49 protein-coding genes, 1 tRNA gene and 1 pseudogene (1 of these 51 running past the window's edge) are annotated in these 57,671 nt (G+C 66.8%); 13 read left to right on the top strand and 38 right to left on the bottom strand.

Going from position 1 to position 57,671, the window contains the following annotated elements; genetic code table 11:
* Positions 1-571 precede the first annotated feature (571 nt).
* Entirely contained in the window at positions 572-1,498 is a 927-nt protein-coding gene (locus tag ACTQ49_RS03760; RefSeq protein ID WP_441826709.1) for a heme o synthase, read from the bottom strand.
* A 291-nt stretch (positions 1,499-1,789) separates the two neighbouring features.
* Here ACTQ49_RS03760 and tal point away from each other — a divergent pair, with 291 nt between their 5' ends.
* The 4 genes from tal (at position 1,790) to pgl (ending at position 6,276) form a co-directional block, all read left to right on the top strand.
* Complete coding sequence (gene tal / locus ACTQ49_RS03765) at positions 1,790-2,905, top strand: transaldolase (RefSeq protein ID WP_441826515.1); 1,116 nt, start codon at positions 1,790-1,792, stop codon at positions 2,903-2,905.
* A gap of 103 nt (positions 2,906-3,008) precedes the next feature.
* Positions 3,009-4,541 (top strand): glucose-6-phosphate dehydrogenase, encoded by a 1,533-nt coding sequence (zwf, locus tag ACTQ49_RS03770; RefSeq protein WP_441826516.1) that lies wholly within the window; start codon positions 3,009-3,011, stop codon positions 4,539-4,541.
* 11 nt (positions 4,542-4,552) lie between these two features.
* A complete protein-coding gene (locus ACTQ49_RS03775) occupies positions 4,553-5,545 on the top strand; it encodes a glucose-6-phosphate dehydrogenase assembly protein OpcA (RefSeq protein WP_441826517.1) in 993 nt (330 codons plus the stop codon).
* Entirely contained in the window at positions 5,545-6,276 is a 732-nt protein-coding gene (gene pgl, locus ACTQ49_RS03780; RefSeq protein ID WP_441826518.1) for a 6-phosphogluconolactonase, read from the top strand. Before ACTQ49_RS03775 ends, pgl begins: the two co-directional genes overlap by 1 nt.
* A 132-nt stretch (positions 6,277-6,408) precedes the next feature.
* On the opposite strand, the gene ACTQ49_RS03785 is transcribed toward pgl, so the two are convergent.
* The 9 genes from ACTQ49_RS03785 to uvrC all read right to left on the bottom strand — a co-directional run bounded on the left by ACTQ49_RS03785 (position 6,409) and on the right by uvrC (position 15,675).
* Positions 6,409-6,765 (bottom strand): RNA polymerase-binding protein RbpA, encoded by a 357-nt coding sequence (locus ACTQ49_RS03785; RefSeq protein WP_441826519.1) that lies wholly within the window; start codon positions 6,763-6,765, stop codon positions 6,409-6,411.
* 80 nt (positions 6,766-6,845) lie between these two features.
* Complete coding sequence (gene secG, locus ACTQ49_RS03790; protein WP_441826710.1) at positions 6,846-7,088, bottom strand: preprotein translocase subunit SecG; 243 nt, start codon at positions 7,086-7,088, stop codon at positions 6,846-6,848.
* Positions 7,089-7,237: 149 nt separating this feature from the next.
* On the bottom strand, positions 7,238-8,032 hold the full coding sequence (gene tpiA, locus ACTQ49_RS03795; protein ID WP_441826520.1) for a triose-phosphate isomerase: 795 nt from the start codon (positions 8,030-8,032) through the stop codon (positions 7,238-7,240).
* Positions 8,032-9,243, bottom strand: a complete 1,212-nt coding sequence (locus ACTQ49_RS03800; protein ID WP_441826521.1) for a phosphoglycerate kinase — start codon at positions 9,241-9,243, stop codon at positions 8,032-8,034. Before ACTQ49_RS03800 ends, tpiA begins: the two co-directional genes overlap by 1 nt.
* Before the next feature lie 124 nt (positions 9,244-9,367).
* A complete protein-coding gene (gene gap / locus ACTQ49_RS03805; RefSeq protein WP_420175698.1) occupies positions 9,368-10,372 on the bottom strand; it encodes a type I glyceraldehyde-3-phosphate dehydrogenase in 1,005 nt (334 codons plus the stop codon).
* 237 nt (positions 10,373-10,609) lie between these two features.
* The gene (whiA, locus tag ACTQ49_RS03810; RefSeq protein WP_441826522.1) at positions 10,610-11,596 is read right to left on the bottom strand and encodes a DNA-binding protein WhiA; all 987 of its coding nucleotides are present in this window, start codon (positions 11,594-11,596) and stop codon (positions 10,610-10,612) included.
* A 229-nt stretch (positions 11,597-11,825) separates the two neighbouring features.
* Positions 11,826-12,770: a gluconeogenesis factor YvcK family protein gene (locus ACTQ49_RS03815; protein ID WP_441826523.1), complete on the bottom strand. Its 945-nt coding sequence runs from the start codon at positions 12,768-12,770 to the stop codon at positions 11,826-11,828.
* 4 nt (positions 12,771-12,774) lie between these two features.
* Positions 12,775-13,647 carry an RNase adapter RapZ gene (gene rapZ / locus ACTQ49_RS03820; protein WP_441826524.1) on the bottom strand — a complete coding sequence of 291 codons (873 nt, stop codon included), beginning with the start codon at positions 13,645-13,647 and terminating at the stop codon, positions 12,775-12,777.
* Between the two features lie 51 nt (positions 13,648-13,698).
* Positions 13,699-15,675: an excinuclease ABC subunit UvrC gene (gene uvrC / locus ACTQ49_RS03825; protein WP_441826525.1), complete on the bottom strand. Its 1,977-nt coding sequence runs from the start codon at positions 15,673-15,675 to the stop codon at positions 13,699-13,701.
* A 176-nt stretch (positions 15,676-15,851) separates the two neighbouring features.
* On the opposite strand from uvrC, the gene ACTQ49_RS03830 reads away from it, so the two are divergent.
* Both ACTQ49_RS03830 and ACTQ49_RS03835 read left to right on the top strand, forming a co-directional pair.
* On the top strand, positions 15,852-16,253 hold the full coding sequence (locus ACTQ49_RS03830) for a Rieske (2Fe-2S) protein (RefSeq protein WP_441826526.1): 402 nt from the start codon (positions 15,852-15,854) through the stop codon (positions 16,251-16,253).
* A 155-nt stretch (positions 16,254-16,408) separates the two neighbouring features.
* On the top strand, positions 16,409-16,810 hold the full coding sequence (locus ACTQ49_RS03835) for a Rieske (2Fe-2S) protein (protein WP_441826527.1): 402 nt from the start codon (positions 16,409-16,411) through the stop codon (positions 16,808-16,810).
* 188 nt (positions 16,811-16,998) lie between these two features.
* Here ACTQ49_RS03835 and uvrA read toward each other — a convergent pair whose 3' ends face one another.
* Entirely contained in the window at positions 16,999-20,073 is a 3,075-nt protein-coding gene (uvrA, locus tag ACTQ49_RS03840) for an excinuclease ABC subunit UvrA (RefSeq protein WP_441826528.1), read from the bottom strand.
* An 82-nt stretch (positions 20,074-20,155) separates the two neighbouring features.
* Here uvrA and ACTQ49_RS03845 point away from each other — a divergent pair, with 82 nt between their 5' ends.
* The 3 genes from ACTQ49_RS03845 to ACTQ49_RS03855 all read left to right on the top strand — a co-directional run bounded on the left by ACTQ49_RS03845 (position 20,156) and on the right by ACTQ49_RS03855 (position 22,724).
* Positions 20,156-20,902 carry a maleylpyruvate isomerase family mycothiol-dependent enzyme gene (locus tag ACTQ49_RS03845; RefSeq protein ID WP_441826529.1) on the top strand — a complete coding sequence of 249 codons (747 nt, stop codon included), beginning with the start codon at positions 20,156-20,158 and terminating at the stop codon, positions 20,900-20,902.
* Entirely contained in the window at positions 20,902-21,531 is a 630-nt protein-coding gene (locus ACTQ49_RS03850; protein WP_441826530.1) for an MBL fold metallo-hydrolase, read from the top strand. Before ACTQ49_RS03845 ends, ACTQ49_RS03850 begins: the two co-directional genes overlap by 1 nt.
* Positions 21,532-21,746: 215 nt before the next feature.
* Entirely contained in the window at positions 21,747-22,724 is a 978-nt protein-coding gene (locus ACTQ49_RS03855; RefSeq protein ID WP_441826531.1) for a TerC family protein, read from the top strand.
* Positions 22,725-22,863: 139 nt separating this feature from the next.
* Here ACTQ49_RS03855 and uvrB read toward each other — a convergent pair whose 3' ends face one another.
* The 4 genes from uvrB to rpsA all read right to left on the bottom strand — a co-directional run bounded on the left by uvrB (position 22,864) and on the right by rpsA (position 28,409).
* A complete protein-coding gene (gene uvrB, locus ACTQ49_RS03860) occupies positions 22,864-24,954 on the bottom strand; it encodes an excinuclease ABC subunit UvrB (protein ID WP_441826532.1) in 2,091 nt (696 codons plus the stop codon).
* A gap of 77 nt (positions 24,955-25,031) precedes the next feature.
* Positions 25,032-25,655, bottom strand: coding sequence for a dephospho-CoA kinase (gene coaE / locus ACTQ49_RS03865; RefSeq protein ID WP_441826533.1), 624 nt, complete (start codon positions 25,653-25,655; stop codon positions 25,032-25,034).
* 53 nt (positions 25,656-25,708) lie between these two features.
* On the bottom strand, positions 25,709-26,716 hold the full coding sequence (locus ACTQ49_RS03870; protein ID WP_441826534.1) for an alpha/beta fold hydrolase: 1,008 nt from the start codon (positions 26,714-26,716) through the stop codon (positions 25,709-25,711).
* Positions 26,717-26,945: 229 nt separating this feature from the next.
* Positions 26,946-28,409: a 30S ribosomal protein S1 gene (gene rpsA / locus ACTQ49_RS03875; protein ID WP_441826535.1), complete on the bottom strand. Its 1,464-nt coding sequence runs from the start codon at positions 28,407-28,409 to the stop codon at positions 26,946-26,948.
* Between the two features lie 280 nt (positions 28,410-28,689).
* Here rpsA and ACTQ49_RS03880 point away from each other — a divergent pair, with 280 nt between their 5' ends.
* Entirely contained in the window at positions 28,690-29,472 is a 783-nt protein-coding gene (locus tag ACTQ49_RS03880; protein ID WP_441826536.1) for a class F sortase, read from the top strand.
* Between the two features lie 40 nt (positions 29,473-29,512).
* On the opposite strand, the gene polA is transcribed toward ACTQ49_RS03880, so the two are convergent.
* Complete coding sequence (gene polA, locus ACTQ49_RS03885) at positions 29,513-32,221, bottom strand: DNA polymerase I (RefSeq protein WP_441826537.1); 2,709 nt, start codon at positions 32,219-32,221, stop codon at positions 29,513-29,515.
* Positions 32,222-32,327: 106 nt separating this feature from the next.
* Here polA and ACTQ49_RS03890 point away from each other — a divergent pair, with 106 nt between their 5' ends.
* Entirely contained in the window at positions 32,328-32,702 is a 375-nt protein-coding gene (locus tag ACTQ49_RS03890; protein ID WP_441826538.1) for a PaaI family thioesterase, read from the top strand.
* A 63-nt stretch (positions 32,703-32,765) separates the two neighbouring features.
* Here the strand turns inward: ACTQ49_RS03890 and ACTQ49_RS03895 are convergent, their stop codons facing one another.
* The 22 genes and pseudogenes from ACTQ49_RS03895 to mraZ all read right to left on the bottom strand — a co-directional run bounded on the left by ACTQ49_RS03895 (position 32,766) and on the right by mraZ (position 56,316).
* Positions 32,766-33,377 carry an ANTAR domain-containing response regulator gene (locus tag ACTQ49_RS03895; protein WP_441826539.1) on the bottom strand — a complete coding sequence of 204 codons (612 nt, stop codon included), beginning with the start codon at positions 33,375-33,377 and terminating at the stop codon, positions 32,766-32,768.
* Between the two features lie 156 nt (positions 33,378-33,533).
* Positions 33,534-33,619, bottom strand: a tRNA-Leu gene (locus ACTQ49_RS03900).
* Positions 33,620-33,836: 217 nt separating this feature from the next.
* Positions 33,837-35,267, bottom strand: a complete 1,431-nt coding sequence (pyk, locus tag ACTQ49_RS03905) for a pyruvate kinase (protein ID WP_441826540.1) — start codon at positions 35,265-35,267, stop codon at positions 33,837-33,839.
* Between the two features lie 140 nt (positions 35,268-35,407).
* Positions 35,408-36,328 (bottom strand): RluA family pseudouridine synthase, encoded by a 921-nt coding sequence (locus ACTQ49_RS03910; RefSeq protein WP_441826541.1) that lies wholly within the window; start codon positions 36,326-36,328, stop codon positions 35,408-35,410.
* A complete protein-coding gene (gene lspA, locus ACTQ49_RS03915) occupies positions 36,325-36,780 on the bottom strand; it encodes a signal peptidase II (RefSeq protein WP_441826542.1) in 456 nt (151 codons plus the stop codon). Before lspA ends, ACTQ49_RS03910 begins: the two co-directional genes overlap by 4 nt.
* A 65-nt stretch (positions 36,781-36,845) precedes the next feature.
* The gene (locus ACTQ49_RS03920) at positions 36,846-37,268 is read right to left on the bottom strand and encodes a TraR/DksA family transcriptional regulator (RefSeq protein WP_441826543.1); all 423 of its coding nucleotides are present in this window, start codon (positions 37,266-37,268) and stop codon (positions 36,846-36,848) included.
* Between the two features lie 214 nt (positions 37,269-37,482).
* A complete protein-coding gene (locus ACTQ49_RS03925) occupies positions 37,483-38,472 on the bottom strand; it encodes a DivIVA domain-containing protein (RefSeq protein ID WP_441826544.1) in 990 nt (329 codons plus the stop codon).
* 205 nt (positions 38,473-38,677) lie between these two features.
* Positions 38,678-38,974 (bottom strand): annotated as a pseudogene (locus ACTQ49_RS03930) (cell division protein SepF); the annotation flags it as partial.
* Between the two features lie 301 nt (positions 38,975-39,275).
* Complete coding sequence (locus ACTQ49_RS03935; protein WP_441826545.1) at positions 39,276-40,046, bottom strand: polyphenol oxidase family protein; 771 nt, start codon at positions 40,044-40,046, stop codon at positions 39,276-39,278.
* A 67-nt stretch (positions 40,047-40,113) separates the two neighbouring features.
* Entirely contained in the window at positions 40,114-41,394 is a 1,281-nt protein-coding gene (ftsZ, locus tag ACTQ49_RS03940) for a cell division protein FtsZ (protein ID WP_441826546.1), read from the bottom strand.
* Positions 41,395-41,607: 213 nt separating this feature from the next.
* Entirely contained in the window at positions 41,608-42,369 is a 762-nt protein-coding gene (locus tag ACTQ49_RS03945; RefSeq protein ID WP_441826547.1) for a cell division protein FtsQ/DivIB, read from the bottom strand.
* A complete protein-coding gene (gene murC / locus ACTQ49_RS03950) occupies positions 42,369-43,808 on the bottom strand; it encodes a UDP-N-acetylmuramate--L-alanine ligase (protein WP_441826548.1) in 1,440 nt (479 codons plus the stop codon). The genes ACTQ49_RS03945 and murC overlap by 1 nt, the downstream gene beginning before the upstream one ends.
* Positions 43,798-44,955, bottom strand: a complete 1,158-nt coding sequence (locus ACTQ49_RS03955; protein ID WP_441826549.1) for a UDP-N-acetylglucosamine--N-acetylmuramyl-(pentapeptide) pyrophosphoryl-undecaprenol N-acetylglucosamine transferase — start codon at positions 44,953-44,955, stop codon at positions 43,798-43,800. The genes murC and ACTQ49_RS03955 overlap by 11 nt, the downstream gene beginning before the upstream one ends.
* A 58-nt stretch (positions 44,956-45,013) precedes the next feature.
* On the bottom strand, positions 45,014-46,195 hold the full coding sequence (locus tag ACTQ49_RS03960) for an FtsW/RodA/SpoVE family cell cycle protein (RefSeq protein ID WP_441826711.1): 1,182 nt from the start codon (positions 46,193-46,195) through the stop codon (positions 45,014-45,016).
* 263 nt (positions 46,196-46,458) lie between these two features.
* The gene (gene murD, locus ACTQ49_RS03965) at positions 46,459-47,952 is read right to left on the bottom strand and encodes a UDP-N-acetylmuramoyl-L-alanine--D-glutamate ligase (RefSeq protein WP_441826550.1); all 1,494 of its coding nucleotides are present in this window, start codon (positions 47,950-47,952) and stop codon (positions 46,459-46,461) included.
* Complete coding sequence (mraY, locus tag ACTQ49_RS03970) at positions 47,931-49,004, bottom strand: phospho-N-acetylmuramoyl-pentapeptide-transferase (protein ID WP_441826551.1); 1,074 nt, start codon at positions 49,002-49,004, stop codon at positions 47,931-47,933. The genes murD and mraY overlap by 22 nt, the downstream gene beginning before the upstream one ends.
* Entirely contained in the window at positions 49,001-50,500 is a 1,500-nt protein-coding gene (locus ACTQ49_RS03975) for a UDP-N-acetylmuramoyl-tripeptide--D-alanyl-D-alanine ligase (protein ID WP_441826552.1), read from the bottom strand. Before ACTQ49_RS03975 ends, mraY begins: the two co-directional genes overlap by 4 nt.
* Complete coding sequence (locus ACTQ49_RS03980) at positions 50,500-52,065, bottom strand: UDP-N-acetylmuramoyl-L-alanyl-D-glutamate--2,6-diaminopimelate ligase (protein ID WP_441826553.1); 1,566 nt, start codon at positions 52,063-52,065, stop codon at positions 50,500-50,502. The genes ACTQ49_RS03975 and ACTQ49_RS03980 overlap by 1 nt, the downstream gene beginning before the upstream one ends.
* A complete protein-coding gene (locus ACTQ49_RS03985; RefSeq protein ID WP_441826712.1) occupies positions 52,062-53,837 on the bottom strand; it encodes a peptidoglycan D,D-transpeptidase FtsI family protein in 1,776 nt (591 codons plus the stop codon). The genes ACTQ49_RS03980 and ACTQ49_RS03985 overlap by 4 nt, the downstream gene beginning before the upstream one ends.
* A 143-nt stretch (positions 53,838-53,980) precedes the next feature.
* Positions 53,981-54,745, bottom strand: a complete 765-nt coding sequence (locus tag ACTQ49_RS03990) for a hypothetical protein (RefSeq protein WP_441826554.1) — start codon at positions 54,743-54,745, stop codon at positions 53,981-53,983.
* On the bottom strand, positions 54,742-55,740 hold the full coding sequence (gene rsmH / locus ACTQ49_RS03995) for a 16S rRNA (cytosine(1402)-N(4))-methyltransferase RsmH (RefSeq protein WP_441826713.1): 999 nt from the start codon (positions 55,738-55,740) through the stop codon (positions 54,742-54,744). Before rsmH ends, ACTQ49_RS03990 begins: the two co-directional genes overlap by 4 nt.
* A 147-nt stretch (positions 55,741-55,887) precedes the next feature.
* The gene (gene mraZ, locus ACTQ49_RS04000; protein WP_441826555.1) at positions 55,888-56,316 is read right to left on the bottom strand and encodes a division/cell wall cluster transcriptional repressor MraZ; all 429 of its coding nucleotides are present in this window, start codon (positions 56,314-56,316) and stop codon (positions 55,888-55,890) included.
* Between the two features lie 313 nt (positions 56,317-56,629).
* Here mraZ and ACTQ49_RS04005 point away from each other — a divergent pair, with 313 nt between their 5' ends.
* Together ACTQ49_RS04005 and ACTQ49_RS04010 are read left to right on the top strand one after the other, a co-directional pair.
* Positions 56,630-57,562, top strand: a complete 933-nt coding sequence (locus ACTQ49_RS04005; RefSeq protein ID WP_441826714.1) for an AAA family ATPase — start codon at positions 56,630-56,632, stop codon at positions 57,560-57,562.
* Between the two features lie 4 nt (positions 57,563-57,566).
* Positions 57,567-57,671 carry the 5' end (the start) of a DUF58 domain-containing protein gene (locus ACTQ49_RS04010; RefSeq protein WP_441826556.1) on the top strand. It continues 1,158 nt past the right edge of the window, so only the first 105 of its 1,263 coding nucleotides appear in the window; its start codon is at positions 57,567-57,569; its stop codon lies beyond the right edge, outside the window.

Below are 57,671 nucleotides of genomic sequence, written 5' to 3' on the forward strand. Positions count from 1 at the left end.
ACGCCGACAAAACGCATGAACGCCACGAAGGCAAACACCCTACGAGTCAGACGACTGGTGATCAGGATCCAACCACCGCGACACATCGCGGTGCCACCACCCTGACACTGAGATCACCCTAGACTGCCCGGGCGCATCCCCCAGGTGGACCGCCCCACGCCTCGTGCCAGTGGTTGGCCACCCCACGCCTCGTGTCACTGGTGGGCCGCCCCACGCGACTGTGCACATCCAAACCCCACGGGCACGCACTGCATCACGTGCCCCACCAACTCCCACGTGCCCCGTGACACCCGCACCGGCGCCAGCACACAGCCCGCACCGGCGCCAGCACCGCCTGCACCGGATGCCACTACGCACGTCCAAACCCCACGGGCACGCACTGCATCACGTGCCCCACCAACTCCCACGTGCCCAGTAGTAGCCATCAGGAGTGGTGCCCCCAAGACGTGCGGTGGACATCACGTGTGGCAGACCGCGCGTCGTCAGGCGGACCACGCCACGAGACGGGTCCACCATTGACAGCGCGACCGGGCCACGAGCTCCACCCAGAGGCGGCCCTGATCCGGACGGATCAGAAGATGATCGGATCGATCGCAATGGCCAGGAAGACCAGGGCCAAGTAGCTGTTCGACCAGTGGAACAGACGCATCGCCTTCAACTCGGCATCGCGCTTGCCGGCCTTCGCGCGCTGGAGCAGCTGCCACGCCTCCCAGAGGAAGACCGCCCCGGCGATGACTGCCACGGCAGGGTAGATCCAGCCCGTGTTCGCCACCGGCCAGACCAGCAGCGTGGTGAGGACCGTCAGCACCGAGTAGAAGAGGATGCGTCGGCACACACCGACGGCGTCCATCACGACCGGGAGCATCGGCACATTCGCGGCGGCGTAGTCCTCGCGGTAGCGGAAGGCCAGCGCCCACGTGTGCGGCGGGGTCCAGAAGAAGACCACCAGGAAGAGCAGGATGGGGGCCCAGCTGACGCTGCCGGTGATCGCCGTCCAGCCGATCAGGGGCGGGAAGCAACCTGCGATGCCGCCCCAGACGATGTTCTGGCTGGTGCGACGCTTCAGCCACATCGTGTAGACGAAGACATAGAAGGCATTCGCCCCCAGCGCCAGGAAGGCCGAGAGCCAATTGGCTCCGAATCCCAGCACCAGCGTCGAGATGATCGCCAGGGTGATCGCAAAGACATAAGCATTGCGCGTGGAGACACGGTGACGCGGCATCGGGCGACGGCGTGTGCGACGCATCACCTCGTCGATGTCGGCGTCGAGGATGCAGTTGAAGGCATTGGCGCTGCCCGCGCTGAGCATGCCGCCCACCATGGTCCACAGGGCCACCCACAGCGGAGGTACTCCCCCGGCGGCCAGGAACATCACGGGCAGGGTGGTGGTCAACAACAGCTCGATGATGCGGGGCTTGGTGAGGGCGACGTAGGCCTTGACCTTGTCCCCGAGAGTCGCCTTGTCCGTACCACCCGCGTGGGTGGTCGCCGCGTCCAGCGGCTCGCCACCGGAAGCCCCGCGGGCGGACCCGTCGGCGTGCTCGGTGGTGTGCTGCGTGGTCACGTGGCTCTCCCTTCCCAGGGCGCGGCGTCGGCCATGCTGCCCCCGGCCCCGCACCGTGCGCGGGGCAACTCCGGCCAATTCTACGTCTTGTTGCAGAGAAAACCGATTCCGTGCCGAGCGGTGCAACACCTCGTCATGGCAACTGTCGGCAGCTGCTACCGGCCCTGTACAGGCCCAACTAGTGTTCAAGACGTACCACCCACCACATCTTCAGCAGGAGGAACCGTGAACGAGCGACTCAAGGCCCTCTCCGACGCAGGGGTCTCGATCTGGCTGGACGACCTTTCACGCAACCGCCTGACGAGCGGCAACCTCGCCCAGCTGGTTGCCGAGAAGTCCGTCACCGGCGTCACCACCAATCCGACCATCTTCGCCGCGGCCCTCAGCAATGGCGAGGCCTATGCCGAACAGCTCGCCTCCCTCGTGGCGGCCAATCCCGAACTCAGCGTCGACGAGGCCATCCGCGAACTCACCACCAGCGACGTGCGCGACGCGTGTGAACTGTTCGCAGACCTGAACGAGCAGACCGACGGCGTCGATGGCCGGGTCTCCATCGAGGTGGAGCCGGGACTGGCCATGGACACCGACGGCACCGTGGCCCAGGCCAAGGAGTTGTTCGAGAAGGTCGACCGATCGAATGTCCTGATCAAGATCCCCGCCACCCGTCCCGGTCTGGAGGCCATCCGCAAGACCATCGCCGCCGGCATCAGCGTCAATGTCACCCTGATCTTCTCCATCGAGCGGTACCGCGAGGTCATGGAGGCATGGCTCTCGGGCCTTGAGGACGCGCTGGAGGCTGGTCTGGACATCGACGAGATCCACAGCGTTGCCAGCTTCTTCGTCTCGCGGGTGGACTCCGAGGTGGACAAGCGCCTCATGGAGATCGGCACCGACGAGGCGCTGGCCCTGAAGGGACAGGCCGCCATCGCCAATGCCCGCATCGCCTACGCCGCGTGGCTGGAGGTGATGACCTCCGAACGCTGGGGTGTCCTCAAGTCGCGCGGTGCCCACCCGCAGCGCCCACTGTGGGCCTCCACCGGAGTCAAGGATCGCTCCTACGACGACACCATGTACGTCACCCAGCTGGTGGCCGATGGCTGTGTGAACACCATGCCCGAAAAGACGATGGATGCCGTCGCCGACCACGGTGAGGTCACCGGCGACACCATCACCGACAACATCGACCAGGCCATCGACGTCATGGGCAAGCTCGCGCAGGTGGGCATCGACATGGACGACGTCGTCGCCAAGCTGGAGGACGAGGGCGTCTCGAAGTTCATCACTTCGTGGGACGAGCTCGTCGGTGACGTAAGTTCTGCTGTGGAAGCCGCCAAGGCCTGACCACAGGTAGTCTCTTGGAGGCCCGCGCCCGGTGCTGACCGGTCGCGGGCCTCGCCCGTCCTCGGTGCCTCTTGCCGTCCGCCCCCGTCCCACAGGAGCCCCAGTGAGCGAAGACGAACGCGTCAATCCGCTACGCGATCCCCTTGACCGCCGACTCCCCAGGATCGCGGGCCCGTGCGCCCTGGTGATCTTCGGGGTCACCGGCGACCTGGCCGGCAAGAAGTTGTTGCCCGCTGTCTATGACCTGGCCAATCGCGGCCTGTTGCCCCCGGGCTTCGCCCTGGTGGGCTATGCCCGTCGTGACTGGGACGAGGACGCCTTCGCCCAGGTGGTGCTGGAGGCCGTCAAGGCTCACGCACGCACGCCCTTCAAGGAGGAGGTCTGGGAGCAGCTGCGTCAGGGCATCCGCTTCGTCCAGGGCAACTTCACCGACGACCAGGGTTTCGCCGACCTCAAGGTGACCCTGCGCGACCTCGAGGAGAGCCAGGGCACTGCGGGCAACAATGCCTTCTACCTGTCGATCCCACCGGCCAGCTTCGACCGGGTCGTCGGCCAACTCCGCAAGCACGGTCTGGCCAAGCAGGACGGTGGCCGGTGGAGCCGGGTCATCATCGAGAAGCCCTTCGGACACGATCTGGACAGCGCCCGGGAGCTGAACCGGGTGGTGGGCAGCGTCTTCCCCAGCGAGTCGGTCTTCCGCATCGACCACTACCTGGGCAAGGAGACGGTGCAGAACATGCTGGCGCTGCGCTTTGCCAACCAGATGTTCGAGCCGATCTGGAACAACAACTACGTGAGCCACGTGCAGATCACCATGGCAGAGGACATCGGCATCGGTGGCCGGGCTGGTTACTACGACGGCATCGGCGCGGCCCGGGATGTTATCCAGAACCACCTCCTGCAGCTGATGGCCCTGACCGCGATGGAGGAGCCGAACAACTTCGAGGCCGAGGAATTGCGGGCAGAGAAGCGCAAGGTGCTGGCTGCTGCCTCCACTCCGGCCGATCTGGCCGCTCACACGGCCCGGGGCCAGTATCTGGGTGGCTGGCAGGGAGGCGAGAAGGTGCGCGGCTACCTGGAGGAGGACGGGATCGAGCCGTCCTCCACCACGGAGACCTATGCAGCCATTCGCGTCGACGTGGACAACCGGCGCTGGGCCGGCGTCCCCTTCTACCTGCGCACGGCCAAGCGGATGCCCCGACGGGTGACCGAGATCGCCCTGAACTTCAAGCGAGCTCCGCACCTGCCCTTCGCCGCCACCGACACCACCGAGATGGGCACGAATGCCTTGGTGATGCGCATCCAGCCCGATGAGGGCGTCACCATGCGGTTCGGCGCGAAGGTGCCGGGCAGCGCCATGGAGATCCGCGAGGTCAGCATGGATTTCGGCTACGGCGGCGCCTTCACCGAGTCCAGCCCCGAGGCCTACGAGCGTCTCATCCTCGACGTGCTGCTGGGCGATCCGCCGCTCTTCCCGCAGCACGAGGAAGTGGAGCTGGGCTGGCGGATCCTGGACCCGGTCCTGGACTTCTGGGCCGAGAACGGCACGCCGGAAGGCTATGCCGCGGGCACCTGGGGCCCCTCCAGCGCCGACGAGATGCTGGCGCGTGACGGCTTCCACTGGCGACGTCCCTGAAAGGCAGCACGATGATCATCGAACTCAGCCAGACCTCCACGTCCCGGATCTCGCGCGCCCTGCAGAAGGCGCACCAGAAGACCGGCAACACCGCCCTGGCCTTCACGCTCGTGGTGGTGACCCAGGAGAAGCACTACAAGAAGGTGCTGCAGGCCTGCCTGCAGGCCGGCGGCGAGCATCCCTCTCGCATCCTCGTCGTCGTGCACGGCAATGGCGACGAGTCCCGTCTGGACGCAGAGATCCGCACCGGGGAAGGGATCCCTGGCGACATCGTGACCCTGCGCATGCACGGTGAGCTCGCCGAGCACAGCGGATCGGTGGTGCTGCCCCTACTGCTGCCCGATTCCAAGGTGGTTGTCTGGTGGCCCAATGAATCGCCGGAGCACCCCTCCGATGACCAGGTGGGTGCGCTGGCCAACCGTCGGATCACCGATGCCGCCGGTGCACGCAATCCTGTCGAGGCCGTCAGCGTGCGCGCGCGCTACCACTCCCCCGGCGACACGGACCTGACCTGGACCCGCCTGACGCCCTGGCGCGCGCTCTTGGCTGCCGCAGTGGACCAGTACCCCGGCCGTGTGCGCAGCGCCACCGTGGAGGCGGCCCGTGACAATGCGCCGGCCGAGCTGATGGCCGCCTGGCTCCAGGCGCGCCTCGACGTCCCGGTGGAACGCAAGTACACCAAGGGGCCGGGAATCACGGGTGTCCGCCTCACCACCGCGGCCGGCGACATCGCCATCCTGCGCCCCAGCAATGCCAATACCGCCAGCTACCTGGTGCCCGGCCAGCCAGAACGCCAGGTGGCACTCAAGCGTCGCGACATCAATGACCTGATCACCGAGGAATTGCGCCGGATGGATTCCGACGCGGTCTTCGAACAGGCCACCCAGATGCTGCTGACGCGCAACAGCAAGAGTTCCGTGGACGAGGCCAAGGAGACGAAGAAGGCGAAGAAGGACACGTCTGGCCCTCGTCAAGAGCAAGATGCTGCCCAGGAGGAGAGCTGATGAGCCAACCACGCGTCCTGCGTCATGAGGACACCGATGATCTGGTGGCCCAGGCCGCCAGCCATCTGCTGCACACCCTGCTCCAGCTGCAGGAGACTCAGGAGACGGTGCACCTGTGCCTGACGGGAGGTCGCACGGCCAACCGCATCTACGAACGTTTCGCCGAGCTGGTGCCGGATTCGGGACTGCGCCCCGAGGCGCTGCACCTGTGGTGGAGTGATGACTGCTTCGTCTCCACCACCGATCCCGACCGCAATGCCCTGCAGGCGCTGTCCATCCTGGCTCGGACGCTGCACCTGTCCAGCGCCCAGACCCACCCGATGCCGGCCAGCGACGGCAAGGCCGATCCGGGCGAGGCGGCCTATGCCTACGCCCATGACTTGGGAGAGACCACCTTCGACGTGTGTCTGCTGGGCCTGGGAGCGGACGGCCATGTGGCCTCCATCTTCCCCGGGCATCCCTCGCACGAACAGGGCAGCTCCCTGGCGATCGGTGTCACCGACTCCCCCAAGCCACCGGCCGAGCGGATCAGCCTGACGTTGAGGGCGATCAACCGATCGCAACGGGTCTGGGTCCTGGTCACGGGCCAGGACAAGGCAGCAGCGGTGGCACGCGCGCTGCAGGGCGACCAGTTGCTGCCCGCGACCCAGGTTCGTGGGGAGTTGGAGACGCTGTGGTTCGTCGACGAGTCCGCCGCAGAGGACCTGCCCTTCTACCGCTGCGGATTGTGAGCTTGCGCCCCCGGCAATCGCGCCGGTTCCCGGGGGCGCGCGAGGACACGGCAACGCAAGGGGCCCGGACGCCAACGCGTCCGGGCCCCTTCTCCGTGCCCGCCCGGATTGCGCCGGGTCATGGGTTCACGGTCAGTAGATGATGTCACCGCGCTCGCGGCGATCACGCAGGATCTGCAGGGCCTCCGCCAGGATTGCTTGGGCCTCCTCGTCGGTGCGGCGTTCCTTCACATAGGCCAGGTGGGTCTTGTACGGCAGGATCTTCGGCGGCGGCGGCGGATTCTCCGCATCCGTGTTGGCCGGCAGCCCACACCGCGGACAGTCCCAGCTCTCCGGAATCGCTGCCTCAGCCGCGAAGGCCGGTCGGGTCTCGTGTCCGTTCGAGCAGAAGTACGAGACGTAGAGGCGCGGAGCCGCATCGCCGCGTTCCGCCTCCCCCATGGGTCCTGCTCCTACGCGGCTCCCCCGGATGGCGCTGCCACCTGCCACAGTTGTTCTCCTATTTCCACAAGTGATTGACCACCGACGCAGTGCTCGCCGGTGCAGCGTCGTCGCGACGCCCTGCGACCTCAGCTGTAGCGGTAGAGCGCCAGGAGGCCGATGATCGTGGTGAACCAGAGCAGACCGACGATCACCGTCAGCCGATCAAGATTGCGCTCAGCCACGGACGTGCCGCCCATGGAGGTGGACATTCCACCACCGAACAGGTCGGACATGCCTCCGCCGCGCCCCTTGTGGAGCAGGATGAAGAGGGCCAGGATCAAACTCAGCACGACCAGCACGATCGACAGAGTCATGATGGGCCAGGTCATCAGCGGTACCAGAATCACGTGGGCAAGCGTAACCCACGGTTCACTCTTTTCCACATTCCGACAAGCGGTAGCAGCGTGTCTCCACCGAGACGTGCGAACGGGGCGCCACCAGCGGTGACGCCCCGTTCGGAGCACGGCTCGTGCCTGGGTCAGGCAGAGACGGCAGGCAGCTCGTAGAAGCGCACGATTCCGGCGAACTCCTCCGGATCGAGGCTGGCGCCACCCACCAGCGCACCGTCAACGTCCGGCTTGGCCATCAGCTCGCCGACATTCTTGGCCTTGACCGAGCCGCCGTACTGGATGCGCACGGCCTCGGCGGTCGGGGCGTCGTAGAGCTTGCCGATCTCCTCGCGGATGGCGCCACAGACTTCCTGCGCATCCTCGGGGGTGGCCACCTCGCCGGTGCCGATGGCCCAGACGGGCTCGTAGGCGATGACCAGGTTGGCGACCTGGGCGGCGCTGATACCGTCGAGCGAACCCTTGACCTGGTCCAGCGTGTACTGCACCTGGTTGCCGGCCTTGCGCACGTCGAGGCCCTCACCGACGCAGATGATCGGCGTCATGCCGTGCTCGATGACCTTCTTGGCCTTGGTGTTGACGACCTGGTCGTCCTCACCGTGGTACTGGCGACGCTCGGAGTGGCCAACGACCACGTAGGAGCAGTTCAGCTTGGCCAGCATCGGCGCGGCGACCTCGCCGGTGTAGGCGCCCTTGTCGTACATCGACACGTCCTGCGCGCCGAAGGCGATCGGCAGGCGATCGCCCTCCACGAGGGTCTGGACGGTGCGGATGTCGGTGAAGGGGACCAGGACGACGGCCTCGGACTTCGACTCGTCGTAGCCCTTGTCCTTGAGGGTCCAGGCCAGCTTCTGCACCAGGCCGGTGGCCTCGACGTGGTCGAGGTTCATCTTCCAGTTGCCGGCCATGATCGGCTTGCGTGCCATCAGTTGCTTCCTTCCAGAACGGTGAGACCCGGGAGCTCCTTGCCCTCCAGGTATTCGAGCGAGGCGCCACCACCGGTGGAGATGTGGCCGAACTCGTCGTCGGCGTGGCCGAGCTCACGCACGGCGGCAGCAGAGTCGCCACCACCGACGACGCTCAGGCCGTCGACCTCGGTGAGGGCCTTCGCGACAGCCGCGGTGCCCTTGCTGAGCTCCTCGATCTCGAAGACACCCATGGGGCCGTTCCAGACGACGGTCTTGGCACTCTTGATCGCGTCGGCGAAGAGCTGCTCGGTCTCGGGGCCGATGTCCAGGCCCATCTTGTCGGCGGGGATGGCGTCGGCCTTCACGACGTCGACGGCACCATCGACGGTCTTGGCGTCGAAGTCCATGCCCGAGGCGACGCGCACGTCGACCGGGAGCAGCAGCTGCTTGCCCGATTCCTCGGCCTGCTTGATGTAGCCCTTGCAGGCATCAAGGGAGGCCTCGTCGAAGAGGGACTTTCCGATCTCGTGGCCCTGGGCCGCGAGGAAGGTATAGGCCATGCCGCCACCGACAATCACGGTGTCGGCGATCTTGAGCAGGTTGTCGATGACGGCCAGCTTGTCGGCCACCTTCGCACCGCCCAGCACGACGGTCAGCGGGCGGTCCGGATCCGAGAGGACCTTCGAGAAGACGTCCTCCTCCTTCTTCACCAGAAGGCCGGCGGCGCTGGGCAGCAGCTTGGCGATGTCGTAGACGCTCGCCTGCTTGCGATGCACGACGCCGAAGCCGTCGGAGACATAGACGTCGCCCAGCTCGGCGTACTTCTTGGCCAGCTCGACGCGCTCGGCCTCGTCCTTGCTCTCCTCCGCCTTCTCGTAGCGGACATTCTCCATCAGGGCGACGTCGCCGTCGGCGAGGGCGTCCACGGTGGCCTTGGCGGACTCGCCGACGACGTCACCGGCCAGCGGGAGCTCGGTGCCGAGCAGCTCGCCCAGGCGCTTGGCCACGGGGGCCAGGGAGTACTTGGGGTTCACCTCACCCTTGGGGCGGCCCAGGTGGGCCAGCACGACCACGCGGGCACCAGCCTCACGCAGCTCGTTCAGGGTGGGCAGTGCGGCCTTGATGCGGCCGTCGTCGGTGATGGTGTCGCCATCCAGCGGCACATTGAAATCGCAGCGGATGACAACCCGCTTGCCCTTCAGATCGCCAAGATCCTTGATCGACTTCACGTCGGTCCTTCCGTCGAGGAATGGGTGGGGCGCCAACGCCCCGGATGTGGTGCAGGTGGTGCGGATGTGACGACGGGGCGGGACGCCGGAGCGTCCCACCCCGTCACACGGTTTGATCGGGAGATCAGGCCAGCTTGCTGCCGACCAGGGCGGTCAGGCGAACCAGCGAGTTGGAGTAGCCCCACTCGTTGTCGTACCAGGACAGGACCTTGACGGTCTTGCCGACGACCTTGGTCAGGGTGGCATCGAAGATGCTGGTGTGGGGATCACCGACGATGTCGGAGGAGACGATCGGATCCTCGGTGTACTTCAGGACACCCTTGAGCTCACCCTCGGCGGCAGCCTTCATGGCGGCGCAGATCTCCTCGACGGTGACCTCCTTGGAGGCCTCGAAGGTGAGGTCGGTCAGCGAGCCGGTGGGGGTGGGAACGCGCACGGCGAAGCCGTCGAACTTGCCCTTGAGCTCGGGGATGACCAGGGCGACGGCCTGGGCGGCGCCGGTCTTGGTGGGGATCATGTTCAGCGCGGCGGCGCGGGCGCGACGCAGGTCGCTGTGGGGGGCGTCGAGCAGGCGCTGGTCACCGGTGTAGCTGTGGATGGTGGTCATGATGCCGCGCTCGATGCCGAAGTTGTCGTTCAGCACCTTGGCCATCGGGGCCAGGCAGTTGGTGGTGCAGGACGCGTTCGAGATGATGTTCATCTCGTTGGTGTAGTCCTTGTCGTTGACGCCCATCACGAAGGTGCCGTCGACATTCTTGCCGGGGGCGGAGATGATGACCTTCTTGGCGCCGGCCTCGATGTGGGCCTTGGCCTTCTCGGCGTCGGTGAAGAAGCCGGTCGACTCGATGACGATGTCGACACCCAGGTCGCCCCAGGGCAGGTTCTTGGGATCGCGCTCGGCCAGAGCCTTGATCTTCTTGCCGTCAACGGTGATGGAGTCGTCGTCGAAGCTGACCTCGCCGTCGAAACGGCCCATCAGCGAGTCGTACTTAAGCAGGTGCGCGAGGGTCTTGTTGTCGGTCAGGTCGTTGACGGCAACGACCTCGATGTCGGCACCCTGCTCGATGAGGGCACGGAAGTAGTTGCGGCCGATGCGGCCGAAGCCGTTGATTCCAACCTTGACGGTCATGCGTTATCTCCTTCGAGATATTCGATTGCCTGCCGCCGTAGCGGAAGGCGTGTACGGACATGTCCGAGTGTAACGAATGGTGGAGGTCGCCGTAGCGAGCGGACCGGAAGTGGCACTGGTATCACCGCAAGTGAACACGGGATGAACGACCAACACCCAATTCCTACCAGTTGGTCAAGCAGAGTGCGGTCATTCGGGAAGGGCCGGTGCTCGCAGACGAGCGGGACGGCGCCCCGGTCAGTGGGACTCCTGCAACATCTCGGGGCTGAGGCTGGACTCGGTGCCCGGGATGCCCCGCTCGGCTGCGGCCTTGTCGGCCGTCGCCAGCAGCCGTCGGATCCGGCCAGCCACGGCATCCTTGGTGAGCGGCGGATTGTGCAGCTGCCCCAGTTCCTCGAGGCTCGCATTCTTGTGCTCCAAGCGTAGCAGCCCAGCCGCCTTCAAGTGGTCCGGCACGTCATCACCAAGGATCTCCAGGGCACGCTCCACCCGAGCGCCCGCCGCCACGGCCGCTCGCGCAGAACGGCGCAGATTGGCATCGTCGAAGTTCGCCAGTCGATTCGCCGAAGCACGCACCTCGCGGCGCATCCGCCGCTCCTCCCAGGCCAGGAGGGATTCGTGGGCGCCCAACCGGGTCAGCATGGCGGCGATCGCATCACCGTCGCGGATCACCACGCGGTCCACATTGCGCACCTCGCGTGCCTTCGACGTGATCTGGAGACGGCGGGCGGCGCCCACCAGCGCCAGGGCAGCCTCGGAACCGGGGCAGGTGACCTCGAGCGCCATCGACCGACCGGGCTCGGTGAGTGAACCATGGGCCAGGAAGGCGCCCCGCCAGGCGGCGACCTGGCAACAGGTCCCGCCCCCGACGACGATGGCCGGCAGGCCACGCACCGGGCGTCCGTGGGAATCGGTCAATCCGGTCTGCCGGGCCAGCGCATCGCCACCCTGCACCAGGCGCACGGTGTAGCGCGTGCCACGTCGAATCCCCGCGCCGTTGACCATGATCAGGTCGGGCGTGAGGCCGTAGAGCTCCTGGACCGCGGTCCGCAGTCGGCGGGCCGCGGCGCCGGTGTCGAATTCGGCCTCCACCACGATCCTGCCGCTGACGATGTGGATGCCCCCGGCGAAGCGCAGCATGCTGGCCACCTCGGCGCGTCGGCAGCAGGGCTTCGTCACCCGAATGGTGGCGAGCTCCGCCTTCACCTGCTGGGTCATGGCCATGGGGCACGGATCCTTCCCGCACCACTCCGGCCCCCGCCCAGCAGGTTTCGGACACGGTGCACTGTGTCTGTTTGGTCCTCCCCCGAGGCGCGGAGGGGGCGGCCCCTCCTCAGGGCTCCGATTCAATCATGACGCGCCGCACTCGTCACCCTGTTCAGGGCGGCCACGGCACACGTCGGTGCCGCCAGCAGCGGTATGGGGTCAACAGCACTGGGTCAACAACACTGGGTCAACAGCCGAGCACCTCGGCGTACACGGACGCCAGGCGCAAGGGATCGTGTCGCGCCGATCCATCGCGCATCGCCACGTCCGCGACCTCCAGTTCCGCCCCGAGCGACCGGACGAAGGTGTCCAGATGCTCGTCGGCAAAGCTCTGGTCCGCGATCACCACATCCAATCTCAACTGGGGCGTGTGCTCGGCCAGCAGCTCGATGTGCCGTGAGGGGGTGAAACCATCTGTCTCCCCGGCCGACGACATGTTCAGGGTGACCACCTTGCGGGCCGAGGTGTCCACGATGGCCTGCGCCAGCTCCGGAACCTGGAGGTGCGGCAGGACCGAGGTGAACCAGGATCCGGGCCCCAGCACCACGAAGTCGCTCTCCATCACGGCCTCGACCGCGTCGGGGCAGGCCGCTGCATCCTCCGGCACCAGCCGGATCTTCTGCACCTGGGCTCGGGTCTTGGCGACGGTGGCCTGGCCGGACAGGGTGCAGACCTCGTCCGGGCGGATCGGGTCGAGACCGATGACGTCGGCCTCGATGGTCAAGGGGGTCAATGACATGGGCAGCACCCGGCCGCGGGTTCGCAGGAGTTCCCCCACCTGGTCCAGACCAGCCACGGGATCCCCGAGGTGTTGCCACAGGCCCGCGATCAGCAGATTGCCGACGGCATGACCGCCCAGCGGGCCATTGCCGTCGAATCGGGACTGCAGAACGTCGGCCCACTGGCGTCCAGCGTGGTCATCACCGCACAGGGCCGCGAGCGCCATCCGGAGATCGCCCGGCGGGAGGCAGTCGAACTCGGTCCTGAGCCTGCCCGAGGATCCCCCGTCGTCGGCGACCGTGACGACGGCCGTGAGCCGGTCGGTCACCCTGCGCAGGGCACTGAGGCTCGCGTAGAGACCGTGGCCACCTCCCAGGGCCGTGACCGACGGGCGACTGGTTCGCATGTCCATGCCGTCACTCCTTGCCCAGGTCTCGATGCATCACCGTCACGCCAACCCCCTTGGCACGCAGCCGTTGCCCGAAGGCCTCGCTCATGGCCGTCGAACGGTGCTTCCCACCCGTGCAACCGATGGCGATCGTCACCTGACGCTTCCCTTCGCGGATGTAGCCCGGTGTCATGGTGTCGAAGAGTCCCTCCAGCTGGTCCAGGAAGTCTTCGGCACCCGGCTGCGCCAGCACATAACCGCTGACCGCTTCCGAGAGACCGGTCTGCGGCCGCAGCTCCGGCACCCAGTGCGGATTGGGCAGGAAACGAACGTCGAGCACCAGGTCAGCGTCCAGCGGCAAACCGTTCTTGAAACCGAAGCTCATCACGGCCGCCCTGATCCGGGCGCCGTCGTCGCCGCCATAGGCATGCGCCACCCGCGCGGAGAGCTGGTGCACGTTGATGTTCGTGGTGTCGATCACCAGATCGGCCGAAGCACGCAACGTGGAGAGCATCGCTCGTTCCTTGACCACACCGTCCAGCAGACGACCGTCCCCCTGGAGCGGCAGCGGGCGACGGGTGGACTCCTGCCGCTTCACGATCGCCGCGTCATCGGCCTCCAGGTACAGGACCTCAATGTCGATGCCCTGTTCGGTCAGCTCCGCGAAGATCGAGCCCAACTGCTCGAACAGGGTGCGGCTGCGTACGTCCAGCACCACACCGAGCTTCTCGATGGCATTGTGCCGCGCCAGATCGACCAGATTGGGCAGCAGGGACGGCGGCAGGTTGTCGACCACGTACCAGCCGAGGTCCTCCATGGCATGGGCGGCCGTCCGCCGACCGGCACCGGACATCCCGGTGATGATGACGACGCGAGGGTTCTGGCTGCTGGGTGTGCTCACACGGCCCATTATGGCCGAGGATTCGGACAATTCGACGTTGTCAGATGGAATTCACCCGTCCAGCACCTCACCCGTGGTCATGTTGACCGATTCGCCTGGCTCCTGGGCCGCCAGCGCCCCGGTCACCGCCGCGGCGAGGGTGGGTCCGAAGCCCGGAACCTGGGCGATCTCCTCCGCCGTCGCGGCCCGCAGCTTGCGCAGGCTCCCGAAGTGCTTGAGCAGTGCCTTGCGTCGCGTCTCCCCCAGGCCTGGCACGTCGTCCAGGACCGACTCCACCATGGCCTTGCTGCGACGGCCCCGATGATGGGTGATCGCGAAGCGGTGGGCCTCGTCGCGCACACGCTGGAGCAGGTACAACCCCTCGGACGTGCGGGGCAGGATCAACGGATACTCCTCGTCGGGAATCCATACCTCCTCCAGACGCTTGGCCAGGCCGCACAGGGCGATCTCGTCGGACAGGCCCAGCTCCTCCAGGACCTCGGCGGCCGCAGCCACCTGGGGTGCGCCACCGTCGACGACGAGAAGCTGGGGCGCATAGGCAAACTTCCTCGGAGCCCCGGTGGTGGCGTCCACCAGCACGGGGCCACCCTCGGCCTCTGCGCTCATCGAGGCACGATCATCGAGCAACCGGCGGAAACGGCGCGTGAGCACCTCCCGCATCGCCCTCAGGTCATCGGATCCCTCGAAGGACTTGATCACGAAGCGCCGGTACTCGCTCTTGCGCGGCAGGCCGTCCTCGAAGACCACCATGGAGCCCACCACCTCGGTTCCCTGGAGGTGGCTGATGTCGTAGCACTCGATACGCAACGGCGCCGACGGCAGCTCGAGGGTCTCCTGCAGCTGTTCCAGGGCCCGATTGCGGGTGGACAGGTCGCTGGCCCGCTTCATCTTGTGCTGTTGCAGCGCCTGCTCGGCATTCTTCGCGACGGTGTCCATCAGGACCCGCTTGTCACCTCGCTGCGGCACGTGCAGTCGCACGGTGGCACCCCGCTGCTCGCGCAGCAGTTCCTCCATCACCACGCCCGATATCGGCATCACCGGAACCAGTACCTCACGCGGGATCGCACTGGCCACCTCGGTGTCTGCGGCGGAGGAGTCCGCGTAGATCTGCAGCAGGAACTGCTCCATGAGTTCAGCAGTGTCGGCGTCATCCGCACGATCCGCGACCCAACCACGCTCGCCGCGCACCCGGCCGGCCCGGACATTGAAGATCTGGACTGCCACCTCGAGTGGGTCCTCGGCCAGGGCAATCACATCGGCATCGGTGCCGTCATCCAGCACGATGGCATTGCGTTCCGTGGCCTGTTTGAGGGCCTGCAGGGAATCCCGGAGCACTGCCGCCTTCTCGAACTCCAGCTCCTCGCTGGCCCGCAGCATCTGCTGCTCCAGTTTGCGGGTCAGCTGCCCGGTACGGCCAGCCATGAAACTGGCGAAGTCCTCCACGATCTCTCGGTGGTCCTGCGGACTGATCCTCCCGACGCAGGGTGCCGAGCACTTGCCGATGTAGCCCAGCAGGCAGGGACGGCCCGAGGCCTTGGCGCTGTTGAAGACCCCATTGCTGCATGAACGCATCGGGAAGACGTGCAGCAGGGCGTCGACCGTCTCCCGGATGGCCCATGCCTGTCCGAAGGGACCGAAGTAGCGATAGCCCTTGCGCTTGCTCCCCCGCCCCACGAAGACCCGTGGGTACTCGTCACTCCACGTGATGCACAGCCAGGGATAGGACTTGTCGTCGCGGTACTTGACGTTGAATCGGGGGTCGTACTGCTGGATCCAGGTGTATTCCAGCTGCAGGCTCTCGAGCTCGTTCTGGACCACCGTCCACTCGACCTTGGCAGCTGTGCGCACCATCGTCTGGGTCCTGAAGTGCAGCCCCGCCGGATCTGCGAAGTATGAATTGAGCCGCTGTCGCAGGTTCTTGGCCTTGCCGACGTAGATCACCTGGCCGTGTGCATCGATGAACCGGTAGACCCCGGGATCGGTGGGGATCGTGCCCGGCTTAGGGCGATAGGTGGAGGGATCGGCCATGGAGGTCAGTCTAGGAGCCACTTCCGACAGGGCTGGGCCCCGACCGCAGAGCCGCACCAGCGGTGGGATAGTGTGCAGGAACAAGGCCTGCCGACGACCTTGGTGCTTCCCCGTGGAGCCGAGAGAGGGCCGTACAGGCGTCGAGCCGACCCCGCACACTGCCCTGGAGATGCCCCGTGAGCCCCACCCGTCGTGAAGTGATCAAGTCCGCAGGCCTGGCCGCCGGCGCCATGACGGCTGTCGGCTGCCTGTCTGGCTGCTCATCGCCCGAGGTGATCGAGGAGGGTCCCGCGGAGGTTGACGTGGCCAGCATCCCGGTGGGCAGCGCCCTGGTCGTCGAGGGCACTGGCTTCGTGGTGAGTCAGCCCACCGCGGGCGAGTACAAGGCCTTCCGCCGCACCTGCCCGCATGCCGCCTGCGACGTCTCGAAGGTGGAGAAGGCAGAGATCATCTGTACCTGCCACAATGCCCGCTTCGCAGCCGCTGACGGTGCCAGACTCAGCGGCCCCGCCGAGACGGGCCTGACCGAGGTGACGACGACCCTGGATGGCACGACGCTCACGATCAGCGCCGACTGAGACCCCGCGCCTCGAGCCCGCCGCTTGGCTCCCCACCTGGACAATTCCCCGCGGGCGTGCCCCCGGTGGCAAGGGGTTCGTGCCGCAGATCACCGCCCCCCATCCCACGCCCGCCACCCGGTACGGTGGTGTGCAGCCAACCCAGAGGAGATTCCATGAGCCCCACCCGTCGTGACGTCCTGAAGAATGCTGGTCTCGCTGCCGGTGCGGCCGCTGGCGTCGGCGCCCTGGCTGGCTGCTCGTCGCCCGAGCAGGTCCAGGCGGGCCCCACCGAAATCAAGGCCGCCGAGGTTCCCGTGGGCAGTGCCAAGATCATCGAGGACTCCAACTTCGTCGTCAGTCAGCCCACCGCGGGCGAATACAAGGCCTTCACCCGCATGTGCCCCCACGCCGGATGCAATGTCACCAAGGTGGAGAAGGCCGAGATCATCTGCACCTGCCACAACTCGCGATTCTCCGCCGCCGACGGGTCCAAGTTGAGTGGCCCCGCCACCGGTGGACTCGGCCAGGCCGTGGCAACCCTCGAGGGCGACACGGTGAAGGTCTCGGGTCAGTGACCGGCCACCATCCCTGACTCTCCCGAGGGCCCTGAGCTTTCCGTCCGACGGAGCCCGCATCCGACGCCACAGCGCCTCGCCGTCCTCCCGACGGTGAGGTGCTGTGGCGTTGCGTCGTGGACGTGGCGCCCTAGTCGGGGCGGTCGGGCCCCGTTGCCTGCTTCGCGAGGGGTCTACTTCGCGGGGGTCTACTTCGCGGGGGTCTTCTCGGCAGTGCTCTTCTCGGCAGTGCTCTTCTCGGCAGTGCTCTTCTCGGCAGTGCTCTTCTCGGCAGTGCTCTTCTCGGCAGTGCTCTTCTCGGCAGTGCTCTTCTTGGCAGTGCTCTTCTTGGCAGTGCGCTTCTGCCCGGTGGACTTCTGCGCCCCCGCCGTGACGGCGGGTGACTCGACCAGGGGCTCGGTGGCCTCGCCCTCCGGAACCTCCTTGCCCGCAAGCATCGGGGCCAGGAACTGGCCCGTGTAGCTCTCCGAGCAGGCGGCCACCTGCTCCGGAGTGCCTTCCACCACCACGGTGCCGCCCCCGGAGCCACCCTCGGGACCCATGTCGATCAGGTGGTCTGCCGTCTTGATCACGTCCAAGTTGTGCTCGATCACCACGACACTGTTGCCCTGGTCCACCAGTTTCTGCAGCACGCCGAGCAATTTGCGGATGTCCTCGAAGTGCAGCCCAGTGGTGGGCTCGTCCAGCACGTACATCGTCCGCCCGGTCGATCGACGCTGGAGTTCCGTGGCCAGCTTGACTCGCTGCGCCTCACCGCCCGACAGCGTCGTCGCTGGCTGTCCCAGCCGCACATAGCCCAACCCCACCTCGGTCAGCGTCTTGAGGTGGCGGGCAATCGCACTGTGTGCGGCGAAGAACTCGGCAGCATCCTCGATCGGCATGTCCAGGACCTCGGAGATGGTCTTGCCCTTGTAGTGCACCTCCAGGGTCTCCCGGTTGTAGCGAGCGCCGTGACAGACCTCGCAGGGCACGTAGACATCGGGAAGGAAGTTCATCTCGATCTTGATCGTGCCGTCGCCAGAGCAGTGCTCGCAGCGGCCACCCTTGATGTTGAAGCTGAAGCGGCCGGCCGGGTAGCCGCGGACCTTTGCCTCCTGGGTGGCGGCGAAGAGGGTCCTGATCTTGTCGAAGACCCCGGTGTACGTGGCGGGATTCGAGCGTGGCGTGCGACCGATCGGCGACTGGTCGACGTGGATGATCTTGTCGATGTGTTCCATGCCCGTGATCGAACGATGGCGCCCGGGCACGGCCTTGGCCTTGTAGATGCGCTGAGCCAGGGCCCGATACAGGATGCCGTTCACCAGGGAGGACTTGCCTGAGCCCGAAACCCCCGTCACCGCGACGAACTGGCCCAGGGGGAAGCTCACGTCCACATCGCGCAGGTTGTTCTGCGTCGCTCCGTGGACCGTGATGGCACGCCCCGTCGCGGGCCGACGCACAGCCGGTAGTGCGATCGAGCGTCGTCCCGAGAGATAGGCCCCCGTCAAGGAGGACTCGTTGGCCAACAGCTCCTCGACCGGGCCGGAGACCACCACATTGCCACCGCGTTCACCGGCTCCTGGGCCGATGTCCACGGTCCAGTCGGCCATCCGGATGGTGTCCTCGTCATGCTCGACGACGATGAGGGTGTTGCCCAGATCTCGCAGCCGGACCAGGGTCTGGATCAGCCGGTGGTTGTCCCGCTGGTGCAGACCGATCGACGGCTCGTCCAGCACATACAGGACCCCGACCAGTCCGGAGCCGATCTGGGTGGCCAACCGGATGCGCTGGGCTTCGCCGCCCGAGAGCGTGCCGGCGGCCCGGGACAAGGTGAGGTATTCCAACCCGACGTCGAGCAGGAAACGGAGACGCTCATTGATCTCCTTGACCAGCCGCTCAGCGATCTGGGCCTCGCGCGGGGTCATCTCCAGGTCATTCAGGAAGTCCGCGACCTCTCGGACGGACATGTCCGCCAGTTCGGCAATGTTCTTGCCTCCCACGGTGACGGCCAGCGAGGTCGGCTTCAGCCGGGATCCGTGGCAGGTGGGGCATGGAATCTCCCGCAGGTAGCCGCCCCAACGGTCCTTGGCGGCGTCGCTCTCGGCCTCCTCGTAACGGCGCCGGACATAACGCAGGACACCCTCGTAGTTCTGGGTGAAGGTCCGGGTGCGGCCGAATCGGTTGCGATAGCGCACATAGACGGGATCCCCTGCGCCCTGCAACAGCATCACCTTCACCTTCTCCGGCAGGTCCTGCCACGGGGTGTCGACGCTGAAACCGTGCTTCTCCGCCAGGGACTGGAAGACGTGTTCGTAGTGGGAGGCCACATGAGCCGTCGCCCATGGGGCGATCGCTCCATCGGCCAGCGACTTGCCGCGGTCCGGAACCACCAGGTCCGCATCCACCTCATGCGTCGTGCCCAGACCGGTGCATGCCGGGCACGCACCCCACGGGCCGTTGAAGGAGAACTGACGGGGCTCCAGTTCCTCGATCGAGATGTCGTGCTGGTTGGGGCAGGCCATCTTCTCCGAATAGCGACGCTCCCTGCCGGGATCCTGCTCGTCGAGGTCGACGAAGTCGATGCCCACCACACCTTGGGCCAGCCGAAGGGCCGTCTCCACCGAGTCGGTGATGCGCTGCTTCGCCGTGGGCTTGACGGCTGCCCGATCCACCACCACGTCAATGTCATGCTTGAATTTCTTGTCCAGCGACGGTGCGTCCGTCAGCTGGTGCACCGTGCCGTCCACCCTGACACGGCTGTAGCCGTCGGCCGAGAGCTGGCGGAAGAGATCTGCATGCTCACCCTTGCGGCCGCGCACGACGGGCGCCAGGACCTGGAAACGGGTTCCCTCCGGCAGGGCCATCAACCGGTCCACGATCTGCTGTGGGGTCTGGCGGCTGATCGGCTCCCCACACTCCGGGCAGTGCGGGTGACCGATGCGGGCGTACATCAGACGGAGGTAGTCGTAGACCTCCGTGATGGTGCCCACCGTCGAGCGAGGATTGCGACTGGTGGACTTCTGGTCGATCGAGACCGCGGGCGAAAGGCCCTCGATGAAGTCGACGTCGGGCTTGTCCATCTGACCGAGGAACATCCGCGCGTAGGCACTGAGCGACTCCACGTAACGGCGCTGACCCTCCGCGAAGATCGTGTCGAAGGCCAAGGATGACTTGCCGGACCCGGACAGTCCGCTGAACACGATCAGGGCATCTCGCGGGAGGTCCAACGAGACATTGCGAAGGTTGTGCGCACGCGCACCACGGACTACAAGGCGGTCATTCACGTTCCCCAGAGTAGATGGCCCCACCGACAGAACTGCGCCAACAACGGTGGCAGCAGCACCGATCGGTGGATAGGTTGGACCCATGAGCAGCGAGCGGGGCGACGACATGACGGGCATGCCCGTCAGCACGACGCTGTCCCACTTGCGCCACCGCAAGCTCGAAGCCACCCAGGCCCTGCTCGGGGACACGATCGCGATCCCGGAGGAGGACTGGCACGGCCCCAGCCGCCTTCCGGGTTGGACCCGAGCGCACGTCGCCACGCACCTGGCCCGCAATGCGGACGGTCTCCGACGCGTCGCCCTGGGCCTGCTCGAGCACCGCCCGAACCGCATGTACCCGGACGAGCGGGCTCGCATGCGGGAACTGGAGCTGGGCTCGCGCCGCTCCGGACTCGAACTGCAGATCGACCTCGACACCTCCGCCGGGCAGCTGAACGACACCCTCAACTACCTCATGGAGGCCGACATCACCGATCCGGTGGAAGTGCGTCCTGGCTCGTGGATGCCAGCGCACCACCTGCCCGTCGCGCGGCTGAATGAAGTGGTGCTCCACCGGATCGACCTCGCACACGGCTTCACCGCTGCTGACGTCGATGCAGACATAGCCCAGTGGTTGCTGGAATGGAATTGCCGACGCATCGGGGAGCGGCCGGACTTCCCCTCGCTCTGGGTTGCCAGCAGCACCGGAGTCACGGCACGCATCGGCAATCCCGACCAGACCCCCCTCACCGTGCACGGCAGCGACGCCAGCCTCCTGGGTTGGCTGACCAGCCGTGCCGACGGCACCGGGATCTCCGGCGCCGATTCCATCGTCCTCCCGGAGTTGTGATGACCAGGACCATTCCTCTCGCCGATGACCTCGAACTGCGCACCACCGTCGTGGGTGAGATGGGCAACAATGCCTATCTGCTCGTGGATGCCTCTGGTGAAGCCCTCCTGATCGATGCCGCCAACGACGCAGATGCCCTGACCGACCTCGTGGGTGACGCTCGGGTCACCACCATCCTGACCACGCATCGCCACCCCGACCACATCCAGGCCTTGGCCCAGATGGCCGAGCGCACCGGGGCGCGCCAGGTGTGCGGCAGCCCCGACGCCGCCGCGATCGAGCAGGCCACCGGAGTGCACTGCGAGGGCCTGTGGACGGGTGACGAGGTGCAGCTCGGGCAGCACCATTTCGCAATCGTGGGTCTGGTGGGGCACACTCCGGGCTCGATCACGGTGGTCGTCCACCCGGCAGGCGGCCCGGTACAGCTCTTCACCGGCGACTCCCTCTTTCCCGGCGGCGTCGGCAAGACCGGCACTCCGGAGGACTTCACGAGCCTGCTGGACGGCGTGACCACCCAGCTCTTCGAGGTCTTCGGCGACGAGGCCGTGGTCTGGCCCGGCCACGGCGAGCCCACCACCCTGGGGGCCGAACGCCCCCAGCTGGACGAGTGGCGCGCACGCGGCTGGTGAAGCTCCGAATCCCGCCGGTCGCACCCGTCGTTCTGTGCAGGAACTGGCAACAATTGTGAACTGGGCCACAGATCGTGACAAGGTGGTCTCTGGAGGGGAGTACTCCCACGAGCAGTGTCGTCAGCCCGGTGCCCCCACGTGCACCCGGCCCTGCAGTCACCAAAGCGGTGGCGGAAGAGACCTCCTGAGCTTTCCGTCCCCGTGAAAGGCCTTGGATGAACGTCCATCTCTACACCTGGCTGATCACCGTCGGCATCATGACCGCGGTGCTCCTCTTCGACGTCCTGGTACTGGGTCGTCGCCCGCACGAGCCCTCCATGAAGGAGTGCGGCATCTTCGTCGGCATGTACGTGGCGCTGGCCATCCTCTTCGGTATGGGCGTGACCCATTTCTCCGGCCTCCAGTACGGCAAGGAGTTCTTCGCCGGCTGGCTGACCGAGTACAGCCTCAGCCTCGACAACCTGTTCATCTTCATCATCATCATGTCGAAGATGAAGGTGCCGAGGCATCTGCAGCAGTACGCCCTGCTCGTGGGCATCATCCTGGCCCTCATCTTCCGAGGCATCTTCATCGCGCTCGGCAAGACCTTGATCGAGGCTGCCGCCTGGGTCTTCTTCATCTTCGGCGCCTACCTGCTCTACACCGCCTTCGACCTGGTCAAGGACTTCTTCCAGAAGGACCATGACGACGAGGCCACGGAGAACATGCTGCTGCGCTGGGTCAAGCGCACCCTGCCCTTCACCGAGGACTGGAAGGGCACGAAGAGCGTCGTCAAGATCGACGGCAAGAAGTTCTTCACCCCGATGTTCCTGGTGATCGTCGCCCTGGGCTCCACCGACATCCTGTTCGCCCTGGACTCCATCCCGGCCATCTACGGCCTGACCAATGAGGCCTACCTGGTCTTCACGGCCAATGTCTTCGCCCTGATGGGCCTTCGTCAGCTGTACTTCCTCATCGGTGGCATGCTGAACAAGCTGATCTACCTGCCGATCGGCCTGTCCGTGATCCTGGGCTTCATCGGTGTGAAGCTGGTGCTGCACGCCGCGCACCACTACCACCTGGTGGGTGACTGGGCCGAGCTCGGCATCGAGCTGAGCCTCGGCGTGATCGTCGCCACCCTGGTCATCACCACGGTGGCCAGCCTCTGGAAGACCCGGCACATGACCGACGAGGAGCTCGAGGCCCAGCACTGATCCTGCTGGTCCACTCCTGACGCGCACAGGGCCCATACCCTCATGGGGTATGGGCCCTGTGCGCGTCTCGGGGCGCGATCTGACCGTGGGGTCCAGCCGGGCATCCAGAGGGACCTGCCCTGGTGCCCGGGATGGGCGCCTACTTGGTGGCCTCGATCATGCTGCGCAACTCCTTCTTGAGATCCCCGATCTCGTCACGCAGGCGCGCCGCCAGCTCGAACTGCAGCTCCTTGGCAGCGGTGTGCATCTGCTCCGTCAGCTCCTGCACCAGGTCTGCCAGTTCGCTGACCGCCATGTTCGAGGTGTCCAGGGCCCGCTTCTCCCCCAGCGCCGGCACGGGCTGGCTGGGCCTGCGGCCGCCCTTCTGGGCCTGTCCCACCAGCTCCGCAGTGTCCGCATCCTCTCGGGCCAGCATGTCCGTGATGTCCGCGATCTTCTTGCGCAGGGGCTGCGGATCAATTCCGTGCTCGGTGTTGTAGGCGATCTGGATGGCCCGTCGGCGATTCGTCTCGTCGATGGCCTTCTCCATGCTCGGCGTGATCTTGTCCGCGTACATGTGCACCTGACCCGCCACATTTCGGGCAGCGCGGCCGATCGTCTGGATCAGGGATCGCTCGGAGCGCAGGAAGCCCTCCTTGTCCGCGTCCAGGATCGACACCAGGCTCACCTCTGGCAGGTCGAGGCCCTCACGCAGCAGGTTGATGCCCACCAGGACGTCGTACTCGCCCATGCGCAGTTCCCGCAGCAGCTCGACGCGCCGCAGTGTGTCCACCTCGGAGTGCAGATAGCGGGTCCGGACTCCGTTCTCCATCAGGTAGTCGGTCAGGTCCTCCGACATCTTCTTGGTGAGGGTGGTGACCAGGATGCGCTCATTGCGCTCGGCGCGCACCCGGATCTCCCCCAGCAAGTCGTCGATCTGGCCCTTGGTGGGCTTCACGACGATCTCGGGGTCGACCAGCCCGGTCGGGCGGATGATCTGCTCCACATAGCCGTCCGATCGCGCCATCTCGTAGTCACCAGGGGTGGCCGAGAGATAGACCGTCTGCCCCACCCGTTCCGCGAACTCCTCGAACCGCAAGGGTCGGTTGTCCAGTGCGCTGGGCAGACGAAAGCCGTGTTCCACCAGGGTTCGCTTGCGGCTGGCGTCACCCTCGTACATGCCACCGATCTGCGGCACGGTGACATGCGACTCGTCGATCACCAGCAGGAAGTCCGACGGGAAGAAGTCCAACAGCGTGTGGGCTGGCTCCCCCGCCTGACGCCCGTCCATGTGCCGCGAGTAGTTCTCGATGCCGGAACAGCTGCCGATCTGCCGCATCATCTCGATGTCATAGGTGGTGCGCATGCGCAGACGCTGCTCCTCCAGCAGCTTGTTCTGCCGATGCAGTTCCGCCAGACGCTCCTCCAGCTCGGCCTCGATACCGACGATGGCCCGCTCCATCCGTTCGGGGCCCGCCACGTAGTGGGTGGCCGGGAAGATGTACATCTCGTCATCGGTGGTGAGCACCTCGCCCGTCAGCGGATGCATGGTGCTCAGCGCCTCCACCTCGTCGCCGAAGAACTCGATGCGCACCGCATTCTCCTCATAGACCGGGAAGACCTCGAGCGTGTCACCTCGCACCCGGAAGGTTCCGCGCGTACCGGCAAGGTCATTGCGCACGTACTGGATCTCCACCAGACGGCGCAGCAGTGCTTCCCGCTCGTACTCCTGGCCCACCTTCAGCCGCACCATGCGGTCGACGTACTCCTCAGGCGTACCCAGACCATAGATGGCACTCACCGTGGCCACGACGATGACATCGCGACGGGTCAGGAGACTGGCGGTGGTGGAGTGCCGCAGCCGCTCGACCTCCTCGTTGAGCGATGAGTCCTTCTCGATGTAGGTGTCCGTCTGCGGCACATAGGCCTCGGGCTGGTAGTAGTCGTAGTAGCTCACGAAGTACTCGACGGCATTGTCCGGGAAGAACTGCCGCAGCTCGTTGGCGTACTGCGCTGCGAGTGTCTTGTTGGGTTGCATCACCAGGACCGGACGCTGCAGCCGCTCGGTGAGCCATCCGATCGTCGCGGTCTTTCCAGTACCGGTGGCACCCAGAAGGACGACGTCCTGTTCCCCCGCCCGGATTCTCCGCTCCAGCTCGTCGATGGCCGCCGGCTGGTCGCCCGAGGGCTCGAAACCCGCCTGCATCGTGAAAGGGGCCACCACTCGCTGGATCTCGTCAACTGCGCGCATGCCTGAAGGCTACAAGCCTCCACTGACATTTCAGGTTGAGAGTGGGTCTGCGGGAGGGGGGCAGAGTGGCCCCGGAGTCAGCAGCCGCAGCCGTCGCCCTGCTGCCCGCGCAACTTCTCCAGCTCGTGCCAGACGGCATGGGTGCGTTCCGCCAGCTCGTCCAGACCGGCGTCATTGCGGATCACGTAGTCGGCCACACGCAACCGTTCGGCGCGTGAGGCCTGGGCATCGATGCGTGCCTGCGCCTCCTCACGGGTGAGGCCGTTGCGAGCCATCAAACGCTCCAGCTGGGTCGTTTCGTCAACATCCACGACGACCAGGGCATCGAAATCCCTCTCCTGCCCCGTCTCCACCAGCAACGGGATCATCAGGACCACGATGGCGTACGGATCGGTCACCTGGTCTTCGATGGATCTGCTGGCTGACCGAACGAGCGGATGGACGATGGCGTTGAGATCCGCGCGAGCAGCGGGGTCAGAGAAGATAACTGCGCCCAGCCTGCCACGATCCAGGGAACCGTCCGGCCGCAGCACGTCCTTGCCGAAGCGCTGCACCACGGCCGCGAGACCGGGTGTGCCGGGCGCGACGACATCACGTGCCAGCTGGTCGGAATCGACCACCAGGGCGCCGAGCTTCTGCAGGACCTCGCCGACGGCGGACTTGCCGGAGGCGATGCCGCCCGTCAGGCCAACTCTGATCATGTCGTTGACACTACCGGGCAGGCCGACCGTGCGGCGAGGCCCTCACGTCGAGCTCAGCCCTGCAGAACCTTCGCGAAGGAGTTCTCCTGTGCAAAGACGTCGCTGGCATGCCGTACCAAGTGCGACATCCACGGCCCACCGTGGCCCTCGTGCTCCACGACGTGCAACTGGGCGTCGGGAAGGATCCCCTTGATCCGCCACGGAATGCTCACCGGCGACGAGACGTCACGTCGGCCATGCACCATGAACAGCTCGACCCCCGTCAGTGCTGGGAGGCTGGCCAACAGGCCGGCTTCGGGAACCCATTCGGGGTCGAGCGCCGCATGATGGGACCAGTAGTGGCTGGCCAAGGTCGTGAGGGCCACCTGCTGGTCAATGGGCAGTTCGCACAGACCAACCGGAGCCAGCTCCTCCACCGGTAGACCGATCTGCACATGGGATTCCTCCCAGGCCATCCAAGTGATTGCCATCTCGCGTCGCAAGTCCTGGTCGTCACCGGTCATGATGTCCGCCACAGCATCGACGAGCCGCTCTGAGCCACGGGTCCAGGAACTGTGTTGTTCGACGAAGCCGGCCAACTGCTCCCATGCCTCCGGGTAGAGCACGGAAACGCCTTCAGTGATCCATTCCACCTCGTCAGGGCTGGTGGTGGTCACGGCGGCCAGGAGGAGACCGAGCACACGCTCACGGTTCTCCACAGCGTGGTGCAGGGCCAGGGTGGAGCCCCACGAGGATCCGGCCACCAGCCAACGCTCCACGCCGAGGTGATCCCTCAGCGCCGAGATGTCGTCAAGCAGGTGCCGGGTGGTGTTGGTGGACAGGTCATGCTCGGACGCCGCCGCGGATGGCAGGCTGCGTCCGGAGCCGCGCTGCTGGATCGCGATGACGCGATACAGCTCGGGATCGAAGTGTCTCCGATGGTCGTCCGTCAGGGACGCGCCGGGACCTCCATGCAGGTAGAGCACTGGGATGCCGGCTGGGGAACCGGACTCCTCCCAGTGGATCTGGTGCCCATCGCGAGACAGGACCTCAGATTCGATGGTGGGGATTGGGGGATGCATGGACAAGACGATATCGGGCGGACATCGGCTTTTCCGGCGTGGCGCGTGCATTGTCCTCCACGGACTCAATCGGTTTTTCACTGTGCTGGGTGAAACCGTGAATTCCCTCGCACCCAACATTCAGCCGCTGTTCAGCCAGTGGTGGAAAAACGGCCTTGCCCCGGCCGGACATCCGGTCGGGGCAAGGCCGTCAGATCAGCTGCTCATCGGCAGCGCACCGGGCCGCAGCTCAGTTGGCGCCGCCCGAGAGCTTGTCGCGCAGGGCCTGCAGGGCCTCGTCGGACGCCAGCGAGCCCTCCGGCTCCACGTCGGCCGGAGCCGCAGAGGAGTAGGTGGCGGCGGTGGCCGACTCGACAGCGGCGGTCTGGTCGGCCTTCTCGGCCTCCTCGGCCTGCTTCTTCAGGGCCATCCAACGGGCCTGCGCCTCGGCGTACTGGGCCTCCCACGCACGCTGCTGCTCCTCGAAGCCCGGCTTCCACTCGTTGGTCTCCGGATCGAAGCCCTCGGGGTAGATGTAGTTGCCGTTCTCGTCGTAGCTGGCGGTCATGCCGTACAGCGACGGGTCGAAGTCGTCAGCGGCGATGTCGACGCCCTCATTGGCCTGCTTCAGGGAGAGGCTGATGCGACGACGCTCGAGGTCGATGTCGATGATCTTGACCATGACCTCGTCGTTGACCGAGACAACCTGCTCGGGGATCTCGACGTGGCGCTCGGCCAGCTCGGAGACGTGGACCAGGCCCTCGATGCCCTCCTCGACGCGAACGAACGCGCCGAAGGGGACGAGCTTGGTGACCTTGCCCGGCACGATCTGACCGATCTGGTGCATGCGGGCGAAGGTCTGCCACGGGTCTTCCTGAGTGGCCTTCAGCGAGAGCGAGACGCGCTCGCGGTCCATGTCGACGTCCAGCACCTCGACGGTGACGGGCATGCCGACCTCGACGACCTCGGACGGGTGGTCGATGTGCTTCCAGGACAGCTCGGAGACGTGCACCAGGCCGTCGACGCCACCCAGGTCCACGAAGGCACCGAAGTTGACGATCGAGGAGACCACACCGTTGCGGATCTGGCCCTTCTGCAGCTGGGTGAGGAAGTTCTGGCGAACCTCGCTCTGGGTCTGCTCCAGCCAGGCGCGACGCGACAGGACCACGTTGTTGCGGTTCTTGTCCAGCTCGATGATCTTGGCCTCGAGCTCCTGGCCCACGTAGGGCTGGAGGTCGCGGACGCGACGCATCTCCACGAGCGAGGCGGGCAGGAAGCCACGCAGGCCGATGTCGACGATGAGGCCGCCCTTGACAACCTCGATGACGGAGCCGGTGACGACGCCGTCCTCTTCCTTGATCTTCTCGATCGTGCCCCAGGCGCGCTCGTACTGGGCGCGCTTCTTGGACAGGATCAGGCGGCCTTCCTTGTCCTCCTTGGTCTGGACCAGGGCCTCGATCTCATCGCCGACGCTGACGACCTCGAAGGGGTCGACGTCGTGCTTGATGGAGAGTTCCTTGGAGGGGATGACGCCTTCGGTCTTGTAACCGATGTCGAGGAGAACCTCGTCACGGTCGACCTTGACGACGGTACCGGTGACGATGTCGCCGTCGTTGAAGTACTTGATGGTGGCATCGATCGCAGCCAGGAAGGCTTCGGGCGAGCCGAGGTCGTCGATAGCGACCTGAGGAGAGGCCTCAGAGGTGGAGGTCATGTAGTAGGACTCCGTAGTGGATGTGTGTGTCGGTATTGCTCCGTGGCCCTTCGGCGAGCCAGTATCGGGTCGGAAGGACTTCCGACGAGTGAACATGACACGACGAGCACAGCCTGCTCCGTCCGAGGATGCGCAGACCACAGCGCCCCTCCAGCCTATCTTTCGCCCTCCTGAAGGGTCAATCCGGATCCCGCGGCAGCGAACGTCGAGCGCTCACGCCGCGGGTAGTCTCGAATGACCGGACCGGGGACCGCTGCCCCGGCATGTCCAAGGAGTTCTCGTGAGCTGGAAGCGTCGCCTGGTGTCCGTGATCGCGGGTGTCCTCGCCGTTGTCCTCGTCATGGCCTGGTGGAGGACGTCCAGGTCCGACGATCTGTCCGACCACACCCAGGCCAGTCCCGCCGCCACGGCCACGGCCGCCGGTGATCCCAGCGCGAGCAGCCCTGGCTCATCCACGACGGCGAGCAGCACCCCGAATGACTCCCCCTCGGGCACCTCGACCCCATCACGCCCGGGCGGAAATCCCTCCACGGCCAGCTCCTCCCCCGCGGCAAGCAGCTCAGCACGACTGCCCGCCGAGTGCAGCACCACGCCTGGCCCGATGGTGCCCACCCGCATCTCGATCGGTGACGTGGCCGCGAATTCGAGTGTCCTCAGCCTTGGGCTCGCAGGCGATGGCACGGTCGCGACGCCGCCCTACTCCCAGCCGATGAGCGTCGGCTGGTACAACCTGGGGCCGAAGCCCGGAGCTGACAAGGGGAAGGTGGTGCTGACCGCCCACACCTTCCGCAATGGCGGGGGTCTGGGCAATGCGATGCACGCCAGCGGTGGCCTCGAGCCCGGAGACATCATCAGAGTGACCGGCAAGGACGGGCGCACGCTGTGCTACCGCCATACCGGCCAGAAGAAGGTCTGGGTCAAGGACTATGACCCTGACTCGACCGTCCTGTACGACGCCAAGGGCAAGCACCAGCTCGCGATCGTCATCTGTTGGGACTTCGATCGCCAGCGCGAGACGTGGGACTCTCGCGTCATCTACTACGCGGAACCCCTGGCGGCCTGATCCCCCGAAACTCTCGGGGAGCAGCCCGGTCGAGCTCGGCTCAGTGGGCCGCGTCGTGCCAGGAGCGTCCCGTCCCGACGCTGACGTCCAGCGGCACGTCCAGGTCCATGGCCTGCCCCATCTTGTCCCGGACCAGGGATTCCACCTGCTCGCCCTCACCGGGCGCCACCTCCAGGACGAGTTCGTCGTGCACCTGGAGGAGGATGCGGCTGGACAGCCCTTGACGCAGCAAGGCCTGCTCCACGTCCAGCATCGCCACCTTGATCATGTCCGCCGCCGAGCCCTGGATGGGCGCATTCAGCGCCATCCGCTCGGCCATGTCACGGCGCTGACGGTTCGACGAGTTCAGGTCCGGCAGGTGACGCCGCCGTCCGAGCAGCGTCTCGGTGTAGCCAGTACGCCTGGCCTCGGCGACCACGCTCTGCAGGTAGTCGCGCACCCCACCAAAGCTGGCGAAGTACTCCTCCATCAGCGCCTTGGCGTCACTGTTGGCGATCCCGAGCTGGTTGGCAAGCCCGAAGGCACTGAGCCCATAGGCCAGGCCGTAGTTCATCGCCTTGATCCGCGCGCGCTGCTCTCCGCTCACCTCGTCGGCAGGCACGTCGAAGACCTTGGCCGCCGTCACGGAGTGGAAGTCCATGCCGCTGCGGAAGGCCTCGATCAACTGCTGGTCGCCGGACACATGCGCCATGATGCGCATCTCGATCTGCGAGTAGTCAGCCGTCAGCAGCGAGTCGAAGCCCTCCCCCACCACGAAGGCCTCACGGATCCGACGCCCCGCCTCGGTCCTGATCGGGATGTTCTGGAGATTGGGGTCGGTGGAGCTCAGACGACCGGTGGCGGCGATCGTCTGCATGTACGTGGTGTGGATCCGACCGTCGTCCGAGACGCTCTTCAGGAGTCCATCCACGGTCTGCCGCAGGCGAATGGCATCGCGGTGGGCCAACAGGTGTTCGAGGAAGGCATTGCCGGTCTTGGCGTACAGGCCCTCCAGGGCTTCCGCGTCAGTGGTCCAGCCGCTCTTGGTCTTGCGCGTCTTCGGCATCTGAAGGTCCTCGAACAGGACGGCCTGCAGCTGTTTGGGGGAACCCAGGTTGATCTGCTTGCCGATCACCTCATAGGCGGCCTCCTGCGCGGCCAGCACCCGGGAGTCGAAGTCCTTGCGCAGGGTCTCCAGGTGATCCACGTCGACTGCGATGCCGGTCCGCTCCATGCGAGCCAACGTCGTCTGCAGTGGGAGTTCCACGTCCGTCAGCAGAGCTGCCTCGCCCTGATCCGCCAGCTCCCCGTCCAGTGCCCTGGCCAGGTCGATCACGGCACGGGCACGGACCATCGCCGCCTGCGCCGCCTCCTGCTGGGCGGACTCGTCGTCATCCTCGAAGAGCAAACCCTGGTCGGCCTGCGACGATTCGGCAGCACCCGCGACCCGGAGCTCGCGCTTGAGGTGGCGCATCGTGAGGTCTGCCAGGTCAAAGCTGCGCTGGTCCGGCTTCAGCAGATAAGCCGCAAGCTGCGTGTCACAAGCAATGCCCGCCAGATCCCAGCCCCGCGACCAGGCCGCCAGGCGGGGGCCCTTCGCGTCGTGGAGAGCCTTCGCACGTGACTCGTCGCAGAGCCATGACGCCAGCGCGGCGTCGTCCTCGGGCAACAGGTCGCCCACCCGGAACCAGGCGGCCGCGCCATCCGAGGCAGCCAGGGCCAGCGCGTCGATGTCGCCGGCGCCCCGCCCCCAGTGCCCAGAGACATCCAGGCCGGTCAGCTCCCCCCGCCCATGCTCGTCGAGCCAGGCGGACAGTGTGCCGGGTTCCAGGATCTCGCCGGCCAGCTCGAACCCCCCCTCGCTCGGTTCGTCATCCTCCGGGAAGGTCTCGAGCAGGCGATCCCGCAGCACGCGAAACTCCAGGGAGTCGAACAGCTCGTGGACTGCCTCCCGGTTCCACTCGCGACGTTCCAGGTCTTCCGGGCCGACCGGTAGATCGAGATCCCGCACCAGGGCATTCAGCTGCCGATTGCGCTTGACGTCATCCAGATGGTCTCGGAAACTCTGTCCCGCCTTGCCGGTCACCTGGTCCGCGCGCCGGACCAGGTTCTCCAGACCGTCGTGGGCGGCGAGCCACTTGGCAGCCGTCTTGGGTCCTACGCCCGGCACACCGGGCAGGTTGTCGCTCGTCTCCCCCACCAGGGCGGCCAACTCCGGGTATCGAGCCGGCGGCACCAGATACTTCTCCTCCACGGCCGTGGGGGTCATCCGGGCCAAGTCGCTCACGCCCTTGCGGGGATAGAGCACAGTGACGCGCTCGTTGACGAGCTGCATCGCGTCGCGGTCCCCGGTCACCACCAGCGTCTCGAAGCCCTGGGCCGTCGCCTGCGTGGAGAGCGTGGCGATGATGTCATCCGCCTCGAAGTTCTCCTTGGTGACATAGGGGATGTTGAGGGCGTCGAGAACCTCCTGGATGAGCGTGACCTGGCCCTTGAACTCATCCGGGGAGGCCGAACGAGTCGCCTTGTAGTCCGGATAGCTCTCGGTTCGGAAGGTCACCCGGGAGAGGTCGAAGGCCACTGCCACGTGGGTGGGCTGCTCGTCGCGCAAGAGGTTGATCAGCATCGACGTGAAGCCGTAGACGGCATTGGTGTGCTGGCCGGTACTGGTGGAGAAGTTCTCCACCGGCAGGGCGAAGAAGGCTCGATAGGCAACGGAGTGCCCGTCGATCAGCAGCAACTTGTGGGGTGTGGTCTCGGCTTCGGTCACGCAGTGCACTCTAGTCGGCGCCACTGACAGCGGACACGAGCATCAGTGGCTGCGTCCTAGAGTGGGCCGCATGCGAGGAGAAGAGCTGCCGGACTGGATTTCGAAAATGACCAGCGCGCTGGACGACAAGCTGGGGGTTGAGCTCCTGGAGGTCTCGGCGGAACGCACCGTCGCGCGGATGCCGGTGGCCGGGAACACCCAGGTGATCGGTCTGCTGCACGGCGGCGCCAATGCTGCTCTGGTGGAGACAGCGGGATCGGTCGCCGCACTGGCCCACGCCCGAGAACTCGGTGGAATCGCCGTTGGCGTGGACATCAACGTGACGCACCACCGGGCTGTTCGTTCGGGATCCGTGACGGCGGTGGCGACGTCCCTTCACCGGGGCCGCTCCTTGGCCAACTATCTGGTGGAGATCACGGATGAGGACGGCAATCGGGTCGCGACCGGGCGTCTCACCTGCATGGTGCGCCCACGCCCCTGATTCCGGGCGTGGGACGGCTGATCTGGGAGACGACCGGAGATCCGGCCCCGGGCTGCCGGAATCCTACTTCTTGCTGCCCTTGCCCTGGGCGATGACCTTCTCGGCCACTTCGCGCATCGAGATCCGCAGGTCCATGGCAGTCTTCTGGATCCAGCGGAAGGCCTCGGGCTCGCTGAGACCGAGTCCCTCCTGCAGCATCCCCTTCGCCTGGTCGACGGCCTTGCGAGAAGCCAGACGCTCCTCCAGGTCAGCAACCTCGTCCTCGACGGCACGAATCTCGGCGAACCGACCGATCGCGATCTCGATCGCCGGCACCACGTCCGACGCATCGAAGGGCTTGACGACGTAGGCCATGGCCCCGGCCTCGCGGGCGCGCTCCACCAGGTCCCGCTGGCTGAAGGCGGTGAGCATCACCACGGGCGCGATACGCTCCTCGGCGATCTTCTCGGCCGCCGTGATGCCGTCCATCTTGGGCATCTTGACGTCCATGACCACGAGATCGGGCTGGAGCTCACGCGCCATCTCCACGGCCGCCTCACCATCCCCGGCCTGGCCGACCACGTCGTAGCCCTCGTCGCCCAGAAGCTCGACGAGGTCCATCCGGATGAGCGCCTCATCCTCCGCGACGAGGACGCGCGGCCTGGTGCGATTGGTGCTCTGCTCGGTGTTGCTCACGGGACGTCCTTGACTAGGCGATGGGCTAGGTCATTCTAGACCGTGCGGTCTGACCACGCCAACGGCGACAACATCTCCATCATCACACGACTGGCGTCCGTGACCAGTCTGTCAGACATCAGAACCTGCGGCCGTGAGTTGGCGGGAATTGCCGCGTGGTGCCCGGGAGGGGAGTCGAACCCCTACGGTCGTGAGACCAGACGGGTTTGAGCCGTCCGCGTATGCCATTCCGCCACCCGGGCCGGTGGCACCCAGACATTCTGCCACATCATCGAGCACTGCCCCACCATGGCCGTGCGCCAGACCGATGTGCAGATCCTGCGGCGAGGACCGGGAAAATGACCACAGCGCGAGGATCCCGCCGGGAACGGGCTCCACCACGGCCCTGACCACCGCACAACAGGAACGAGGGGCACCCACGGGCACCCCTCGTTCCGACGATCTCAGGCCTTGGCCAACTCAGTGATGGTCATCCATCGCCTGCGGCTTGATCTTGTGCACGCGCAGCGAATTGGTCTTTCCGGGGACGCCCATGGGCGAACCGGACACGATGACGATGTACTCGCCAACCTGGACCAGGCCGTCGTCGAGCAGCATCTTCTCGACGGCGCGCACCATCTCCTCGTTCTGGGTGAACTCGGGAGTGATCCGAGCCTTGACACCCCAGGTCAGCGTGAGCTGCTGGCGCGTCGACTGGTCCGGCGTGAAGCAGAGCATCGGGATCGGCGAGCGCAGGCGAGACAGTCGACGAGCCGTGTCGCCTGACTTGGTGAAGGCGACCAGGTACTTCGCATTGACGCGCTCGGCCACCTCGGCAGCCGCCTTGGCGATCACACCGCCCGTGGTGTGCGGATCCCAGTCGATCTCGTTGATCTTGGACATGCCGTGCGTCTCGGTGTTCGTGACGATGTTGGCCATCGTGCGCACCGTCTCGATCGGGTAGGCACCCACCGAGGTCTCGCCCGACAGCATCACCGCGTCGGCGCCGTCCAGGATCGCATTGGCGACGTCGGAAGCCTCCGCACGGGTCGGACGCGGAGCGGAGATCATCGACTCGAGCATCTGGGTGGCGACGATGACCGGCTTGGCCCACTTGCGGGCGGCGCGCACGATGCGCTTCTGCACCAGCGGCACCTCTTCGAGCGGGAGCTCGACGCCCAGGTCACCGCGGGCCACCATGAACGCGTCGAAGGCGTCGATGATCGCGTCCAGGTTCTCGATCGCCTGGGGCTTCTCGAGCTTGGCGATGACGGGCAGGCGCTTGCCCTCCTCGTCCATGATCTCGTGCACTCGCTTGATGTCTTCGGCATTGCGCACGAACGACAGGGCGATCATGTCGACGTCGTGCTTCAGCGCCCAGCGAAGGTCCCGCTCGTCCTTCTCGCTCAGGGCGGGGACGCTCACGGAGACGCCGGGCAGGTTGATGCCCTTGTTGTTGGAGACCGGGCCGGCGACGGTGACGCGACAGACCACGTCCGTCTCCGTGACCTCCTTGGCCTCCAGGCCGATGCGGCCGTCGTCGATCAGGATGGTGTCACCGGGATTGACGTCACCGGGCAGGCCCTTGAATGTGGTGGAGCAGCGCTCGTGGTCACCCAGGATGTCCTCGGTGGTGATGGTGAAGGTCTGACCGTAGCTCAGCATGACCTTGTCGTCGGCGAAACGGCCAAGCCGGATTTTGGGACCCTGCAGGTCAGCGAGAACGCCGATGGTCCGCCCCAGCTTCTCGGCAGCCTCACGAGTCTGCTTGAGGCGCTTCTCGTGCTCCGGGTGGTCGCCATGGCTCATGTTGAGGCGGGCGACGTCCATCCCGGCCATGATGAGTTCTTCCATACGCTCCGGGGTCGACACTGCCGGCCCGAGCGTGCACACAATATTAGCTCTACGCACGGTGGCAACCCTACCGGCAGGGACAAGCAAAGACGCCTCGCGGCACCCGGTTGCCGAAGGTTGTTCACCCTCCCGTCACACAGCGCAATCTCAGGAGTTGAACGCCTCAACTGCCTCGGAATCAGGGAATTGACTGCCTGTCACCACTCACGAACCAGATCCAGCGCATGCTGTAGATCGTCCGGGTAGTTGGACCTGAAGGTGACCCACTCCCCTGTTCCCGGATGGGTGAAGGAGAGCTCCACCGCGTGCAGCCACTGGCGCTGCAGCCCCAGCCGTTCCGCAAGGACCGGATCGGCCCCATAGGTTGGATCACCGACGCAGGGATGCTTCATCGCACTCATGTGCACCCGGATCTGGTGGGTGCGACCCGTCTCCAGATGGATCTCCAACAGGGTGGCAGCCCGGTGGGCCTCCAAGGTCTCATAATGCGTGATCGAGCGTCGGCCCCCTTCAACCACGGCCATCTTCCACTCGGAACCGGGATGCCGAGCGATCGGGGCATCGATGGTCCCGGTGAACGGGTCCGGATGCCCCTGGACCAGGGCGTGGTACGTCTTGGCGACGGTCCGGTCCCGGAAGGCCTGCTTGAGAACGGTGTAGGCCTGCTCACTCTTGGCTACCACCATCAGACCGGAGGTACCCACATCGAGCCGCTGCACGATGCCCTGTCTCTCCGGGGCGCCACTGGTTGAGATCCGAAACCCGGCACCGGCCAGATGCTCGACCACGCTTGGCCCGTCCCACCCCAGCGATGGATGCGCCGCCACACCGACGGGCTTGTCCACCACGACGATGTCGCGATCGTCGTGCACGATCCGCACGCCCTCCACCTCGCGTGGCGTGACCTGGACACCGCTCGGCACTGCTTCGATGTCCACTTCCAGCATGGCGCCCGACGTGACCCTGGTGGAGGACTTCTCCACCGTCACGCCATCCAACCGAACGGCGCCAGCCGCAACCAGATCTGCGATCCGGGAACGTGACAGCCCCGTCATGCGGGCAGTGGCCGCGTCCACCCGCTCGCCGTCCAAGCCATCTGGTACCAGGTGAATGCTCATGCGCCCTCCTCCGGCTCGCCGCGCAGCGCCTGGACCACCAGGACCGCGGCCGTGCAGGTGATGAAGATGTCCGCGACATTGAAGATCGCAAAGTGGGGCAGCTGGAAGAAGTCGATCACATGGCCTCGCAGGAAGCCCGGTGGGCGCACCAGACGATCAACCAGGTTGCCGACGATCCCGGCGGTCGCCATGCCGGCCAGCACTCCCGACGAGAACCGCCGCACCCGTGGTGCCACGACGGTGAGCATCACGATGGAGGCCACCAGGGCGAGCACGCTGATCACCACGGTGGAACCCTCCCCCAGCGAGAAGGCCGCTCCCGGATTGCGGATCAACCGCAGACGCAGCACGCCGCCCAGCAAGCGGGGTGGGTTGGCCGGATCCAGGTGGGTCACCGCCAGATGTTTGGTCCACTGGTCCAGGGCCAAGCCGGACACGGCGACAACGGCCATCGCCCACCGGGCAGCGGTGGGCGAGGTCTTCCCGCGACCCTCCAGGTCCGGGTGGCTGGCGCTGGTTATCGTCGTTCCTCGCGCTGCTTGCAGCGCACGCACATCGTGGCTCGTGGGAAGGCCTGCAGGCGGGCCTTGCCGATGGGCTCGCCACAGGTCTCGCACAGACCGTACTGTCCCTTGTCGAACAGGCTCAGGGCCAGTTCCGACTGGTCGAGCATCTCGCGAGCATTCTGCGCGAGCGACATTTCCTGGTCACGTTCGAAGTTGGACGAACCAACATCGGCCGGGTCACGGCCCGCACCGTCGGAGCCCTCCCGCATCAGGCCAGCGAGTTCAGCCTCGGCCACCTCGATGGCCTTGCGCATGCGCTCGATGTCATTCGAGAGTTCCTCGCGAACCTCGGCAACCTCCTCGGGGGTCCAAGGATCCTCGCCCTCGCGAACCGGAAGGACCACCTGCTCGCCCTCGGACTTGCTGCTGGCCATCTACTGCTCCCTCGTGAACGGGACGACACCCGTGGGGTGTCGACATCTCCAACCGACGGCACCTTGCCGTCTGAGGTGCGAAGATACACCAGCTGTCAACAGGGCGCATGAACGGCAGCCCCCAAATGGACCGTCAGCATCGCATCGACACGGTAAAGGGTCCCGTCACCAGCGGTGACGGGACCCTGCACAGGTCTGTCCAGATTTCTGCCGGTCAGTTGCCCTCGGCCAGCAGCGCGTCGAGGCGAGGGGTGGCGGAGCTGCCCTGGGCAGCATTCGCACGAACCTCGCTCAGCGCGACGGGAGCATCGCTGGGCTCCAGCTTCTCGCCCTTCAGCTTGTCCAGCATCGAGGTGAAGTGGGCGGTCATGTTCTGGCGGTACTGCCCCTCGAAGGAACGCAGCTGGTCCACCTTGCCCACCAGCTCGTCACGCTCGGCCTCGAGCTTGGCGAACAGCTCACGACGACGGTTCTCGACGTCGCTGTTGACCCGCTCGGAGTTGGTACGGGCTTCGGCAGCCAGTCGCTGGGCCTCGGCCTTGGCAGCGGCCGTCAGCTGGTCCGCATTCACGCGGGCCTCGGACTGCGTGCGCTCGGCGCGCGTCTGGGCGTCAAGGGTCAGCTCGTGAGCCTGACGCTTGGCCTCCTCCAGCTTGCGCAGCGCCTCGTTCTCCGCCTCGGTCACCACCGACTCCGCCTGCTCCGTGGCCAGCTGCACGAGCCGGGTCACGGCCGGGCTGGCCTGGGCTGCGGTGGAGACGACGATCTTCTCGATCTTGGAACCATTCTGACCGTCCATCACCGTGAGAGCCGTGGACTGGCGAGCGCTCTCGAGCTCACCGCTCAGCGCCTCCATCTGACGACGCAGGTCATGGTTCTCCTCGCGCAGACGCTGCAGCTCCGCCTCCTGGGCCTTGTTCGGCGCAGCAGCCACGGGCGCCGCCGCGGGGGCCTGGGTGTTCTTGCGCGCCTGCTCGAGCTCGGCACGCAGGCGGTCATTCTCCTCCTGCAGGCCCGAGTCCTGGGCATCGGAGTCAAGGGCCTCGAGCTGGGCGCGCAGGCGCTCGTTCTCCTCGAGAATGGTGCCGAAGGTCATGTCAACCTTGTCGACGAAGTCGTCCACCTCGGTGGCACGGTAGCCCTCGCCCACTCGCTTGGCGATCGGGAAGCGAACGTTCTTCACGTCCTCAAGGGTCAGCGTCATGTGTAACTCCCAGCTCGATGGCGTTGTCGTGCCCGCGGCGCGCGTGGGCACTGTTTCGGCCCTGACACCCGTTGGCATTGTCTCGCCCCTGGCTCAGGGGCCTGCCCGTTAGGCTACTCCAGCACCGACGGCCTCACCACCGCAGGTTGAGGGTTTGGGTGTCTTGACAGCCGTCAAACCCTCAACCAGCAGGGAAAAGCAGCATTCAGCTCTGGTTGAAGAATCCGCCCGCTGCGATGCGTTCCTTGTCCTCGGCCGTGACCGTCACATTCTGCGGCGAAAGGAGGAAAACCTTGCTGGTAACGCGCTCGATGGTGCCTCGCAGACCGAAGATGAGCCCGGCGGCGAAGTCGATCAGACGCTTCGCATCCGCATCCTCCATGTCCGACAGGTTCATGATCACCGGGACATTGTCGCGATAGTGCTCACCAATGGTCCGCGCCTCGTTGTAGGTGCGCGGGTGCACGGTGATGATGCGGGTCAGGTCTGCCGTGCGGGGCTCGTTCGAGGCCGTGCCAGCCGCCTGGGTGGCCGCCGGTCGGTTGTTGACCGTGACCGCCTGCGGCTGGACCTGGGTGGTGGCGCGACGCTCCGGCAGCGAGGTGATCTGCGAGGGTTCGTGGTTCTCGTCGGTGAAGACCTCCTCGGTCAGTTCACCGTCGACCTCGTAGTCGTAGCGCGAGTCCTCGATGAGGCCGAGCCACTTGCCCACCTTCTTCATGCTGCTGTCCGACATGTGCCCTCCTGGAATGACGTCACCGACGAGGTTACCCTGCACCCCCGCACGCTCGCGGGGCCACGACTCACGACACGCGCCAAATGATGCCCACCTGGCGGCCGGCCCCGCGTCCGTCCCGACGGTGCGAGTGCAGGTCTGGACTTGTGAGAGTACAGGGATCATGTCGGTTGACCGAGACGCCAGCCTGCTCGAGCTGCCGCTGGCACCCCTCCCCCAGGTCGAGCGACGGCGTTCCCCAGCTCGTCCGCGCACGACTTCCGGGATGACGCGACTCCACCTCGTCGGCCATGTCCTGGGGCACCTCGTAGCACTGGCCGCACACGTGCGGCCCGATCCACGCCTCCACCTCGCTCGCACCCACGGAGCGCATCACGTCGAGGGTCGCGATCAGCACGCCCTGGTCAAAGCCGACGCGTCCCGCATGCGCGGCACCCAGTACGCCGCGCCGCCGATCGGCCAACAGAACGGGGACGCAGTCCGCCACCCGGATCGCCAGTGCCACTCCGGCCTGGGTGGTGACCATGGCATCGGCCACCGGCAGTGGCGGGACCCCAGCGGGCTCCCCCAGCCAGTGCTCAGGCCCCCAGCGGTGTGTGAGGAAGTCCTCGTCCACCAGCAGGACATCGGCGCCATGCACCTGGTTCAACGTCACCATCGTTTCGATGCCCAGCTCGTCCAGGACGGCGCGGCCATTGCGCCTGAGGGCAGCCAGGTCATCGACGTCCGTACGGCCCAGGTTCAACGAACCCATGGTGCCGGCGCTGTGACCGCCATGGCGGTCGGTGAACGCGAGGCCCGTGCCAGAGGCACCAGGCCGTTCGAGGTACGAGAACATGCCTCGAGCCTAGACGTGAACGAACCGAGGCCCACGAACCGGTGGTTCGCGGGCCTCGGGTCAGGACTCACTTCAGGAAGTCGGGAATGTCCAGCTCGTCATCGTCCTCCACCGGACGGGGCGTACGAGCAGTCTCGAAGCCCTGGTTGTGCTGCGGCGCATTCTGCTGCGGCGCAGGATGGGCCGGCGCGCTGAACGGGCTGCTCTGCCCCTGCTGGGGCTGGGCCGGCGTGAACTGCGGCTGGCTGGGGGCGCTCGAACTGGTCACCTGCGGCCCGCGCGCCACCTGGGTGGCGGTGGGCGTGTTCTGCGCCTGCGGCGGGGTGAGAGCCGTGTTGCGGGTGCCATTGGTGTTCAGGCCGGGGGCACGCTGGATGCCCGGCTGACGCTTGGGCGGGGAACCGCCGTCGAAGCCAGCTGCGATGACGGTGACGCGCACCTCGTCGCCCAGGGCGTCATCGATGATCGTGCCGAAGATGATGTTCGCCTCGTCGTGGGCGGCAGCCTCGATCAGGTTGGCCGCCGCGGAAACCTCGAAGAGGCCGAGGTCGGAGCCGCCGGCGATGGACAGCAGCACGCCGTGCGCGCCATCGATGGAAGCCTCGAGCAGCGGCGAGTTGATCGCCGTCTCGGCAGCCGCCCGAGCACGATCCTCTCCCCTCGCCGAGCCGATGCCCATCAGCGCCGAGCCCGCATTGCTCATGACCGACTTCACGTCGGCGAAGTCAAGGTTGATCACGCCGGGGGTGGTGATCAGGTCGGTGATGCCCGAGACACCCTGCATCAGCACCTGGTCGGCCTGCTTGAAGGCCTCCAGGATGGCGATCTGGTGATCCGTCATCTGCAAGAGCTTGTCATTGGGGATCACGATCAAGGTGTCGACCTCGTCGCGCAGGCGGGAGATGCCCTCCTCGGCCTGAGTGGAGCGACGCTTGCCCTCGAAGGAGAAGGGGCGAGTCACCACGCCGATGGTCAAGGCACCGATCGAGCGGGCGATCTTGGCCACGACGGGGGCGCCACCGGTACCGGTTCCGCCACCCTCACCGGCGGTCACGAAGACCATGTCGGCCCCGCGCAGGGTCTCCTCGATCTCCTCCGCATGGTCCTCGGCGGCCTGACGACCCTTGTCCGGATCCGCGCCGGCACCCAGACCACGGGTCAGTTCGCGGCCCACGTCGAGCTTCACGTCGGCATCACTCATCAGCAGCGCCTGGGCATCGGTGTTGATCGCGATGAACTCAACACCCTTGAGGCCGGCCTCGATCATTCGGTTGACGGCATTCACACCGCCGCCGCCGACGCCGACGACCTTGATCACTGCCAGATAGTTCTGCGAAGCACTCGCCACGGGGATCCCGCCTCAATTCTTGTCAGTACGGACCTTGCGAACCTGTCGTCGCCCGATGGATCCACCTGGACGCCCGGGGGGAGACGGAACGGTTGACTCACACAGGCTATGAGCTGCACAAAACCCGTGTCCAACAGTGCAGGCCGAACTGGTCGAGAGTCTCAACCAACCCTTGAGCCCTGCCCTGAAGGTCTGCCAGCCGCGCGCAACGGGTCACCGGGTGCTGGGCGTGGCAGGGGAACTGACGTCGAAGACCGTGGCCTGTTCCCCCAGCAGCACCTGCAGCACCCTGCCCTTGTCCTGGGACGCGGCGGCACTGCCCCAGATGACCTTGCGCCCCTCGTCCAGGGCCAGCTCGATCCGGTCCGGACTGCCCGCCCGCACCACCTGCACCTGGGAGGCAACCTCCGGTGGCAGGCTGGCCACCACACTGGCCACATCGGCCAGCAGGCGGTTGTCCACCGTCGCCGTCTCGGCCTGCAGCACACCCTTCACGGGCTTGGGCACGTCGGCGAAGACCACGCCGGCGGCATCCACGGCCTGCAGCCTGGCGCCGACACGTCGATGGAAGACCGCGCGACGCTCCGTCACCTCGATGACCACGGTGCCGGGCGGCCGGGTGTGCACCTGGACTCCCTCCACGGCAGTGATGCCCGTCGACACGCGCTGGGCGATGTCAGCCGAGTCCAGCTGGGCCAATGGCGTCCCGACGGGAACCTGCGCCACCCGGGAGACCTGGTCCTGGGGAATCGTGCTGGTGCCCCTGACCTCAACCTGGCGCACCGAGAGCACCGGCGAGAAGCGCACCAACCACACGAGGGCCAGCGACGCCACCACCATCGCCACGGCCAGGGCGATGGTCATCCTGCGCCGACGGGTCTCCCGGCGACGACGCTCCTCGATGGCGGCCGAGACGTCCGTCGGGGTAGCCGGGCGGGGCCTGGACCTGCCATCTGCGGCAGTGGAGGGAACCATCAGGCTCCCGAGCCGCTGGGGCGTCCGTCCCGGACGGCCGCAGAGTGCAACTGGTCCACCAGCAACGGACCCACCAGGGTCACGTCGCCGGCCCCCAGGGTCATGACCAGATCTTCCTTGCCCACCAGGCCAGCCAGCGCGGACGGGAGGTGTGCCTTGTTGGGGACATAGATCGACTCGGCACCAGCAGCCAGGGCCGCCTCGTGCACCAGGCTTCCGTCGACGCCTTCGATCGGGTCCTCGCGGGCGGCGTAGACGTCGGTGACCACCACGATGTCGGCCAGCGCCAGTGCCTGCCCGAACTCGGCGGCGAAGTCCTGGGTACGGCTGAACAGGTGGGGCTGGAAGCAGGCCACCAGCCGGCCCTCCCCCGCGGCCTTGCGCGCAGCCGTCAGGGCAGCCCGGATCTCGGTGGGGTGGTGGGCGTAGTCGTCGTACACCCGCACCCCGTCGACCTCGCCCACCAGCTGGAAGCGACGCAGCGTCCCGGTGAAGGTCCCCGCCGCCCTGACCAGTGCCTGCGGATCGTGCCCGAGCAGTCGTCCGACGGCGAAGGCCGCGGCGGCATTGCCCAGGTTGTAGCGGCCGGGCACCTGCAACTCCATCCGGCCGGTCCACCCGTCATGGGTGAGCGTGGCACTGGCCGAGGTGCCCTCGAAATCCAGCTCCGAGAGCCGCACCTCACAGCCGGGGTGCTCGCCATAGGCCAGCACGGTCCTCCCCTCCTGACGAAGACGCTCGCCCAGCGCCGCCGCGACGGGATCGTCCCCGTCCAGCACCACCGCCCGCACGTCCTTGCCGGTGGCGAAGCGCAGGAAGCCTGCATGGTAGGCCTCCGGCGTTCCCCAGTTGTCCAGGTGGTCGGCCTCCACATTGGTCACGACCGCGATCGTCGTCGGGTACTGCAGGAAGGTGCCGTCGGACTCGTCGGCCTCGACGACGAAGGCCTGGCCGGATCCCAGGTGCGCGCTCTTGCCCGTGCTGGCCAGGGGCGATCCGATGACATAGGAGGGGTCCGCCCCAGCCTCCGTCAGCATGACCGAGGTCATGCCCGTGGTGGTGGTCTTGCCGTGAGTGCCCGCGATGGCGACGGCCTCCTTGCCCAGCATCAGCGCCGCCAGGGCGGTACTGCGATGCCAGATCCGCAGACCGCGCTCCCGAGCAGCTGCAAGCTCCGGATTCGACTCGCGGATCGCCGACGAGATCACCACGGTCTGCGCACTGCCGAGCTGCTCGGCCGCATGCCCCACGTGGGTGCGGATGCCCTGGTGTTCCAGCTGACGAAGGGCCGGCGAGTCGGCCTGGTCCGATCCGGAGATCTCAACTCCCAGGTCGTGGTACAGCTGGGCGATGCCGCTCATGCCGGCGCCGCCGATGGCGATGAAGTGCACGGGCCCCACCTGGTCGGCCGGCAGCACCTCGACTGGTTCACGCAACATGCTGGTCTCCTGACAGCGATTCGAGCACAGCCCGGGCCACGGTGGCGGCGGCATCCGGTTCGAACAGTGCGGGCCCCGAGCGGGCCATGGTGTGCAGAGCCTCCGGGTCCTGGATCCGTTGCAGCACTTCACGGGCCAGACGCAGCCCGTCGAGCTCCGCGTCGGGAACCAGGACGCCTCCGCCGGCAGCCACCAGACCGGTGGCATTGCGCTCCTGCTCGCCATTGCCGTGCGGCAGCGGGACGAAGACGGCCGGCAGACCACAGATACCTGCCTCGTAGACGGTGCCCGCGCCGGAGCGGCAGACCATCATGTCCGCCGCCGCATACGCCTTCTCCATCCCGTCCACATAGGCCACGGGATGGTAGGAGGCTCCGCAGGACGGATCGCTGACCACCGTCATGTCATCGGGGAAGTTCTTCGGTCCCCACACGTGCAGGATTTGTACACCGGCGGCCAACAGTTCGTCGCGCGCGGCGAGGGTGGCGTTGTTGATGCTGCGCGCTCCCTGGGAGCCGCCGGTCACCAACAGCGTGGCTCGGGCCGGGTCGAGTCCGAAGTGCTCGCGGGCAGCGCGCTGACGGCTGGCACGTCCGTCGCGAGCGAGCTCGTCGATCTCCCGACGCACCGGCATGCCCACCTGCTCACAGCCCGGCAGCGGCGTGGAACCGAAGGTGGCCAGCACCCTGGTGGCAAATCGGGCAGCCACCTTGTTGGCCAGTCCCGGGACCGCATTTCCCTCGTGGACGATGATCGGAAGTCGCCTGCGACGGGCTGCGAGGTAGACGGGCATCGCGACATAGCCGCCGAATCCCACCACCACCTGGGCCCGGGTCTGGTCCAGGATCTCCCCGGCGCGCCGCACGGAACCGACCAGTCGGCCGGGCACGCGCAGCAGCTCAGGCGTGGGCTTGCGCGGCATCGGCACCGGCGGGATGAGCTCCAGCCGCAGCCCCGCGTCCGGCACCAGGCGGGTCTCCAGTCCCTTGACCGTGCCGACGCACGTCAGTTCCGCACCGGGCGCCAGGACGCCCAGTGCCTGGGCCGTGGCGATCATCGGGGCGATGTGGCCTGCCGTGCCCCCACCGGCGAGCACGACGCGCACCGGATCCGCGGGGCCGGCCTGCGAGCTGGTCGTGTCAGTCATGCTGCTCCTGCTGGGACGAAGGGGATCTGTTCCACGGTTGAGAGGTCGGCGACCATCGTCATCGGCCTCCGTCCACCACGGTAGTGACCTTGGGACGCGGCTCGCCAGCCTTGCGGGCCAGCTGCCGGCGCGCAGCCGGTTCCTGCCGGGCGCAGGCCAGCAGGACCGCCACCGCAAAGAGGTTGGCCATCAGGGCGGAGCCACCGGCCGAGATGAAGGGCAGAGGCACGCCAACCACTGGCAGGAGCTTCATCGCCACCCCGATGTTGACCAGCGCCTGGAAGAGGATCCAACTGGTGGTTCCGGCAGCCAGCACCCTGACCAGGATCGAGTCGGCGCGCATGGCAATCCGGATTCCCGCGTAGCCGAGCACCGCGAACAAGGCCAGTACCGAGAGGGTGCCGAGCAGACCCATCTCCTCACCCAGCACCGCGAAGACGAAGTCATTCTGCGCGCCGTCGTTCAGATTGCCCCACTTCTGGCGGGAACGGCCCAGGCCCAGGCCCCACCAACCGCCGGAGGCCAGCGCATAGATCGCCGAGATCGGCTGCTGCGAGGCATTCGGGTCATCCGCGCCGCCGCCGCTGACGAAGGCAGCGATGCGCCGCATGCGGTTGGGACTGGTGACCACCAGCCCGATGATCGCGATTGCGGCCAAGGAGACCAGCGCGCCCAACATCCGGATCGGGACACCGATCACGAACAGGATCGAGAAGCAGATGGCACCGATGACCAGACCGGTACCCAGATCCTTCTGGGCAAGGACCAACAGCTCCACCAGCGCGAAGCCACACAGCAGGGGCACCAGCTCCCGCGGCCGGTCCAGCACCCGCTCCTTGGTGCTCACCACCGCCGCGGACCACATGACCAGCCCCAACTTGGCGAACTCGGAGGGCTGCAGGCTGATCGGACCGATCCGTAGCCAGGCCAGATTTCCCTTGCCGGCGTCATTGCCCAACCCGGGCACGAAGATGGCGAGCAACAGCACGAGCGATCCAATGAAGGCCACCCAGCCCAGAACCTTGAGACGGGCCTCTGACTGCCGGGAGAGCCACCAGGCGAAGGGCAGACCCATCGCCAGGAAGAGCAGCTGACGCTGCGCGATGAAGTAGGGATTCCCCTGGTTCACCGCCGACGAGTAGACCGAGGAACTGGACAGCACCATGAGGGCGCCCAGGAAGATGAGCAGGGTGCTGGAGACGAGCACCAGGTACCACGACGCCATCGGAGCGGCGAGCACGTCACCCACCATGCTCCATCGGTTCCCGCCCGGGGTGACGGCCGTCGCCCCGCTGCGAGCGCCGGGCCCGCGTCGCGCCTGGTCCCCGCGACGAGCCCTGCCGCCACGTCGGGCCTGGTCCCCTCCGCGAGGCCGTTCCCCACTGCGAGGCCGTTCCCCACTGCGGCCGGGGCCACGACGACGTGGCCCGTCGCCGTCAGGTCGGGTGGCCATCTCGTTCCTCCTTCCGGCGTCCACGGTCGGTCGATCGGTGTGTGCCCGGGTCAATCGCCCAGGGCTCGGGCAGCAGCGGCGAAGTCATCACCGCGGGCGTCATAGCCGCTCCACATGTCCTGGGAGGCGCAGCCGGGCGCCAACAGGACCACGTCGCCCGGCTGAGCCATCTGCGACGCCCTGGCCACGGCTTCCTCCATCACACTGGTCTGGTTGGAGTCGAGCACCACGACGGGCACGTCCGGGGCGTGCGCCGCCAGCGCTGCGGCCACCACCTGGCGGTCGACGCCGAACAACACAGCGCCCTTCAGGCGACTGGCATGGGTCTGCACGAGCTCGTCGAAAGTGGTTCCCTTCGCCTGACCACCGGCAACCCACACGATGGACTCGAAGGCACGCATGGACGAGTTGGCCGCGTGCGGATTGGTGGCCTTTGAGTCATCGATGTAGCGCACCCCGCCACGCTCCGCGACGGTCTGGATCCGATGGCCTCCCAGCGTGAGATTGCGAAGGCCCTCGCCGACGGCCCTGGGCGGCACCCCGAAGGAACGGGCCAGGGCGGCAGCGGCCAAGGCATTCTCCACATTGTGCGGCGCACTGGGGTGCACATCCTGCACCTTGGCCAGCTCCATCGCAGAGTCCTTGCGCTGCTCCACGAAGGCGCGGTCCACCAGCAGGTCATCCACCACCCCGAGCATGCTCATGCCGGGCACGCCGAGTGTGAAGCCGATGGCGCGAGCCCCCTCCACGACGTCGGCGTCCTCCACCATGCGCTCGGTGATCGGGTCGGCGACGTTGTACACACAGCTGTGCCGCACCTGGTGGTAGATGCGCGCCTTGTCCGCCCGGTAGCGCCCCATCGGGTCCAGGGATTCGTCAAAGCCCTCCCCCTCGTACCACTGGAGGTGGTCGGGTTGCAGGTTCAGCACCGCGGCCGAATGCATCTGGATGCTGTTGGACCAGTGCAACTGGAAGCTGGACAGCTCCACGGCGAGCACGTCGTAGGAGGTCTCGTCCAGCACGGCCTCCATGACGGGACGGCCGATGTTGCCCACCGCGGAGGTCTCCAGGCCGGCGGAGTGCAGGATCGACTCGAGCATCTGGGTGGTGGTGGTCTTGCCATTGGTGCCAGTGATGGCCAGCCAGGGAACGGTGCGATCCGGCTGCTGCATCCGCCAGGCGAGCTCCACCTCACCCCAGACCGGCACGCCACGCAGCGCGGCCTGGGCCAGCAGGGGCGCCGACGGCCGCCAACCGGGCGAGGTCACGACGAGGTCCACATCGTCGGGAAGGGTGGTCGTGGTGCCCTTGCCCAGCTCCACCGTGGCGCCGAGCACCTCCAGCACCGTGGCCTTCTCCACATTGGTGGGCGAGTCGTTCTCGTCCAGCACCGTCACCTTGGCGCCCACCTCGAGCAGACCGTCGGCGGCGGCGAAGCCGGACGTGCCAAGGCCCGCAACGACCACCGTGGCCTGGGGCCACGGTGAGAGGCGATTGGCTTGCTGGATCCAGTCAACGGGGCTCAAAACTGTCCCACCACCCATTCTGCGTAGAAGAGTCCAAGCCCGGTGGCGACGGCCAGGCCGCAGATGATCCAGAAGCGGATCACGACGGTGACCTCGGCCCAGCCGAGCAGTTCGAAGTGGTGGTGCAGCGGTGTCATCTTGAAGACACGCTTTCCACCGGTGGCCTTGAAATAGCTGACCTGGATCATCACCGAGACCGTCTCGATCACGAACAGGGCCCCCAGGATCACCAGGAGGAACTCGGTGCGCGAGAGGATCGCGAGTCCGGCCAGCGCGGCACCCAGCGACAGGCTGCCGGTGTCGCCCAGGAAGATCTTGGCGGGCGAAGCATTCCACCACAGGAAGCCAAAGCAGGCCCCCGCCAGGGCCATCGCCACCACCGCCAGGTCATAGGGGTCACGCACCTCGTAGCAGCGCGGCCCCGATGTGGCCTGCAGCCCACACCACTGGTTGAACTGCCAGATGTTGAGCAGCGCGTAGGCGCTGAAGACCATGGTCAGCGCACCCGATGCGAGGCCGTCCAGGCCGTCGGTCAGGTTGACCGCATTGGACGCGCCGGCGATGAGCAGGACCATCCACAGCACCGCCACGACGGCGGGCAGGCTCAGCCAGCTGATGTCCCGCAGGAAACTGATTGCCGTGGATGCCGGGCGGATGCCCCGGTCATTGGGGAAGTACAGGGCCATCGCGCCAAAGCTCGCTGCCAGGAAGCCCTGCCCCGCCAGCTTCGCCTTGCCCGTCAGGCCGAGCGAACGCTGCTTCGAGATCTTGGCCCAGTCATCCATGAATCCCAGCACGCCGTGCCCCACGAAGAGATAGAGCACCAGGAGCGCGGAGACGGTGACGGGGGTCCAGGTGACCAGGTGCGCCAGGAAGTAGGAGAGGACGACGGCGATGATGATCACCAGGCCGCCCATCGTCGGTGTGCCGCGCTTGGTGTGGTGCGCGGTGGGACCGTCGTCGCGGATGAACTGGCCGTAGCCCTTGCGCACCAGGTAGCCGATCAGCACGCGGGTGCCCAGCAGCGTCCCGATCATGGCCAGTCCACCGGCCAGCAAGATGTTCTTCACCGTTGCACTCCACTCTCAGCAGTCATGCGCTCCCCCGAGCGCATCGCCCCGGCCTGTCCCTGTTGGGGCTCCAACAGTTCAGCGGCCACCGTTTCCAGGGCGAGGCCACGCGAGGCCTTGACCAGGACCACGTCGGCGCTCCCCAAGGTTAGCGAGCTGGCGACAAGATCTCGCTGAGACTCCCGCGCCGTACCCCCCAGCTCGACGGCCCCTTCGACGATGTACCGGGCGAAGTCACCCACGCCGATCACCTCGTCCACGCCACTACGCACGGCCAGCCGGCCGAGCTCGCGATGCAGCTCCGCGGCATCGTCGCCCAGCTCGAGCATGTCGCCCAGCACGGCATGGCTGCGCGCTGACGGGTCCTCGGCCCGACGCGCGGCACCGATCCGGCCGATCGTCGTGATGGCTTCGTGCATCGAACCGGGATTGGCGTTGTAGGCGTCATTGAGGACGGCGGCACCGTCCGGGCGCACGGACATCTCCATGCGCCAAGGGCTGCGTGCCGTCGCGGCACACAGTGACTGGGCCACCTGCGCCGGTGCGCACCCTGCGGCGATCGCAGCGGTGGCCGCGGCCAGCGCATTGGAAACCTGATGACTGCCAAGTTGCCGGAGCTGGACCGGGAACTGGCTCACGACCCCGGACTGGTCCACTCGCAACTCGAAGGAGTACTGCTCCAGGGCATTGCCCTGCACCTCACTCGCAGTGACGAACAGGTCCCCCTCGGGGCGGACGCCCTCCTGGCCGGCCCAGTTGGTGCGCGACCACCACGCCAGCCGCGCCTTCGTGCGAGGTGCCATGCCAGCCACCAGCGGGTCGTCGGCATTGAGAACCGCCCAGCCGTCCTCGGGCAGGCACTCGATGATCTCGCCCTTGGCCTGGGCGATGGCCTCGCGACTGCCGAACTCGCCCAGATGGGCGGTGCCGACATTGAGCACCAGCGAGATCCGGGGAGCGGTGATGGAGCAGAGCCAGGCCACGTGCCCCAGCCCCCGTGCCCCCATCTCGCTCACCAAGTACTTGGTCCGCTCGTCGACGCTGCACGCCGTCAGCGGCACGCCGATCTCGTTGTTGAAGGAGCCCACGGGACTGACGGTCGGGCCGTCGTCCTCCAGCAGCTGCGCCAGCAGGTCCTTGGTGGAGGTCTTGCCGGAGCTGCCGGTGACAGCCAGCCCCACCAGCCCACGCTCCGCCTCACCGGCGACCACGTGACGAGCCAGTTCCGACAGGCCCGCGACACTCTCCTCGACGAGTACATGGGGCAGCCCGGCTTCGGTTTCCCTGATCCCGATCACCGCGGCAGCACCGGCAGCCAGCGCCTGTCCCGTGAAGTCATGACCATCAACCCGCTCGCCGGCGATCGCCACGAAGACTGACCCCGGGGTCGCCTTGCGGGCATCGATCACCACGTCCGGCCCCACCGTCGCATCGGCAGGGCCCGTCAGCGTCCCACCGGCCCAGGCGGCCAGGGTGGCGGCATCCATCGTCCTCATCAGTGCACTTCCCGTGTTCCATCACCAGGGTTCACCAACAGGCGCCACTGCTCGCGAACCACCTCCACGTCGTCGAAGTCATGGATCGTCGTCCCGACGATCTGGCCCTTCTCATGACCCTTTCCCAGAACGAGCACCACATCGGCAGGGCCGGCCATCTCCAGCGCGCGGCCGATGGCCTCGCGACGGCCGGCCTGCTCGACCACCTCCGCCTGTCCCACGCTGCGGGCCCCATCGGCGACGGCCGCCCGGATGGGGGCCGGATCCTCGGTTCGCGGATTGTCATCGGTCACGACGACGACGCCTGTCCCGGTCGCTGCGGCGGCACCCATCGGCGCTCGCTTCGCGGCATCCCGGTCACCTCCTGCCCCCGTGACGACGATCGTCCGGCCACCTTCGCCCGGTCGTGCCGAACGGACAGCCTGCTCGATCGCCTGCGGGGTGTGTGCGAAGTCCACGTACACAGTGGGAGATTCCTGTCCGTCCAGACGGACCAACTGCATCCGCCCGGGCACCTGGGCATGCGCGACGCCCGTCAAGGCATCGTCCAGTCCCACGCCCGCCGCGGTCGCCATGGCCACGGCCATCACGGCATTGCGGGCGTTGTACTCACCCGGCAGGTCGATGGTGAACTCCCGCTCACCCTCGGGGCCGCGGTAGTGGATCCACGTCCCGGGACCCTGCGGACGGGTGTCGAGGATCCGGTGCTCGCTCTCCCCCAGGCCGGTGGTCACCAGACGAACCCGTCCGTCGGTCGTGATCCGTCGCGCCAGCTCCTGACCATGGGGATCGTCTGTGTTGATGACCGCCACGCGGCAGTGCTCCGCATCGAACAGGCGCGCCTTCGCCTCGAAGTAGTCCTCCATCGTGGGGTGGAAGTCGAGATGGTCGCGACCCAGATTGGTGAATCCGGCCACGTCGAAACCGACGTGGTCCACCCGCTGCAGCGCCAGGGCGTGCGAGCTCACCTCCATGGCCACGCTCTGCGCCCCTCGCTCCAGCATCACGGCCAGCAGGGCCTGCAGGTCCGGCGATTCCGGGGTGGTCACGGTGGTGCGGGTGCTCGGGAGCTCGTGGCCCTCCAGGCGGAAGCCATTGGTGCCGATGGTGCCCACGCGACGGCCCGCAGCAACCAGGGCCGCCTCGAGCAGGAAGGTCGTCGTGGTCTTGCCATTGGTTCCGGTCAGGCCAAACATCACGAGGTCATGCGTCGGGTGCCCGAACAGAGAGGCCGCCGCATCCGCCATCGCATCGCGAGGGTCCTGTGCCACCACCACTGGAACGCCAGCGGCCTCACACTCCTCCCGGCCGTCCTCATCGGTCAGGATCGCCACGGCCCCTCGTTCGACCGCTCCGCGCGCAAACTGGGCGCCGTGGACACGGGTTCCCGGCAGGGCGACGTAGAGGTCGCCCGGACCGACGGTGCGTGAGTCGAGCGTGATCCCGGTCACCACGACCTGACCCTGACTGATCCGGACCGCTCCAGGGGCCGAATCGGCGAAAAGTTCCGTCAGCTCATGACGGGGCTGGCGCTGCGGGCGCAGCAGGCTCTGGTCAGATGTCACGGTTCGTACTCCAGCGGATTGTCGGGCGCCGGCGTGGGATCCGGCAGGACACCGTAACGCGGCAGGGCCAGTTTCATGATCTCCTGCGCGACGGGCAGGGCAATCTGGGAGCCCTGATGGCCCTTCAGTGGCTCGTCGAGGACCACGTACACCAGGATCTGCGGATTGTCGGCCGGGGCGGCAGTGATGAAGGAGGCCGTGTAACCGCTGTATCCACCCTTGCCGTCGGCGCGTTCCGCAGTTCCCGACTTGCCGATGGTCCGGTAGCCCGGGATGGCACGGTCCTTGGGCGAGAGCGTGATGACTGCCTCCATCATGTCGCGAACCTCAACGGAGGCCTCCTTGGAGATGACCCGGCGAGCAGTACGTGTGGGAAGTTGGACCGCTTCCCCGTCGGCTGCGGTCGCCTGCTTCAACATCGTCGGCGGGTTGTAGACGCCGTCATTCACGATGCCGGCCACTGCGGCAGCTTCCTGGATGGGGGTGGTGGAAAGACCCTGCCCAAAGGCAATCTGGTCTCGGGTGTAGTCCGCCATGTCCGCCTTGGGCAGGATGCCGGCGCCTTCACCGGGCAATTCCAGACCGGTCTTCTGGCCCAGACCGAAGGACTTCAGGTAGTCCACCAGGGTTGCCTTGTCCATACGGCGGGCCAGCATCGTGGTGCCGATGTTGGAGGACTTGGCCATCACCCCGCGCGCAGTCATGTGGGCAACACCGTGCGGCGTGGAGTCGCGGATGTAGCCGCCCCCCGAAGCCAGCTTCGGCGGCACCTCCACCCGGGTGTCTGCCTTCACCAGCCCCTTGTCCGCCAGGGCGGCGAGCGTCAGGACCTTCTGGACGGAGCCGGGTTCGTAGATCGCCTCCACCGAGCGGTTCAGCATGCTGTTCTTGGCCGCAACCTTGCTGATCTCGTTCGGGTCATAACTGGGCAGGTTGGCATTGGCCAGCACTTCGCCGGTCTTGACATTCATGACGATGGCGGTGCCGGTGGCCGAGGCGGAGCTGATGGCGCCCTTGGCCAGGGCGGACTCGGCGCTCTGCTGGAGGGCCGCGTCAATGGTCAGTTGATAGTCGAAGCCGTCGACCGCGGGCGTCAGCACGTCCGTGCCCAGAGGAATGCGGCCATAGACCGAGCTCTCGTAGGTCTCGACGCCCGGCGTTCCCGTCAGCCCGTCGTTGAGGGACTTCTCCAGGCCGGTCAGTGCCGTGCCGTCGGAGCGCACCACGCCGACCAGGTTGCCACCGACGGAGCCCGACGGGTAGATGCGCTTGGGGTGGTCCTCCTTGTACAGGCCATACCAGTAGCTGGCCTTGTACTCCCCGGCCTTGCCACCCTGCCGGAGCTCCTTGTTGATCTCGTTCCAGACACTGGTCTCCACCTGGTCCTCGACCACCTCGTACTGCAGTGACTCGCCATCTTTGCCCTTGGCGGTCAGCTGCGGGAGGTAGTCGTCGGGCTTGCCACCGAGGTGCTTCGCGAGGACGGCCGCGATGGCGCCGGGGGCAGCGGCACCGATGGCGCGTTCGCGTTCGGTCAGGTCACGACGCTTGTCGGCACCGTTGCGCTCGATCATGCTCGGATCCGCGATGATCTTGACCGCAGGGACCGTGTCGGCCATCACGGTGCCGAACCGGTCCTGGATCGTGCCCCGCTGGGGCGCCAACGGCACCGTGTGGGTCATCTGGGCGGCAGCCTTCGCGGCGTAGGCCTGGGAGTCGAAGGCCTGCAGCTGCAGGGCTCGCCCCATGAACAGGGTCAGCACCAGCATCATCGTCACCAGGAGCCAGCGCAATCGCTGGATGGGTGGGGCCAGCTGGAGCCGCTGCCCGCCGACCTTCGAACGGGCTGCGGGGCGAGCGCCGCGGGGGGCTGGACGCCGCGACGGCGCCGGACTCCCGGTGCGTCGCTGCTCCATCAGTCCCCTCCGGCGCTGCCCACGGCCTGCGACGACGCCCGGTCAACCGTGCGACCGCCGGAAGCGTTGGCCGTGTCCGATGTCTGGGGCTTCTTGGCATCCTGCGCCGGGCGTGACTGCCCGCTGGCCGCCTCGCCCGCCTGCTTCTGTTCTGCCTGCTTCTGTTCTGCCTGCTTCTGGGCGGCGAGCCGCTTCTGCTCGGCCGCCTGCGCAGCAGCGGCCTTCTTCGCCGCCTCGATCCGGGCCAGACGTGCCTTGCGCTCATTCTCGATCTGCGCGCGCCGTGCCTCGCGGGCCTTCTCCATCGCAACCGTCACCTCGTCGGCACTGCGGTAGTGCTGGTTGGGCATCTCGGCTCCGGAGACGCGCGTCGGCTCACCGACGACCCGACCACCCTTGCCGTCCGCATCCAGCTGCACGAAGACCGGGTGCGGATTGGGCCGAAGGCCGATCTCCCACGCCTTCTCCGCCAGTCCGGAACTCGAGCGCAGCTGCTCCACCCTGGCCGTCAGGGAGGCCTGCTGATGGCCAAGGTCCTCGGCCTCGCGCTGGGCCTGCGTGACGGTCGCGGAGCGCTGCTGGATCGCCGTGTTCAACAGCAGCACTCCCACCATGCCCGCCCCGAGAAGTCCCAACAGGAAGATGATGAAGGCCACCCGCGAGAGCCGGGCGGCGCTCGCGGGGACCGGACGCAGTGGGGGCGCCCCGGCACGGGCCGCGGCGCGTTCCTGGATCTGTTCCAGCGGTGCAAGCAGTGCGCTCATCGGTGGCTCCTGATCCGTTCGGCGACCCGCAGCCTGGCCGAGGCTGCGCGGGGGTTGGTCTGTACTTCTTGCTCACTGGGCTTCTCCGCGCCTCTGGTGAGCAGTTGGAACTGGGCCTTCATCTGCTCCGGCACGACCGGCAGGTCTCGTGGGGCACTGTCGCTGGAGGCGTCGCGGAAGGCGTTCTTCACCAGACGGTCCTCCAATGAGTGATAGGAGAGCACTGCCACCCGCCCGCCGAGGCCCACAGCCTCGATGGCTGCTGGCAGCACACCCTCCAGCGCCTCCAGTTCTGCATTCACCTCGATGCGCAGGGCCTGGAAGGTGCGCTTCGCGGGGTGTCCACCGGTCTTGCGCGCGGCCATCGGAATGGCATCGGAGATCACCTGGACCAGGCGCGCCGAATGCTCGAATGGCTCCAGTTCACGCGCGTCGACGATCCTGCGGACGATTCGGTCCGCAAAGCGTTCCTCCCCGTAGACGCGAAGGATGCGCAGCAACTCGCGCGGCTCGTAGGTGTTGACCACATCGGCTGCGGTGAGGCCCTGCTTGCCGTCCATGCGCATGTCCAGCGGCGCGTCAACGGAGTAGGCGAAACCGCGTTCGCGACGGTCGATCTGGAGGCTGGACAGTCCCAGATCCAGCAGCATTGAGCCGATCGAGCCGACCCCCAGGGAATCGAGGACCTCTGGCAGCTCGTCGTAGACCGCCTCCACTGCCGTGAACCTGTCCCCGAAGGGCTCCAGACGTCCTCGAGCGATGGCAAGGGCGCTGGGATCACGATCGATGCCGATGACGCGGGCCTGCGGGCAGGCCTTCAGCACCGCCTCCGCATGACCTCCCATGCCGAGCGTCCCGTCAACGTGGACGCGCTCGCCCCCCTGCAGCGCCGGGGTGAGGAGTTCCAGGATCCTGTCCAACATGACCGGGACGTGGATGCGTGCGGGATCGGTCGCCGACGTGGTGGACACGTCCACCTGCCCGGTCTCGCCCATACGATCCACCAATCCATCTCGCTTGTGCTTCGGGGTTTCAACCCGGGGGTGGGAAGGACCGCCTGGCACCGGGGAAGGTGAGCCAGGGAGTCGAGCCCCCGGATTGAAGCCTCGCGGCACAATCCGTCAATCCGTTGGCCACCCGACTCACAGGCCGGGGAAGACCTCTTCATTCATCTCGGCGAAGACCGATTCCTGCGCAGCGGAGTACTCCTCCCACGCGGCAACGTCCCAGACCTCGACGCGGTTGATGGCACCCACCACCACGATCTGGGTCTCCAGACCCGCGTACTGGCGCAGCTGGGGCGGAATGGTGACCCGTCCCTGCTTGTCCGGCGTCTCGTCGGAGGCCCCGGCCGCCAGCATGCGCTGGAAGTCGCGAACCTGCTTGAGGGTCGTCGGAGCGGTGCTCACCTGCTTGGTCATCTCGACGAAGGTGGCCGTCGGGTAGATCGCCAGACACCTGTCCTGGCTCCTGGTGATCACCAGGCCGTCAGCCAACTCGTCGCGAAACTTTGCCGGCAGGAAGAAACGACCCTTCTCGTCGATCTTCGGAGTGTGGGTACCCAGGAACACCTGGCCACCTCCGCTCGCTCCACGATCGTGCCGATTTCCTCCACTTGGCTCCACAATACTCCACAGCGCTCCACTTCCAATGCATTTCCCTCCCCCAGCCCTCCCTTGAGGGCATCTTCAGGTTCAGTGCAGGGTGCCGCCGCGACATTGGGGAGCGATCGGACGCACGGTAAGGTGCAACGGGCGTACTCCCTGCAGACCGGCCGGTCCACGGGCGTCCGAGCAGCCAATGACGACGGTGCCCCAGCGGTGCCCGACGAGAATGGAGAACCCGGTGGAGCAGAATGGGGCACCAGGCCGCACCCTGTCCGACGTGGTCGAGGTGATGGGCGCGGTTCGTACCGCGATCGAGAGCGTCATCGAGGGCAAGACCGAGCAGATCGACATCACGCTGGCAGTGCTGCTGGCGGAGGGACACCTGCTCGTCGAAGACGTGCCCGGCGTGGGCAAGACGATGCTGGCCAAGGCACTGGGCCGTTCCATCGACTGCAGCGTCCGTCGACTGCAGTTCACGCCCGACCTGCTGCCCAGCGACATCACCGGTGTGAGCATCTACAACCAGGAGACGCACTCCTTCGAGTTCAAGCCCGGTGGCATCTTCGCCAACATCGTCGTGGGCGACGAGATCAACCGCGCCTCACCCAAGACCCAGTCCGCCCTGCTGGAGGCCATGGCCGAGCGCCAGGTCTCCAGCGATGGCATCACCCATGAGCTCGCGCTCCCCTTCATGGTGGTCGCCACCCAGAACCCGATCGAGATGGAGGGCACCTACCCCCTCCCCGAGGCCCAGCGCGACCGCTTCATGGCCCGGATCGAAATGGGCTACCCCACCCGCGCCTCCGAGTTGGACATGCTGGACTCGCATGGAGCCACCAATCCGCTCGACCAGCTGCAGCCGGTGACCGATGCCGACACCATCGTCGGGCTGATCCAGGCCGTCAAGGGCGTCTATGTTGCCCCAGCGGTCAAGGACTACATCGTCGGCGTGGTCTCGGCCACCCGCACCAGCAAGGACCTGCGCCTGGGCGCCTCGCCCCGAGCCAGCCTCCAGCTGCTGCGCGCAGTCCGCGCCCAGGCCGCGCTCGCAGGCCGTGACTACGCCATCCCGGATGACGTCCAGTCGCTGGCCAGCGTGGTGCTCGGCCACCGTGTCCTGCCGTCGGTCCAGGCCCAGCTGGCTGGCCGAACCGTGCAGGAGATCATCGACGCGGCGGTGGAGACCGTCGCCATTCCCGACCGGAGATGAATTCTTGATCGCCAAGTCATGGCGAGTCCTCACCAACCGCGGGCGGGCCTTCCTGCTCGTGGGCCTGGTGGGCCTGCTCGCCTGCATGGCCTTCGGCCAGCGTGACCTG

It is taken from the genome of Luteococcus sp. Sow4_B9, from assembly GCF_052116585.1.
GTDB lineage: Bacteria > Actinomycetota > Actinomycetes > Propionibacteriales > Propionibacteriaceae > Luteococcus.

Excerpts from the sequence above, each read along its gene's own strand:
- ACTQ49_RS03775 (WP_441826517.1), top strand. The coding sequence starts at position 4,553 with ATGATCATCGAACTCAGCCAGACCTCCACGTCCCGGATCTCGCGCGCC.
- pgl (WP_441826518.1), top strand. The coding sequence starts at position 5,545 with ATGAGCCAACCACGCGTCCTGCGTCATGAGGACACCGATGATCTGGTG.
- secG (WP_441826710.1), bottom strand. The coding sequence starts at position 7,088 with ATGACCTGGCCCATCATGACTCTGTCGATCGTGCTGGTCGTGCTGAGT.
- tpiA (WP_441826520.1), bottom strand. The coding sequence starts at position 8,032 with ATGGCACGCAAGCCGATCATGGCCGGCAACTGGAAGATGAACCTCGAC.
- gap (WP_420175698.1), bottom strand. The coding sequence starts at position 10,372 with ATGACCGTCAAGGTTGGAATCAACGGCTTCGGCCGCATCGGCCGCAAC.
- whiA (WP_441826522.1), bottom strand. The coding sequence starts at position 11,596 with ATGGCCATGACCCAGCAGGTGAAGGCGGAGCTCGCCACCATTCGGGTG.
- ACTQ49_RS03815 (WP_441826523.1), bottom strand. The coding sequence starts at position 12,770 with ATGGACATGCGAACCAGTCGCCCGTCGGTCACGGCCCTGGGAGGTGGC.
- uvrC (WP_441826525.1), bottom strand. The coding sequence starts at position 15,675 with ATGGCCGATCCCTCCACCTATCGCCCTAAGCCGGGCACGATCCCCACC.
- ACTQ49_RS03835 (WP_441826527.1), top strand. The coding sequence starts at position 16,409 with ATGAGCCCCACCCGTCGTGACGTCCTGAAGAATGCTGGTCTCGCTGCC.
- ACTQ49_RS03845 (WP_441826529.1), top strand. The coding sequence starts at position 20,156 with ATGAGCAGCGAGCGGGGCGACGACATGACGGGCATGCCCGTCAGCACG.
- ACTQ49_RS03850 (WP_441826530.1), top strand. The coding sequence starts at position 20,902 with ATGACCAGGACCATTCCTCTCGCCGATGACCTCGAACTGCGCACCACC.
- ACTQ49_RS03855 (WP_441826531.1), top strand. The coding sequence starts at position 21,747 with ATGAACGTCCATCTCTACACCTGGCTGATCACCGTCGGCATCATGACC.
- uvrB (WP_441826532.1), bottom strand. The coding sequence starts at position 24,954 with ATGCGCGCAGTTGACGAGATCCAGCGAGTGGTGGCCCCTTTCACGATG.
- coaE (WP_441826533.1), bottom strand. The coding sequence starts at position 25,655 with ATGATCAGAGTTGGCCTGACGGGCGGCATCGCCTCCGGCAAGTCCGCC.
- ACTQ49_RS03870 (WP_441826534.1), bottom strand. The coding sequence starts at position 26,716 with ATGCATCCCCCAATCCCCACCATCGAATCTGAGGTCCTGTCTCGCGAT.
- rpsA (WP_441826535.1), bottom strand. The coding sequence starts at position 28,409 with ATGACCTCCACCTCTGAGGCCTCTCCTCAGGTCGCTATCGACGACCTC.
- ACTQ49_RS03890 (WP_441826538.1), top strand. The coding sequence starts at position 32,328 with ATGACCAGCGCGCTGGACGACAAGCTGGGGGTTGAGCTCCTGGAGGTC.
- ACTQ49_RS03910 (WP_441826541.1), bottom strand. The coding sequence starts at position 36,328 with ATGAGCATTCACCTGGTACCAGATGGCTTGGACGGCGAGCGGGTGGAC.
- lspA (WP_441826542.1), bottom strand. The coding sequence starts at position 36,780 with ATGGCCGTTGTCGCCGTGTCCGGCTTGGCCCTGGACCAGTGGACCAAA.
- ACTQ49_RS03920 (WP_441826543.1), bottom strand. The coding sequence starts at position 37,268 with ATGGCCAGCAGCAAGTCCGAGGGCGAGCAGGTGGTCCTTCCGGTTCGC.
- ACTQ49_RS03925 (WP_441826544.1), bottom strand. The coding sequence starts at position 38,472 with ATGACGCTGACCCTTGAGGACGTGAAGAACGTTCGCTTCCCGATCGCC.
- ACTQ49_RS03935 (WP_441826545.1), bottom strand. The coding sequence starts at position 40,046 with ATGTTCTCGTACCTCGAACGGCCTGGTGCCTCTGGCACGGGCCTCGCG.
- ACTQ49_RS03945 (WP_441826547.1), bottom strand. The coding sequence starts at position 42,369 with ATGGTTCCCTCCACTGCCGCAGATGGCAGGTCCAGGCCCCGCCCGGCT.
- murC (WP_441826548.1), bottom strand. The coding sequence starts at position 43,808 with ATGTTGCGTGAACCAGTCGAGGTGCTGCCGGCCGACCAGGTGGGGCCC.
- ACTQ49_RS03955 (WP_441826549.1), bottom strand. The coding sequence starts at position 44,955 with ATGACTGACACGACCAGCTCGCAGGCCGGCCCCGCGGATCCGGTGCGC.
- murD (WP_441826550.1), bottom strand. The coding sequence starts at position 47,952 with ATGGGTGGTGGGACAGTTTTGAGCCCCGTTGACTGGATCCAGCAAGCC.
- ACTQ49_RS03975 (WP_441826552.1), bottom strand. The coding sequence starts at position 50,500 with ATGAGGACGATGGATGCCGCCACCCTGGCCGCCTGGGCCGGTGGGACG.
- ACTQ49_RS03985 (WP_441826712.1), bottom strand. The coding sequence starts at position 53,837 with ATGATGCTGGTGCTGACCCTGTTCATGGGGCGAGCCCTGCAGCTGCAG.
- ACTQ49_RS03990 (WP_441826554.1), bottom strand. The coding sequence starts at position 54,745 with ATGAGCGCACTGCTTGCACCGCTGGAACAGATCCAGGAACGCGCCGCG.
- rsmH (WP_441826713.1), bottom strand. The coding sequence starts at position 55,740 with ATGGGCGAGACCGGGCAGGTGGACGTGTCCACCACGTCGGCGACCGAT.